Here is a 55687-nt window from a genome sequence, read left to right as displayed (position 1 = left end):
TCGGTGGGCCGCTCTTTTCGTTCTATCTCAGCTCAGGCGCTCGATGACCAGCGCCATGCCCTGGCCGCCGCCGACGCACATGGTCTCGACGCCGAACTGCTTGTCGTAGGTCTGCAGGTTGTTCAGCAGGGTGGTGGTGATGCGGGCACCGGTCATGCCGAACGGGTGGCCGAGCGCGATCGCGCCACCGGAGACATTGAGCTTGTCCTCGTCGATCTTCAGCTCACGGGCCGAGCCGAGCACCTGCACGGCGAAGGCCTCGTTGATCTCGAACAGGTCGATGTCGGAGACCGACTTGCCCGCCAGCGCCAGCGCCCGCTTGACCGCCTCGACCGGGCCGAGGCCCATGATCTCGGGGGACAGGCCGGACACGCCGGTGGAGACGATGCGAGCCAGCGGGGTCAGGCCAAGCTCCTTGGCCTTGGTGTCGCTCATGATGACCAGCGCGGCGGCGCCGTCGTTGAGCGCGCAGCAGTTACCGGCGGTGACGGTGCCGTCGGGACGGAAGACCGGCTTGAGCCCGCTGACCGCCTCGTAGGTGACGCCGGCGCGCGGGCCGTCGTCCTTGCTGATCACGGTGCCGTCGGGCAGGGTCACCGGGGTGATCTCCCGCTCGAAGAAGCCGGCCTTGATGGCCTCTTCGGCGCGGTTCTGCGAGCGCACGCCCCAGCGGTCCTGGTCCTCGCGGGTGATGCCGGTCAGCGAGGCCACGTTCTCGGCGGTCTGGCCCATCGCGATGTAGGCGTCGGGGAGCAGGCCGTCCTGGCGCGGGTCGTGCCACGCGCCTGCGCCACCCTCGGCGGTCTTGGCGGTGCGGGCCTCGGCCTCGGCGAACTCGGGGTTCTTGGTGTCGGGCGAGCTGTCGGCCGAGCCGCGGGCGTAGCGCGAGACGGTCTCCACACCGGCGGAGATGAACACGTCACCCTCGCCCGCCTTGATCGCGTGGAAGGCCATCCGGGTGGTCTGCAGCGAGGACGCACAGTAACGCTGCACGGTGGTGCCGGGGACGACATCGAGGCCGAGCTTGATGGCGACGATGCGGCCCATGCCGAAGCCACCCTCACCGGCGGGGGAGCCGGTGCCCAGGATGATGTCGTCGATCTGCGTCGGGTCGAGCGAGGGCACCTTGGCCAGCGCGGCCTGGACCATCTGCGCGGTCAGGTCGTCCGGACGCATACCCGCCAGGGACCCCTTGACGGCACGGCCGATGGGGGAGCGGGCGGTGGAGACGATAACGGCCTCGGGCATGAGGACTCCTTTTCGGATGCTGGCGTGAACGGCTGTTTACCTTGCCGGTCTTTCGTGAATCTAACTCTCGCTGTGCGCGACGGGAAGAGCAGGGCGCGCGCGCACCGCCTCGATCAGGACGGGAAGCAGCTGAGCTGCGGCCAATTCGTACCCCGCCGCGGAGGGGTGAAATCCGTCGGTGGCGAACAGGATTTCCGGGGCGGCGCGGAACTCGGAGGCGACCAGCGGTGAACCCATCGCCACCGGCGTACCACCTGCCACCGTGGTCGCCACCGTCTGCGCCTTGGCCAGGCGCACGCTCCAGTTGGCCACCACCGTGCGCAGCGGCTGCTGGATCGCGGTGACGGTGCCCAGGTTCGGACAGGTGCCGACGACGACCAGCGCGTCGGCCTCGCGCAGCCGTGACACCGCGGCGGCCAGCCTGCGCGCCGAGGCCCGGATGGAGTGCTTCTTGGTGATGTCGTTGGCGCCGACCAGGATGACCGCGGCGTCCGGCGGCGGCCCGGCCACGAACATCGCGTCCACCTGTCCGGCCAGACCCTTGGAGGTGGCGCCGGAGATCGCCTTGGTGCTCAGCCTGATCCGCAGCCCGGTGGCCTCGGCCAGCCCGCGCGCCAGCCGCACCCCCGGTACGTCGGCGGCGCCGAGGCAGCCGAGCCCGGCGGCGGTGGAGTCACCGAAGACCATCAGATGCAGGTCGCTCGGCACGCCCTTGCGCCACGGTTCGGGCAGTTGCGCACCCGGCGCGTAGACCCCGTCGGCCTCCGGCGGCTTGGAGGTGTCGCGCCCGATGACCGCGCGCGCCGCCCCGGCCTGCGTCATCAGCAACCGATAGGTAGCCCAGGAGACGGTGCCTGCGCCCGACCCGGCGAGCACGGTGGTCGCCCCCGTGACGACAGCGGTACGCCAGCTGATTCGAGGTGCGCTCACATCCGAAAATTCTACGACGGGAATCGGCGCGGGTGCAGCTGCCGAACCGGCATCGGCGCGGCCGCGCCGGTGGTGCCGCTGCTCACAGGATCCGACCAGGTCGCGACGCCGAGCTACGGTTCTGCAACGATGGAGGCATGCGTATTGCGGATCATGTCGTCGACCTCATCGGCAACACCCCCCTGGTTCGGCTGAACTCGGTGGTCGGCCCGAACGCGGGCCTGGTCGCCGCCAAGATCGAATACCTCAACCCGGGCGGCAGCTCCAAGGACCGGATCGCGGTCAAGATGATCGATGCCGCCGAGGAGGACGGGCTGCTGAAGCCGGGCGGCACCATCGTCGAGCCCACCTCGGGTAACACCGGTGTCGGTCTCGCGCTGGTCGCCCAGCAGCGCGGCTACAAGTGCGTGTTCGTCTGCCCGGACAAGGTCAGCGAGGACAAGCGCAACGTGCTGCGTGCCTACGGCGCCGAGGTCGTGGTCTGCCCGACCGCCGTGCCGCCGGAGCACCCGGACAGCTACTACAACGTCTCCGATCGCCTGGTCCGCGAGATCGAGGGCGCCTGGAAGCCCAACCAGTACGCCAACCCGGGCGGCCCGGACAGCCACTACGAGACCACCGGCCCCGAGATCTGGGCCGACACCGAAGGCAAGATCACCCACTTCGTCGCGGGCGTCGGCACCGGCGGCACGATCACCGGCACCGGCCGCTACCTCAAGGAGGTCTCGGGCGGGAAGGTGAAGATCATCGGCGCCGATCCGGAGGGTTCGGTGTACTCCGGCGGCACCGGCCGCCCGTACCTGGTCGAGGGTGTCGGCGAGGACTTCTGGCCCTCGGCCTACGACCCGAGCGTCCCCGACGAGATCATCGCCGTCTCCGACGCCGACTCCTTCGAGATGACCCGCCGACTGGCCCGCGAGGAGGGCCTGCTGGTCGGTGGCTCCTGCGGCATGGCCGTGGTCGCCGCGATCGAGGTGGCCCGGCGCGATCCCGACGCCGTCGTCGTGGTGCTGCTGCCCGACGGTGGCCGCGGCTACCTGTCGAAGATCTTCAACGACAAGTGGATGAGCTCCTACGGCTTCCTCACCACCCCGCTGGAGGCCGGTCCCGAACCGCTCGTCGGTGACGTGCTGCGCGGCAAGTCCGGCGAGCTGCCCGACCTGGTGCACACCCACCCGTCGGAGACCCTGCGCGACGCCATCGAGATCCTGCGCGAGTACGGCGTCTCGCAGATGCCGGTCGTCGGCGCCGAGCCGCCGGTGATGGCGGGCGAGGTCGCGGGCAGCGTCACCGAGCGCGACCTGCTCTCGGCCGTCTTCGAGGGCCGCGCCCAGCTCACCGATTCGGTGGCCCAGCACATGAGCCCGTCGTTCCCGCTGATCGGTTCCGGCGAGCCGCTCTCGACCGCCACCAAGGCGCTGTCGGACACCGACGCCCTGATGGTCGTCGAAGACGGCAAGCCGGTCGGTGTCATCACCCGCCACGACCTGCTCGGCTTCCTCAGCACCGGCACCAAGAGCAACTGAGCCCGATGCCGCCCCGTGCTGTCGGGGCGGCATCGAATCCGGCTATCGGGTGAGTGCCGAATACAGCGCCACCCACTGCTCCGGGTGGACGTAGGCGACCACGGTGTCGCGGGCGATGCCCGCTTCGGCCATGGCCGCGTCCACTCCCTGGTAGCGGGTGTGCAGCGACGCGCGCACCGTGCCGCCGATCCCCGAGAATCCGGCGCGCACCAGTTCGGTGTAGGAATCCCGGTGTGTGACAAGCGGTTCCGGACGCCGGTCGATCCGCAGGATCGCGGAGTCGACGGCGGGGACCGGCCGGAAGCTGGTCCGGTGCACCTGTCCGCGCAGGCTCCAGCCGAACCACGGCCAGCTCGTCGCGGTCAGCAGACTCCACCGGCCGTAGTCGCCGGTGCGTTTGCGGGCGTACTCCCGCTGCGTGAGCAGGGTCGCCGAGGTGAGGGCCGGTGCGGCCAGGCACCAGTCGACGATTTCGGCGGTGACGGAGAACGGAATGTTGCCGACTACGGCGAACGGGGTGCGCGGCGCCTTGGCCTTGGTGAAATCGCCACGCACCACGCGGATTCCGCGCTGGGCGCGGGTCTGCGCCGAGAGCTTGGCCGCCAGTAGCGGATCGATCTCGTAGGCGGTGACCTGCGCGCCATGCCCGGCCAGCGCCTGCGTCAGCACGCCCTCGCCCGCGCCCGGCTCGAGCACGGAGCCCGCCGGATCGGCGACCGTCATCATCAGGTCGACGGCAGACCGGTCCACCAGGAAGTTCTGTGAGAGTGTCCTTCTCGCCAGGTCACGCGTGGTACGGCCGCCGCTTCGACCGGTGACCTTGCGCTGAGTGTGTGAGTAGTTTCGGTGTGCAAAATCCTGCGCCACGGCAGTTGCCCCTTCGGGTCATCGAGTCGTCTGAATCTCGATGGGCCCTGGGCGCGCCGGTGGACGCCGATGCAGTATCCGCGTCCGCTAGCGGGCCAGAGCCCGGGCGTGGCGGATGCGAATGAACAGGTGGCACGACATGCGGTTCACCTTAGGAATCGGGAGATCGGCGGCGCAACTGAATTTCGGCGCCTGCACGGCTCGGCGGCTGTCGGCGCACCCGGCCGGGAGGACCTGGCCGGGGCCGATCCGATCGGTGCTGCGCTGGCCGGGCCGATCCGATCGGCGCCGCGCGGCGTCGGCGTCGGTCGGTAGGGGCACTGGATCGGTGCCGATCGGATCGGGTGAAGGCGTCTAGGCGGGTTCGGTGCTCGGCCGGATGCCGGACCCCTTCCGTACCGCGGCGACCGCCGACGCGGCGGCGGTGAGGGCGCTGTTGATGGAGATCTCGCCGCGCATCCCCGGCGCCGCGACCATGTCCCCGGCCAGATACACCCCGTCCCCGCGATCGATGGCGTGCCGGTCCCGCCAGGTGGTGCCCGGCAGGTCCAGCGCGCCGGTGCGGCCCTTCGCGGTCGAGGTCCGGTGGAAGGTGGTGCGGGAGCGCCAGTCCGGGACGGTGGTATCGGCGAAACGCTCGAGGCGCCGGTGGGCTTCGTCGCGGGATTCGTTGTCGCGCACCGGCATCTGGAGCTGGTACAGGGATTCACCCTTGGGTGCGATCGTGTCGTCCTGCGCCGAGTAACACTCGTGGAAGCCGCCCTCGTCCAGATCGAAGCAGACGAAACGGTCGCGGCGGTCCTTCGTCACGCCGAGGTCGAGCAGCGCGGTGAAACCGCCGGTGCCGTGCAGCGTTTCGTCGCCGAGGAGGCGGCGCGCGGAGTCGAGATCGGTGGCGATGATGACCGGACCGTCGGTCGGTAGCGCGTCCACCCGCGATCCGGTCTCGACGATGACCCCGAGTTCTGTTGCCCGCGTGATCATCCGGTCGATCACCTGTTGCCAGCCGCCACGTATCCACCGGACGCCGGGGATGTTCGCGCCGAGCGCGCGCTGGAAGAGGTCCCAGACGAAGGCGGCCGAGAGCCTGCCGGTGTTGGCGTCGTAGGTGACCACGCTGATCGCGTTGGCGACCTGGGTGGCGGTGCGCTCGTCCCAGCGGTCCGTCGCCCAGCTGTGGAAGTCGACGTCGACAGGTGCCTGCAACCACTTGCGGGACTGGGCGCGCAGCATCCCGAGCGGCGGCACGTGCCGGATCCGGTCGTCGGCGCGGAAGCCGACCTTCATCGCGTCGGTGATGCCCGGCCAGCCGAGCCCCGCCACGAAGCCACGCTTCTTCAGCCAGGTGTAATGCGGGCCGTCGGCGTAGAAGACGTGCGCGCCCTCGTGGGCGACGTGCGGTGGCGGGGTCGCCCGCCCGCGCCCGCCCAGCGTCTGGTGCGCCTCGTGCAGCCGCACCGGCACGCCGGTTTCCGCAACGGCGATCGCGGCAGTGAGGCCTGCCAGTCCGCCCCCGACCACGGTGATGGGTGTGTTCATCCTCGGTCCTCTCCCTCGGTACCCGCCCAGTCGAGCCGGGCGGCGATCATTTCTGCGGTGGCTCGCAGGTAGCGGTCTTCGCCGATGTTCGCCGGATGACCGCCGTCGAAAATGTCGCCCATCATCCAGAAGTGGGCGAGCGCGCCGACGAGTACGGCGGCGGTGGCGTCCCAGTCCTGATCGCGCACCCGGTCACCGGCGAGTTCCCTCAGCCCGCGGGTGACCGCCGCCATCACCACCGCGTACTCCCGCTGCCGGAACACTTCGAGCAGTTCGGCGGGGATCGAATTGTCCCGCAACAGAATCCGGGTCACGTCCCGATCGTGGTCCAGGCGCGCGAGGCCGATCCGGCACAGCGCGACGATCATGTCGACGGTGGATCCCCCGCCGGTGACCGAGTCCAGCGCGGAAGTGAGGGAGAACTCCGGCGACAGGAACTGGTCCCACTCGGCTCGGTCATCGAGCCTGCTCGCCACGGCCCGCACCAGCAGTTCGTCCTTGGACTTGAAGTGCCGATACAGCGCCCCCGACCCGCCCGACAGCCCGGCCGCCTGCTCGATCTGGGCGACCGAGGTCTTGGCGAAGCCCTGTTCCCCGAACAGGCGCAGGGCCTCGGTCATGATCCGGTCGCGCGATGTGGACGCCACGTCACCTCCATGAAAGTAACCACTTACTTACACGATGACCGAGGCCGCCGCGATGCGCAAGACCCTGTTCCAGCGGGCTGTCCTGCGGTCCCATCGCCACCCGCGTATTCCGCTCGAATTGTGTTGAGCGCAACCATGGTCGAGTGGCCCATCGCACTGCTGGACTGGCGAGCATGGGCACCGAACGCCGCAAGTTGAAGACCGTCACGGGCGTGAGCGGGTCGCGCGATGTGTACGCCGCGGCACTCGATCCGACCCGCTCGACCCTGGACGAGGCGGTGCGCATCGCCAGGATCGCCGAGGACAACAAGATCGGCGCGCTGTTCGCGGCCGACCTGCTCGCCTTCGGCGCCCAGGGCGCGATCGGCGCGCAGGAACCCCTCATCCAGCTGGCCGCGCTGAGTGCGGTGACCACCCACGTCGGGCTCATCGCCACCGTCACCACCACGTTCCACCACCCGTACAACTTGGCCCGGCTGTTCGGCACCCTCGACCACGTCAGCAACGGCCGCGCGGCCTGGAACGCGGTGACCTCCTCGCTCGGCGAGGAGAACTACGGCGACCGGGAGCTGCCGAGTCCGGAGCAGCGCTACGACCGCGCCACCGAGGCGCTCACCGTGGTCAACGCGCTGTTCGACAGCTGGCGGCCGGGTGCGCTGCGGTCCGTGGGCAACGGTGACGTGGTGCTCGACGAAACGCTCGTACAGCCGATCGACCATGTGGGACAGCACTTCTCGGTGCGCGGTCCGCTGAACATCCCGCCCCTGCCGCAGGGCAGGCCGGTGCAGTTCCAGGCCGGTCAGTCGGCGGGCGGCGTCGAACTCGGCGCGCGCTTCGCCGAGGTGGTGTTCACCTCGCTGCCCACGCTCGAAGCCGCCGTCTCCTACACGAAGAAGATCCGGACCCGCGCCGCGGAGTGGGGCAGGGCCGACGGGCTGCCGCTGATCTTCAGCTCTTTCCACGCGACCTACGGCGCGACCGAAGCCGAGGCCCGCAGGCTGGTCCGCGAGGCGGCCGAGTCCACCGACTTCGACGCGGGCCGCCGCCAGCTGGCCGACATGCTCGGCGGCGGAATCGACCTGTCCGAGTTGCCGCTGGACAAGCCGATTCCGGAAACACTGCTCCCACAGCTGGATTCGGTACACCGCAGGCGTGGCCGGGTCGAGATCTTCCGCAAGCTGGCCGCCTCGGGCGCCACCCTGCGCGAGCTCGTCGTCGCCGCCAAGGACACCGGCCACTGGGCCGCCGCCGGCACGCCGGAACAACTCGCCGACGCCATCGAGGAGCGCTACCGGGCGAACGTGCTCGACGTGATCTCACTCGGTGGCCTGGCCGACGAACGCACCGCCGATTTCGTCGTCAACGGACTGCTGCCCGAGCTGCGCGGGCGCGGGCTGGTCGACACCGACTACCTGGGCGGTACCTACCGGGAGAATCTGGAACTGCCGCCGCTCGGGTGAATTCCGGTCAGAACGGCACTTCGGTGCTGAGCAATCCGGTACCGCCCGCCCGGCTGGACAGGATGCGGCAGAACTCGATCGCGTCGAGCTCGATCGCGGGCGCGTCCGCGTCACCGCTGGTCCACGTGCCGCCCGCGGGACCGTGCAGCGTCAGCCGGTACGGCTTGCCGTGGCGCTGTGCCCATTCGCGGACCACATCGTCGACGATGCGCCCGTCGTGGTCGGCGGTGAGTTCCAGTGGCCGCCCGGTCGCCTGGCTCAGGTCGATCCGGTGCATCCACGGGTCGCGGGTGAGAATCACTTCGGTCAGGAGCACCGTGCGCTGATTCATCAGCTGGTAGCGGGCCAGGTCCGCCACCGCGAAGTCGAAGAAGCCGAAGGCCAGCGCCAGCAGCCGGGGGCGCGGCGTGGTGGGCAGGGTGGCGGCAACGCGCGCCGCGTGCTCCTCGTATTCCGCCCACGCCTGCTCGAACATCGCGTCGTAGATCGCGTGCTTGGCCGCGAAATGTGTGTAGAGGGAGGGCGCGCGCATGCCGACCCTGGCAATCGCCTTCGCCTGCGGCCTGATTCGGCCCGCACCCGTCGCCGACGCCAGGGCGGGTGTGCCGGTCGGCGGCTGAACCGACCGGCGCGCCTCGAACTACCGGAACGCGTTGGCGTCGGTGAGCGCCTTGCCGAGCACCAGCTGATGCACCTCGGCGGTGCCCTCGTAGGTGAGCACCGACTCCAGGTTGTTCGCGTGCCGCAACACCGGGTAGTCGAGGGTGATTCCGTTGGCGCCGAGGATGGTTCGGCACTCGCGGGCGATGGCGATGGCCTCGCGGGTGCTGTTCAGCTTGCCCGCGCTGATCTGCTCGCCGGTGATCTCGTGCCGGTCCTTCAACCGGCCCAGGTGCAGCGCCAGCAACTGACCCTTGCCCAGTTCCAGCGCCATATCGGCGAGCTTGGCCTGGGTGAGCTGGTAGGCGGCCAGCGGCTTGTCGAACACCTCGCGGGTGCGGGCGTAGTCGATCGCGGCGGCCAGGCAGTCACGCGCCGCGCCGAGCGCGCCGAAGACGATGCCGAAGCGGGCCTCGCTCAGGCAGGCCAGCGGTGAGCTCAGGCCGCCCGACTCGGGCAGCACGGCGTCGGCGGGCAGCCGCACGTCGTCGAAATCCAATGCGGCGGTGAGGGATGCGCGCAACGAGAGCTTGCGATGGATCTCCCTGGTGGTGAATCCGGGAGTACCCGCGGGCACCAGGAAGCCGCGCACCCGCGGCTTGTCCTGGCCGGGTTCCTCGGCATAGGCCCAGACGACCGCGATATCGGCGACCGAGCCGTTGGTGATCCACATCTTGGACCCGTTGAGCACCCAGTCGTCGCCGTCGCGCTTGGCCCTGGTGCGCATCCCGCCGGGGTTGGAGCCGAAATCGGGTTCGGTGAGACCGAAGCAGCCGATCACCTCACCGGCCGCCATCGCGGGCAGGTACTGCTGCTTCTGTTCTTCGGAGCCGAAGAAATGGATCGCCGACATCGCCAGCGAGCCCTGCACCGACACCATGCTGCGCACGCCGGAGTCGACGGCCTCGAGTTCCTGGCACGCCAGCCCGTAGGCGGTGGCCGACGACCCGGCGCAGCCGTAGCCCTCCAGGTGCATGCCGAGCAGGCCGAGCTTGCCGAGTTCGGGGGCGATCTCCCTGGCCGGGAAGGTGCCGTCCTCGAACCAGTCCGCGATATGCGGGCGCAGCCTGCGCTCGCCGAATCGGGCCACGGTGTCGCGGATTTCGCGCTCCTCCTGCGACAGCAACGGGTCGATCGCGAACAACTCTTCCACAGTCACCATGGCCTCAGCCTAACGCTGCGGTCCACGGCGAATCCGGCACTTCGTGCACGGCCAATACCCCAGCGCTTCGACCCGAATCCGGTCTACTAGCCTGAGCTCATGAGTGAGCTGGGATTCTCGACCAGGGCCATCCACGCCGGATATGAACCCGATCCTCAGACCGGTGCGGTCAATGTGCCCATCTACGCGAGCTCGACCTTCGCCCAGGACGGCGTCGGCGGCATGCGTGGCGGCTACGAATACGCGCGTACCGGCAACCCGACCCGCACGGCACTGGAAGCCAACCTCGCCGCCCTCGAATCGGGCAGCTTCGCGCGGGCCTTCGCCTCCGGCATGGCGGCCACCGACTGCGCGCTGCGCGCCACCCTGCGCCCCGGCGACCACATCGTCATTCCCGACGACGCCTACGGCGGCACCTTCCGGCTCATCGACAAGGTCTTCAGCCAGTGGGGGATCGAGCACTCGCCCGCCCACATCGCGAACCTCGACGAGGTGCGCGCGGCCATCCGCCCCAACACCAAGCTGGTGTGGGTCGAGACCCCGACCAACCCGCTGCTGAGCATCGGTGACATCCCCGGGCTGGCCGACATCGCGCACGCGGCCGACGCCAAGCTGGTCGTCGACAACACCTTCGCCACCCCGTACCTGCAGCAGCCGCTGCTGCTCGGCGCCGACATCGTCGTGCACTCGACCACCAAGTACCTGGGCGGTCACTCCGACGTCGTCGGTGGCGCGCTGATCACCAACAGCAAGGAACTCGACACCGCGTTCGCGTTCCTGCAGAACGGCGCAGGCGCTGTGCCCGGCCCGTTCGACGCCTTCCTCACCCTGCGCGGCATCAAGACGCTGGCCGTGCGGATGGAGAAGCACTGCGACAACGCCGAGGTGATCGCAGAGTTCCTCACCAACCACCCGGCCATCTCGCAGGTCATCTACCCGGGCCTGCCCACTCATCCCGGGTACGAGATCGCGCAGAAGCAGATGCGGCGCAGCGGCGGCATGATCTCGGTGCGCCTTGCCGGCGGCCGGGAGGCGGCGCTGAAGTTCTGCTCGCGCACCCGGATCTTCACCCTGGCCGAGTCGCTGGGCGGGATCGAGTCGCTGATCGAGCACCCGGGCGCGATGACCCACGCCAGCACCGAGGGGTCGGCGCTGGAGGTGCCCGCCGACCTGGTCCGGCTGTCGGTCGGTATCGAAGACATCAGCGATCTCCTCGCCGATGTCGAGCAGGCGCTGAGCTGACAGGGACCCCATAGATGACGAAGCGGCCGCATCCGATGTTCGGGTGCGGCCGCTTGCGTTCGGGTTCAGGCTATCTGGGCTCGGCGGGGCCGCGCTCAGCCGTGGTACGGCTCCGCGCTGACCAGGGTCACCTTCATGGTGTTGCCGTTGGGCAGCGTGTACTCGCGGGTCTCGCCCACCTTGGCGTCGATCAGCGCGCCGCCGAGCGGGGAGTTCGGCGAGTAGGTCTCGAGGTTGGTCGCGCCGAGGCCCTCTTCGCGGGTCGCGATGAGGAAGGTCTCGGTGTCGTCGGAGTCGCCGTCGTAGTAGACGGTGACGACCGAGCCCGGGAGCGCCACACCGGACTTGGTGGGGGCGACGCCGACCTTCGCGTTGTTGAGCAGCTCCTGCAGCTGGCGGATGCGCGCCTCCTGCTGGCCCTGCTCCTCGCGCGCGGCGTGGTAGCCGCCGTTCTCCTTGAGATCGCCCTCTTCGCGGCGCTCGTTGATCTCGGCGGCAATGACCGGACGGTTGGCAATGAGCGAGTCCAACTCGCCCTTGAGCCTGTCGTGCGACTCCTGGGTAAGCCAGGTCACATTCTCGGTCATCTCGATCACTCCCTAGTAGTTGTTCCCGGCGCACCGGGATTCCCTGAAACCAGCACGGTGCCCTCCCGCAGGAGGGCATGCACCAGCCCGACGGCTGGAGCGATCCTGGGGGGTGAACCCATAACCCGCTAACAGCACCGCTGGCCGCCAATGCAGCAAACACGGCTCCGAGCCCCGGAACCGTGTATCAGGCCATTTTAGCATGTCTCATAAATATGCAGGTCAGGCTAGGCGGAGGGCGTTATTCCACGCGCAGATAGCCCGGCACTTCCTCGGTGCACCCGTAGATATCGCCCGCCGACGCGCGCGCCGAGGACTTGACCGTGGTGGTCACCTGGACGCTGGTGGAGTCCGATCCGGGGACCAGGACCTCGCGCCTGCCGACCTCGGCGCCGTCGCGGTCCATCGCCCGGACGAAGCAGACGACGGCCTGCTCGGGTGAGTCTCTGGTCACTTTCATCCGCACCGTGAGCGTCGAGTCGTCGTCGACCACGTAGCCCAGCTGCTCGGTCTCGATCGCCTTCGGGCCGTACTTCTGGAACCCGAGATAGGCGACGCCGAGGCCCGCGACCAGCACGCCAACGCCGAGCACCACCAGCAGCCACGCTCGACGCGCCGGGGGTTTTCTGCCGTATCTATCGGCGTGTCGCGCTGCTGCGGCGGCCGAGGTCGCCGCGGAGTCCGGTGCGGGCTCGGTCATCGGTTTCTCGCTCCCGGGGGTGGTCGGAACAAACGGGGGGTCGGATGGAACTATAGGGAACGAAGTTCTGACACCCGCGAGCGAGAGCGATGGTGAACGAGACGTGAGTGGCCTTCGCCTCATGGCGGTGCACGCCCACCCCGACGACGAATCGAGCAAGGGCGCCGCGACCACGGCCAGGTACGCGGCCGAGGGCGTCGACGTCCTGGTCGTGACGTTGACCGGTGGCGAACGCGGCAGCATCCTCAACCCGGCCATGGACACCCCCGGTGTCCTCGACCGGATCGAGGAGGTCCGGCGTGAGGAGATGGCCGCGGCCGCCCACGCGCTCGGCGTGCGCCAGCACTGGCTCGGCTTCGTCGACTCCGGTCTGCCCGAGGGCGACCCGCTGCCGCCGCTGCCCGAGGGCTGCTTCGCGCTGGTGCCGCTGGAGGAGTCCACCGAGGCGCTGGTGCGGCTCGTGCGCGATTTCAAGCCGCACGTGATCACCACCTACGACGAGAACGGTGGCTACCCGCACCCGGATCACATCCGGTGCCATGAGGTGTCGATAGCGGCCTATGAGACGGCGGGCGATCCGGACAAGTTCCCGGACGCGGGCGAACCGTGGACGCCGCTCAAGCTGTACTACGACCACGGCTTCAGCACGAAGCGGCTGGAGGCCTTCGCCGAGGAGTACGAGCGCAACGGCCAGCCGTTCCCGCTCCAGGAGTGGCTGGATCGGATGCATCAGTTCAAGCGCGGTGCCACGTGGAGCCGGGTCACCACCCAGATCGAATGCTCCAAATACTTCCCCCAGCGTGACGACGCTCTGCGCGCGCACGCGACCCAGATCGATCCGAACGGGGCGTTCTTCGCGATCCCGTTGGAGATGCAGCAGCGGCTCTGGCCGACCGAGGAGTTCGAATTGGCCAAGACGAGGGTGAGTACCGCCATCCCGGAGACCGACCTGTTCGCCGGCATCGAGGACACCGACCGGTGATGTTGGTCTACCTCGCTCAGAACACCCCCACCGGACCCGAGTTCGGCAAGGCGTCCCCGCTCGGCCTGCTGGTCATCCTGATCCTGCTGGCAGGCACCGTGCTGCTCGTGCGCTCGATGAACAAGCATCTCAAGGGCCTGCCCGAGACATTCGAGCCCGAGCACCCGGAACCGGACCAGAAGGCCGACGAGGGCACCGAGCCGGGCGCCATCGAGCCGGAACCCGGCGACGGCACCCCGAAGGCCCCGAAAACCGACTAGGGCAACCGGGCGATATCGGTCACCAGCTCGCCGACCAGATCCCTGGCGGCGGCCGCGTGCTCGGCCAGCTGCCGGGGCGCCCCGGTCGCACTCAGCTCGATCATCTTGTTCATCAACCCGAAGATGACCACGAGCCTGCGTAGTGCGGCCCTGCGCTCGGCCGCGGAAAGCTCGGCACTGTGGTTCGACTCTGTCCCCGTCACAGGAGAGTGATCGCCTCACCACCCCACAACGTTTCGCCGAAACCCGTTGACGTGGGACTACGCACCGAGCTGTCCGCGGGCTGGGTTTTACCAGTCGATGAGGTCGAGTTCGTGGAGGCGGCGGAAGACCATCATGGAGCCGGGGGCCACGTGGTCCATGGCGGCGTATTCGCTGACGGTGAAGTAGCGGAATTCGGCGATTTCGCCGGTGGCGTGGGGCTCGCCGGTGAAGTCGGCGAGGAAACAGGTCATGTGCAGGCCGGTGTTCTTACCGTGGCCGAAGGCCTCGGCCTCGAAGATGCCGAGTTCGGCGACGCCGGACAGTCCGACGCCGAGTTCTTCCTCGATCTCGCGGTGTAGTGCCTCTAAGGGTGTTTCGCCCGGATCGATCTTGCCGCCCGCCATGTAGAAGACGTCTTTGCCTTCCGGGCGCGTCTGGATCAGCCTGCGGTCGCGGACATGGGCGAGGGCGGCGGTGCGGATCATGGGCATCACTCTATGGAGCGATCGGCTCCGGTTCACATCGAACGGGCTCCGCGTCGCCCTGGTGTCTGGGTCAGCTCAGGGTGTCGGCGCCTCCCGCGGTGTGATGGTGCGGGTTTCGGAGCCGGTGAGCGCGTCGATGCGGGAGGTGTCTTTGAGGTCGACGCCCGAGCGGCCGAGTGTGCGCGCGCCCGCGACCAGGCCGGCGACCACGCGGGCGGCGTCGGCGTAGGTGAGGCCGTCGGGTGGGTGGATGTTGGAGATGCAGTTGCGTTCGGCGTCGGCGCGGCCGGGACGCGGGGCGTGGGTGAGGTAGATGCCGAGGCTGTCGGCGACCGAGAGGCCGGGGCGCTCGCCGATGATCACCAGGACGGTGCGCACGCCCATGGCCTCGGCGATGTGGTCGCCGAGGGCGACGCGTGCCTGGGTGGCGATCACCGGTGGGGCCAGGGTGTAGCGGTCGGTGAGTTCGCCGGCCAGTGCGGCGAGCAGGCCCGCGCCGTGGTCGGTGAGCGCGCGGGGGGACAATCCGTCGGCGAGCACGAAACCGATATCGGCACCGTGGTTTTCGATGGCGGACAGGTCGGCCGGCTGCCTGCCGAGATCGGGGCGGCGTAGGTACTCCGAGCGGTCGGCGGCCATGCTCGTCACCGTGACCGGGTCGCCGAGGCCCATGCTCGCGATCTGTTCGGCGAAGATGTCGACGTCCAGCGGGACGTGCACCGCGTCCCTGGCGGCGGCATGCGCGGCCCGCAGCGCGAGGACTTCGGTGGTCGGCAGGGCGTCACCGGTGCGCCCGAGTCCGATCCTGGCCTGGGTGTTGCGCCGCAGGTCTCGCCAGAACTCCCGCGCCACAGCCTCGTCGGAATTCGCCGCCGCACGCTCGCCCACTGCACTTCCTCTCGGCTCGGTGTTCGATCCCACGATGCGCGGAATCGGCTTCGTCGCAGCGGGTTTCACCGGTTCGCCGCCAACGCGCGCAGCGGTGACGACAGCGGTTGCACCTGTCGTATCCGTCCGTTGGCGTCCAGCATGCCGAGCCCGGACAACCACGCCTCGAATTCCGGTGCGGGACGAAGGTTCAGGACCTGCCGCACGTAGAGCGCGTCATGGAAACTCGAGCTCTGATAGCCCAGCATCACATCGTCGGCGCCGGGCACCGCGATGACGAACGCGCAGCCCGCCGCGCCCAGCAGCGTGAGCAGGGTGTCCATGTCGTCCTGATCGGCCTCGGCGTGGTTGGTGTAGCAGACGTCAACACCCATCGGAAGGCCGAGCAGCTTGCCGCAGAAATGGTCCTCGAGCCCGGCCCGGATGATCTGCTTGCCGTCGTAGAGGTACTCGGGACCGATGAATCCGACCACCGTATTCACCAGCAGCGGTCGCAGATCCCGCGCGACGGCATAGGCGCGCGCTTCGAGCGTCTGCTGGTCCACCGGCCGATCACCCACGCCCAGATGGGCATTCGCGCTCAACGCGGAACCCTGTCCGGTCTCGAGATACATCACGTTGTCACCGACGGTGCCGCGCCCCAGCGATCGCCCCGCCTCGTTGCCCTCGCGCAGCAGCGAGATATTCACGCCGAAGCCGGAATTGGCGCCCTCGGTACCCGCCACCGACTGGAACACCAGGTCCACCGGCGCGCCCGCCTCGATCAGCCCGATGGTCGTGGTGACGTGGGAGAGCACGCACGACTGGGTCGGGATGTCGAAGCGCAGGCGGACCTCGTCGAGCAGGTGCAGCAGATCGGCGGTGGCGTGGGGCGAATCGGTGGCCGGGTTGATGCCGATCACCGCGTCACCACAGCCGAGCAGGAGTCCGTCGAGGGTGGCGGCCGCGATCCCGCGCGGATCATCGGTCGGGTGATTGGGTTGCAGTCGCGTACTCAACCGGCCTGGCAGCCCGATGGTGGTGCGGAACCCCGCTGTCACCACGGTCGCCTTGGCGACGGCGATCAGATCCTGATTGCGCATGATCTTGCTGACCGCGGCCACCATCTCGGGCGTCAGCCCTGGCGAGACCGCGGCCAGTGTTGTCGCGGAATCCTCGGTCGCCGCGACCGCGAGCAGCCAGTCGCGTAACCCGCCGACGGTGAGATGCGCGATCGGGGCGAACGCGGTCCGGTCGTGGCTGTCGATGATCAGCCGGGTCACTTCGTCGGTCTCGTACGGCACAACCACCTCGGTGAGGAAGGTGGTCAGCGGCACGTCGGCCAGTGCCCACTGCGCGGCCGCGCGTTCGGCATCGGTCGCGGCGGCGCAGCCGGCCAGCTGGTCGCCGCTGCGTTCGGGCGTCGCCTTGGCCAGCAGATCGATCAGACCGTCGAAGGTGTAGGTCGTCGCGCCGACAGAGCTGCGGTACACGGTCATCGGGTGCCGCCTCCTTTCACGGATTCGGTGAGCGGGTTACTCGAGCTCTTGTTCGGCCTTGGCCAGCGCCGCGAACTCCTCGTCGGGGGACTGGGCGACCAGGTGTTTCCGACTGTAGAAGCCGAAGTAGGCCATGAAGGCGCAGAACACACCGAGGGTGAACAGCGCCGCCTTCTGGTCGACCAGGAAGGTCGCCGCCACCGAGGCCGCCGCGATGACCAGCGCGAACGAGGTGGTGACGATGCCGCCGGGCGTGCGGTACGGCCGCGGCATGCCGGGTTCGCGGACACGGAGCACGATGTGGCTCACCATCATCAGCACGTAGCTCACCGCGGCGCCGAACACGGCCATGTTCAGCAGCATCGCGCCTTCACCGGTGAGCGAGAGGGCGAAGCCGATGAGGCCGGGCACGATCAGCGCCAGGATCGGGGCCTTGCGGGAGTTGGTCACCGACAGGCTGGTCGGCAGGTAGCCGGCGCGGGAGAGCGCGAAGGTCTGGCGCGAGTAGGCGTAGACGATGGAGAAGAAGCTGGCGATCAGACCGGCCAGGCCGATGTAGTTGACCACCTTGGCCGCCGGGCTGTCCCCGAGCGCCTCCACGAGCGGGTTGCCCGAGGCTGAGGCGTCCTGGGCGCCGAGCGCGCCGGTCACCAGGACCAGCACCACCGCGCCGGTGACCACCAGCAGCAGCATCGCCACGATGATGCCCTTCGGCACGTTCTTCTCCGGCTCGCTGGCCTCCTCGGCCGCCAGCGGCACGCCTTCGACGGCGAGGAAGAACCAGATGGCGAACGGGATCGCGGCCCAGATGCCCATGTACCCGAAGGGCAGGAACGACGAGGCGCCGGTCGCGGCCGGATCCACCGCGATATCGGTCAGATTCGCGACATCGAAGCGGCCGACCGCGGCGATCGCGAAGACGACAAGGCCGACCAGCGCGATCGCGGTGATCACGAACATCGCCTTGAGCGCCTCACCCGCCCCGCCGAGATGGATGCCGATGAACAGCGCGTACACCGCCAGGTACACCCACCACCCGTCGGTGATCCCGAACAGGTTCAGCGACTCCACATACGCGCCGATGAAGGTGGCGATGGCGGCGGGCGCGATCGCGTATTCGATAAGGACCGCCGTCCCGGTGGCGAATCCGCCCCACGGCCCGAGCGCGCGCCGGGCGAAGGTGTAGCCGCCGCCTGCCGCCGGCAGCGCCGAGGACAGCTCGGCCATGCCGAGGACCATGGCCAGATACATGGCCGCGATGACGATCGCCGCGATCAGCAGACCACCGAAACCGCCCTCGGCGAGGCCGAAGTTCCAGCCGGAGTAGTCACCGGAGATCACATAGCTCACGCCGAGACCGGCCAGCAGCACCCAGCCGGCCGAGCCGGAGCGCAGGGTGCGTTTGGCGAGATAGTCGTCGGCGGGCGTGTCCGCACCCGTGGCGGGAATCGCGTCGGTACTCACAGGGGTAGCTCCTCATCAACAAACAAGCGCGTAGCGACGGCAACGGTGATCGTCGAGGGTTGAAGAATGGTTGACGACTGTTACGGCCGTGGATCCCGCAGGTCAGCGGCGCGTATCGAGCGCCGCCGACCTGCGGTAACTGTGTGATAGTGGGTGTTTCACATCACTGTGGAACGGTGTCACCGGTGGGTGGCGGCGGCTGGGATTCCAGCTCGGTCACCTCGTCGTCGGTGAGCAGGCGTGAGCGGATCAGGAACCGCACGCCCTCGGGGGCTTCCAGCGAGAAGCCGCTGCCCCGGCCTGGCACCACGTCGACGGTGAGATGGGTGTGTTTCCAGTACGCGAACTGGTCGGCACTCATCCAGAACGGGGTGTCGCCCGGCAGATGACCCAGCAGCACGTCCGAGGCGCCCACACGGAACTCACCGCGCGGATAGCACATCGGGGAGCTGCCGTCGCAGCAGCCGCCGGATTGGTGGAACATGACCGGGCCGTGCTGCCCGGTCAGTTCCCGCAGCAGCGTCGCCGCCTGTTCGGTGAGGTCGACGCGCCGCACCATCAGAAGAAGCCGAGCTTCTGCGGCGAGTAGCTGACCAGCAGGTTCTTGGTCTGCTGGTAGTGCTCGAGCATCATCTTGTGGTTCTCGCGGCCGATGCCGGACTTCTTGTAGCCGCCGAAGGCCGCGTGCGCCGGGTAGGCGTGATAGCAGTTGGTCCACACCCGGCCCGCCTTGATGCCGCGGCCGAGGCGGTAGGCGGTGTTCATGTCGCGGGTCCACACGCCGGCGCCGAGGCCGTAGAGGGTGTCGTTGGCGATCTTCAGCGCCTCGTCGGTCGAGTCGAAGGTGGTCACCGCGACGACAGGGCCGAAGATCTCCTCCTGGAACACGCGCATGTCGTTGCTGCCCTTGAAGATCGTCGGCTCGATGTAGAAGCCGTCGGCCAGCCCGTCGACGCTGCGGACGGCGCCGCCGGTGAGGACCTCGGCGCCTTCCTTCTTGCCGATGTCGATGTAGGACAGGATCTTCTCGAACTGATCGTTGCTGGCCTGCGCGCCGATCATGGTGGCCTCGTCGAGCGGGTTGCCGCTGATGATCGCCTTGGTGCGCTCCACGCAGCGGGCCATGAACTCGTCATAGATCGAGGACGCGATCAGCGCGCGCGAGGGACAGGTGCAGACCTCACCCTGGTTGAGCGCGAACATCACGAAACCCTCGACGGCCTTGTCGAGGAAGTCGTCGTCGGCGGCCATCACATCGGGCAGGAAGATGTTGGGGCTCTTGCCACCCAGCTCCAGGGTGACGGGGATGATGTTCTCGCTGGCGTACTGCATGATCAGCCGGCCGGTGGTGGTCTCACCGGTGAAGGCGACCTTCGCCACGCGCGGGCTGGAGGCCAGCGGCTTGCCTGCTTCGACGCCGAAACCGTTGACCACGTTGAGCACACCCGGCGGCAGCAGGTCCGCGACGAGCTCGACGACCTTCATGATCGAGGCCGGGGTCTGCTCGGCGGGCTTGAGCACCACGGCATTACCGGCCGCGAGCGCGGGCGCCAGCTTCCAGGTCGCCATCAGGATCGGGAAGTTCCACGGGATGATCTGCGCGACAACGCCGAGCGGCTCGTGGAAGTGATACGCGATGGTGTCCTTGTCGACCTCGCTGATCCCGCCTTCCTGCGCGCGCAGCACACCGGCGAAGTAGCGGAAGTGGTCGACCGCCAGCGGCAGGTCGGCGGCCAGGGTCTCGCGGACGGGCTTGCCGTTGTCCCAGGTCTCGGCGACGGCGAGGGCCTCGAGGTTGGCCTCGATCCGGTCGGCGATCTTGTTGAGGATGTTGGCGCGCTCGGCCGCGGAGGTCTCACCCCAGGCGTCGGCGGCGCGGTGGGCGGCGTCGAGGGCCAGCTCGATATCGGCCGCGGTCGAGCGGGCGATCTCGCAGAACGGCTGTCCGTCCACCGGCGAGGTGTTCTCGAAGTACCGGCCCTCGACGGGCGGAACCCACTTGCCGTCGATGAAATTGTCGTACCGCGGCGCGTAGCTGACGATGCTGCCCTCGGTGCCCGGCTTGGCGTAGATCATGTGCGGAGGCTCCTCGCTGATTCCGGTGAAGCGTGACGCCCATCACTATCCGCTGTCAGGGTTGATGAAACGTTGAAGCCGGACCGATCAGGCGCGAAGAGCGCTGTGCAGCCGGGCCGCGGCGACCGCCCGGCGCGCGTCGCGCGGGGGGAGCAGGGCCAGGGCGTGTTCGTGGACGGCGATGTCGTCGGGGGCGGATTCGCCGTAGGTCAGGGCGTGGTTGGCCTCGGGGCTCGACAGCACGGCATTGCGCATGGCGACCTCGAGGTAGTCACGCCATTCGCTGATGCCCGGTGTATCCGAATCCGGAAGCAGCGGACCGTGATACAGCCGGACGGCGGTGTCGAGGTCGCCCGCTTCCAGTGCGCGCGCGACGTCGACGGCGTCGCAGGACAGGGCGGTGGTGAAGCGGTAGACGCGGCTGGTGATGTCGCCGCCGGTCGCGCGGCGCAGGTACGACATCTCCGATTTCAGGGTGCTCGCGCCGACCGCGCGGTCGCCGTAGACGGCGTAGTGCAGGCGCTCGTGGCTGTAGCCGTCGTCGTCGAGGGCGAGCAGGGTGAGGATCTCGAGCTGGCGCGGGCGCAGGCGGATCGGGGCGCCGTCGCGCATCAACCGGCCGGTGCCGAGGCAGGTCAGCCGCATGCCCGCCGGTGCGGGCATGGCCGCGTGCAGCTTGGACTCGATGGCGCTGGTCATGGTGCGCACGGTCGCCATCGCCAGCGGGTGCGAGCGCTTCCAGGTGGTCGACAGGTCGAGCACGCCGAGCAGGGTGCCGTCGGCGGCGCGGATCGGCGCGCAGTAACAGACCCAGCCGTGCAGGGCGGCGACCAGGTGCTCGGCCGAGAAGACGGTGTGCGGCTGATCGGTGCGCAGGGCGAGGGACAGGGCGTTGGTGCCCATGTGCGCCTCGTCCCAGCGGCCACCCGGAGCGAAGTTCACCTGCTCGGCCCGCCTGCGCATGACCGGTCCGCCGTAGGTCCACAGGATCGTGCCCGAGGCATCGGTGACCGCGGCGACGTAGCCCGCGTCCTCGGCGACACTGTGCAACTGTTCCTCGAGCTCGGTCACCGGCCCACGCAGCGGCGATTCCGCCCACCGCGGCCCGATATCGGTCTCGCTCTCCGGCGCGAAGTCCCGCCCAGGGTCCACCGTCCGCAACGACCGCAACCACGACTGCGCCACCTCGGTCCGCACCGCCGAACTACGCCCGAGTGCCGACTCACCCGCGGGCACCCACTGCGCCCACTCCCGCTCCAACGCGGCACGCTGTGCCGAGAGCGTCAGCTGCGGTGCCATGAGCGGATTCGCGTCTTCCTGTTCGATTGCACGACGAGGGTTGCGCTTCTCATCATGCCGTACACCCAGCCGCTGAGCAGCTGTTTCGGCGGTGGCCTGCGCACTGCACGAGGTTGTAGCACCTTGTAGCGCGCCTGGCTACAGTTCCGCTATGAGGCAGATCAGTCAGCGCGAGCTAGGGAACAACTCGGCGGCGATCATGGACGCAGTCGAGGCGGGCGAAACCATCCGAGTGACACGCAATGGCGTCGAGATCGCGGAGGTTCGCCCGGTCGCCCGTCGACAGCGCCGCAGCGCCGAGGAACTGGTCGCAGGCCATCGGGCACTGCCGCGGGTCGACTACGCGTCGATGCGGCAGGAAGCGGACGACTTCTTCGGCTCCGAGGACCGGATCGGCGACGCTTGGGGTGGCCGGTGAGTATTCGCCACCCCGCCGGAGTACTCGATACTCGAGGTTGTCGCGCTCTAGGCTGTCAGGCCCGGTCGGTGGCTTCGGGGAGGCGGGGGACCGAGGCGACGAGCTGGCGGGTGTAGTCGTGTTGCGGTGACCGCAGGACCGTATCCACCTCGCCCGATTCGACTATCTGGCCGTTCTTCATCACCAGGACGCGGTCCGCGATGTGGTGGACCACGCCGAGGTCGTGCGAGATGAGCAGCAGGGCGGTGCCGAATTCGGCTTGGAGGTCGGCGAGTAGGTCGAGGATCTGGGCTTGGACGGAGACGTCGAGTGCGGAGACCGGTTCGTCGGCTACGAGCAGGGCGGGGTTGGGGGCGAGGGCGCGGGCGATGGCTACGCGTTGGCGTTGGCCGCCGGAGAGGGTGCGGGGGTGGCGGTCGAGGAGGTCTGTGGTCAGGCCGACGGCGTCGAGGATTTCCCGCACGCGCTGCGAACGGGCGGCGCCCCGCACGTCGACGGTGTCGAGGCTTTCGCCGATGACTCGTTCGACGGTGTAGCGCGGGTCGAAGGAGCTGAGCGGGTCTTGCGCGATCAGCTGTGCGGCGCCGCGCAACGGACGTAGCTCGCGCTCGGAGTACTCGCTCCACGGGTGACCGTCGACGACCACGCGACCGGACGAAGGCGTGATCAGCCGCAGAGCCAGGCGCGCTGTCGTGGTCTTGCCCGAGCCCGATTCGCCGACTATGCCCAGGGTTTCGCCCGCGAACAGGTCGAAGTCGACGTCGTCGACGACCGTACGCGCGGCCTGACCGGAACCGTAGGTCTTGCGCAGATTCCGGACGGAGAGCACCACCCGGGTCGCGTCCACCGTGCGCGCGGGCAGCGGTGGCCGATCGCGCGCGGGCTCCTGTCCGGTCTGATCGGCGAGCGGCCGCTCGCCCGCCGGTAGCGATAGTCTCGAACCGCGTGAAGCCGCTGACGGGACGGCCGCGAGCAACTTCTTCGTGTACGGATGGGTCGGGCGGGTGAGGACGTCGAGCGTGGGGCCCTCCTCGACCACCTCGCCGTCGCGCATCACCAGTACCCGGTCGGCGACCTCGGCTACCACCGCGAGGTCGTGGCTGATCAGCAGGAGTGCGGTGCCCTCGGCCTTGCGGGCGCGCAGGAGCTCCAGGATCTGCTGTTGCACAGTGACGTCGAGCGCGGTGGTCGGCTCGTCGGCGATGAGCAGGCGGGGGTCACCGGCGATGGCGGTCGCGATGAGTATACGTTGCCGCAGGCCGCCGGAGAGCTCGTGCGGATACTGCCGCAGGCGCCGATCCGGTTCGGGGACACCGACATCGGTGAGCAGGCGGGTGCTGCGCTCGGTGAGCGCCCTGCCGCGGACCTCGGTCAGCGCGCGCTGCACCTCGGCCAGCTGCCCGCCGACCGAGAACAGCGGATCGAGCGAGACCAGCGCGTCCTGCAGCACGAAGCCGATCTCGCTGCCCCGGATCCGGCGCCACTGCCGCTCCCGGTGACCGCGCGCGTCCTGCCCGAACAGGGTGAGCTCGTCGGCGGAGACCCGGGCAGCGGGCCCGGCGAGACCGACCAGCGCGCGGGCCGTCACCGACTTACCCGACCCGGACTCGCCGACCAGCGCGACCGCCTCGCCGGGCTCGATCCGCAGATCGACCCCGCGGACCACTTCGCGCACACCGCCTTTCGACGGAAAGCCGATCCGCAGATTCTCGACCGCGACCAGACTCATACCGAAGGCCTTCCGTCGTAGTGCCGTTGCCAATGACGACCCAGCGAGCTGACCGCGATGACGGTCGCCGTGACCGCCACACCGGGCAGCACCGCGATCCACCAGGCATTGCGCAGATAGTTACGTCCCTCGGCGAGCATGGCGCCCCATTCCGGTTCCGGCGGTTGTGGTCCCATGCCAAGGAAGCTCAGGCCCGCCGCGCCGAGGATGGCGGTGCCGAGGCCGATGGTGGCCAGGATGGGGACCTGGGCCACAGCGTGGGGCAGGACGTGCCGCCACACGAGCGTCGCCCGGGTGAGCCCGAAGGTGCGCGCCTGTTCGACATAGCCCGACTCCTGCACAACCAGGGTCTGCGCCCGTACGACCCTGGCGAACCGGGGGATCGAGGCGATGCCGAGCGCGAAGATCAGGTTCGTTGTTCCCGGCCCGGTGAACGAGATCAGGACAAGGGCGAGCAGCAGATCGGGAAACGAGGAGACCACGTCGAGGAACCTGGTGATCAGTTCGTCGAGTCGTCCGCGGGCCAGCCCGGACAGCAGACCGAGGACAGAGCCCGCAACGACCGCGATCGCGACCGCGGTGACGCCGATGATCAGCGAATAGCGCGCGCCGTGCACGACGCGGGTGAACACATCCCGCCCCAGATGGTCGGTGCCGAACCAGTGTTGGACGCTCGGCGGCAGCTGGGCCGCGAGGGGGTCGGCGGTGAGCGGATCGGTCCCGGTGAGCACGCCGGGCGCGACCACCGCGATCACGACGAGCCCGACCGTGAGCGCTGCGACCACGACACCGGGCGCGATGTTGAAACTGCTTGCCTGCCAAGGGAGTCGATGGCGAATCGACAGCCCCGCCGCGGTCATGACCTGCCTCCACGGGCGGCGCCGATGTGGTCTCTCGGTGGGGCGACTGTGCTTGGAACGCGACCGGCTGCGGTGAGCGCCGCTCGCCGGCCCGCACCGACACTTGCTATTCGCCGCGATCCGCCGTGGATGATCATCGGCCCTCACTTCGCTGGGAGTCGCGGCGCAGTCGGGGGTCGAGGACCAGATACAACAAGTCGACCGCCGTGCTGATCACCACGTAGACGAATGCGGACAGGATCGCTACCGCTAGGACCACCGGAAGATCCTGGGCCAGTACGGCTTCCACAGTGACCCGGCCGAGCCCCGGTCGACCGAAGACCTCTTCGATGATCACCGCGCCGCCGAGCAGCCCGCCGACCAGCCATCCGGTCAAGGTCACGGCGGGCAGCGCGGCATGACGCAAGCCGTGCCGCGAGCGCAGGGCGGTCTCGCTCACCGACCAGGAGCGCACCGTCACCGCGAACGGCTCGTCGAGTGCCCGCTCGAGCCCGTCGCGCAGCACCTGCGAGGTCACCGCGCCGAGCGACAGGCCGAGCGCGAGCGCGGGCAGTACCAGGGCGGCGAGCCCCTTGTTCGCCGCGACGGGAAAGATCTTCAACTGGAAACTGAACACCGAGAGCAGAACGATGCCGAGCCAGAACGCGGGTGTCGAAACAAGGGCCAGCTCGACGGCATTGGCAACGGCTCGCGCTCGTCGCCGCCGCGCGGTGGTCGTCGCGACGACGATCGCGAACACCAGCGCCACCAGCAACGCGGCCCCGGTGAGTGCCAATGTCGGCCCCGCCTGCGAGCCGATGACCTCCGCCACCGGCCGCTGCAACACATACGACCGCCCGAAATCGCCCTGCGCCACATTCCACAGGTAGCGGACGTACTGCACGATGGCGGGACTGTCCAGGCCCCACTCCGCGCGAATGGCCGCCTCGACCTCCGGTGTGCGTGGCTGCTCGCCGAGCAGCACGTCGACCGTGTCGCCCGGTGCCAGCCGCACACCGAGGAACGACAGTGTGGCCGCGCCCCACAGCACCCCGACACCGGTGATCACCCGCAGCACAATCCGTGTGGCTGTGCCGGTCCGACCACCACGGTCGCCGCTCTCGACCGCTGCCACCACGTCCGGCGCGACAGCTTCCGCCGTCATGACCGCCGCACCGAGCCGGACACGCGCGCCGGGCCACACGCACACGCGAGTCTGGTAGCCCGGCCCGCCCGCCACCGGCCGAATCCGCTATCCACGATCGACCCAGATGTCGTACGCGTTCTCCGGAAGCTGCTTGTACGGGCGATAGCCCGCCCCGTACACATGCGCTCCGGCCGCGATCTGGTTCTCGGGAATGTAGAGCGGCAGCCCGTACGCCTTGTCGACGAGCGCGAACCGCTGCAACTGCGCGTACTGTCTGGCTCGTTCGGCGTTGTCGGTGGTCGAGGCGGCGGCCCGCAACCAGGCGGACAGTTCGGGATCGGTGGCGCGGCTGTAGTTCAGCGTGCCCAGCGGGGTCGGCGGGTACCAGTGGTTTTCGATGTCGATGCCGCCGGTGATGGTGTCGGAGTTGGCGATCGAGCCGAAGGCGTTCTTCTTGCGGAGCTCGCTGTAGGTGCCGAGGTCGACATACGACAGCTTCAGGTCGATGCCGGCGTTCTGCTTGGCCTGCGCCTGCACCGCCTGCAACAGCACCTCGCGCTGATCGCGCACCGTCGACTGCGCCTGCACCAGTTCGATCGTCAGCCGCTGCCCGTCCTTGGTCCGGAACCCGTCGGAATCCTTCGCCGTCCACCCGGCTTCGTCGAGCAGCCGGTTCGCGGCGGCCTTGTCGGCGCCGTAGGTGCCCTCGATGCTCTTGTCGTAGAACAGCGTGTCGACGCTGGAGGCGATACCCCAGCCGCGGGTGCGCTGGCCGCGATAGATCGACTGCAGCACCGCGTTCACATCGACGGAATTGTTGAGTGCCTTGCGGACCTTCTCGTCGGTGGCCGGACCGAAGGTCGTGTTCCAGTACAGCGTGTAGGGGCTGCCGTTGTTCAGCGCCGTCGAGTACGTGAAGTCGGGGTTGTCGCGGAACAGCGAGGCGTCGTTGCCGGGGACGCCCTCGATGAGGTCGACCTGACCGGAGGTGAGCGCGCCGGTGCGCACCGACGACTCGGGCAGGAACCGGTAGGTCAGCTCATCGAGGTAGGCCGGACCCTGATGCTTGGCGTTGCGCGGTGCCCAGTTGTAGTCCGGGTTCTTCCGCAGGTGCAGCTCCTGACCCTTCACATAGCGGTCGATGATGAACGGACCGGTGCCCGCGATCTCGGGCCCACCCGCCTTGAGCTGCGGCTTGTCCCACGCGGCGGAGGAGATGATGGGGAATCCGGCGGCGAAGTCGAGGAACGGCGCGTACGGGTCCTTCAGGGTGAACACCACGGTGCGTTCGTCGCGCGCGGTCACCGCGGCCAGGTGCGACAGCGGCCCCGCTGACCATCCGCCGGAATAGGACACGTCCTGCATGGTGGTGAAGTTGCGGGCAACGGCGGTCGCGGTCAGCGGGTTGCCGTCGGTGAACTTCACGCCCTCACGCAGGGGGAAGGTGTAGGCGAGCCCGTCGGACGAGATCTCATGGCCGGTGGCGAGCCACGAGACGAAGCCGCCGTCGGTGGTGCGCGCCAGCAGTGACTCGAAGACGTTGCGCAACATCAGGTGGGTGTTGCTCTGCCCGTTGAGGTGGGGGTTGAGCGTGGTCGGCTCGGTCTCCACACCCCAGGTCAGCGAGCCGCCGCTGCGAGGTTGCGCCGATTCGCGTGCGGCGGTGTCGGTTCCGGCGCACGCGGTCACCAGCACGGTTGTCGCCGCGATCAGAGCTGTCAGTAGTCGGCGTGTCCGCATCACAGCGCGGCGCCCCTCTCCTCGATGAGAAACAATGGTTGATCCGTGGTGACCACCGCGCCTTCCGCGGCGTTCACCGTGACGATTCCGGCGTGCGATGCCGTGAGTTCGTGCTCGAGCTTCATGGCCTCCACCACGCCGAGCAGCTGTCCCTCCTCGACCGGTGCGCCCGATTCGACATGCAGTCGCACGAGCGTTCCCGGCATGGGCGAACGGATTTCGGGATCGGCCGAGGCGCTGCCGAGCGTGCGGTACTCGGCGTAGCGCACCTCCCTGGTGACCCCGGCGACCTGGCACTCCCAGCCCCCGCCCCGCCTGCGGACCACGCTGGGGATCGCGTCGACGGTGACGGTGCCGCCGTCGACGCGAACGCGGTGCGCCGCGACCGCGGGCGCGCGGAGCAGAACCGTGTCGCCGTCGTAGCCACGCACCCGCACGGTGAACGGGCGCCCGTCGACCGTCAGATCGATACCGCCGAGACCGCCGTCGACGGGGTCGAGCCAGCCACGATCGCCGGTGGGCGCACCGGGTGACCAGGGCGTCGCCCGGTCGGGCGCGCTCAGCACGCCGCCCACCGCGAGGGCGGCGACCTCGTCGGGATCGCCGAACTCGGTGACCGGGTCGATGCGGTCCAGGTAGGCCGTGTCGTGCTCGGCCGCCGCGACGATCGGGGCGGCGAGTACCTGGGCGGCGAAGCCGAGGTTGGTCGAGATGCCGGTCCAGTGCAGGTCAAGACTCGCCTGCCGGGCGGCGGCCAGCGCCTCGGCCCTGGTGGTGCCGGTCGCGACGAGCTTGGCGATCATCGGGTCGAACCCGCCGGTGACATGCAGGCGGCGGGTGAAGGCCCGCTCCACCCGCACGTCCGGCCAGTGGGTGACCTCGAGCTCGCCGGGGCACGGCAGGAACGACCGGAACGGGTCCTCGGCGTACATCCTGACCTGTACCGAAGCGCCCGAGTACGCGATGTCGTCCTGCTCGGCGGGCAGCGGTTCGCCCGCGGCGACCCGCAACTGCCACTCCACCAGGTCGACGCCGGTGATCTCCTCGGTGACCGTATGTTCCACTTGCAGACGGGTATTCATCTCGATGAAGAAGAATTCGTCGCCGACGAGCAGGAATTCGAACGTGCCCGCCCCGACGTACTGCAGGGCTTTCGTGCCCTGCACCGCCGCGGCGAACATGGCCGCCCGCACCGCCTCGGGAATTCGTGGCGCCGGCGCTTCCTCGATCACCTTCTGATGCCGTCGTTGCAGCGAGCAGTCGCGATCGAAAAGATGGACAGCGCCGCCGAATTCGTCACCGAACACCTGCACCTCGATGTGGCGTGCGCGCTCGACGTAGCGTTCCAGGTGCAGCCTGCCGTCGGCGAAAGCCGCTGTCGCCGTGCGGGACGCGGAGGCGAGCGCCTCGCGCAGCCCGGCGGCCGAGCGCACCACCGACATCCCCTTGCCGCCACCGCCACCGGCGGGTTTGACGATCAACGGGTAGCCGATATCGGTGGCCGCGGCGACCAGCGCGTCGATGTCCTCGCCCGCCTGCGGCGTGCCGGGCAGCACGGGCACCCCGGCCTCGGCCATCACCTGCCGCGCCGACGCCTTGTCGGCCATGGTCTCGATGACCCGCGAACTCGGGCCGACGAACACCAGCCCGGCCGCGCGGACCGCCCGCGCGAACCCGGCGTTCTCGGACAGGAAGCCGTAGCCGGGATGCACCGCGTCACAGCCGGTTTCGGCGGCGGCGCGAATCAGCGCCGACGCGTCGAGGTAGCCGCCCGCCGGCAGCGGCACCGTCGCCACCGCACCGGCGTGACCGGTCAGCTCACGGTCCTCCTCGACCGACACTGTCACGTACTCGATGCCGAGGCGGTCGCAGGTGCGCGCGATCCGGGCGGCGACCTCGCCCCGGTTCGCGATGAGCAGTCTCGTGATCACAGCCGCAACACCCCGAAGTTCGCGGGCGCGGGTTCGGCCCGGTCCCAGCGTTCGTGCGCCAGCGACAGGCATTGCGCCAGCCACGGCCGCGTGTCCTCGGGCTCGACCACGGCATCGATCCACATGCGGGCGGCGATGTAGGTCGGCAGCGATTGGCGTTCGAAACTGTCGATGATCGGTTGTTTGATGGCGGCCTCGTCCGCGGCGCTGAGCTCCTTGCCCTCGCGGCGCAGCCGGTCGCGCTTGAGGATCGCCATCACCGCGGCCGCCTGCTCGCCGCCGACGCCGGTGGACCGGGCATTGGGCCACATCGCCATGAACTGACCGCCCATCGACCGCCCCGACATCGCGAAGTTGGCGGCGCCGAAACTGCCGCCGATCACCAGCGAGATCTTCGGCACGGTGGCGCAGGAGACGGCGTTGACCATCTTCGCCCCGTGCTTGGCGATCCCGGCCCGCTCGTACTCCTCACCGACCATGAACCCACTCACGTTGTGCACGAACAACAGTGGGATGCGGCGCTGGTTGCAGATCTGGATGAAGTTGGTGGCCTTGAGCGCGCTGTCGGGGAAGATCACGCCCTGATTGGCGATGATGCCGACCTCGTAGCCGGCGATCCGCGCGGTCGCGCAGACGATCGTGATGCCGTAGTCCTTGCGGTATTCCACCCACGAGGTGGCGTCGACGACGCAGCGCAGGATCGCGCGGACGTCCATCTCCTTCTTGGTGGTCGCCGGAATCAGGTCGGGCAGCCGGGCCGGATCGTCGGCGGGCTCCAGCGCCTCGAAGGCGGGCGGATGCACCCGGTCACCCGGGGTGCGCGCGACGATGTCGCGGACCATCGCCAGCGCCTCGAGCTCGTCGACCGCGAGATGGTCGGCCACCGCCGTCTCGCGCACGTGCAGGTCGGCGCCGCCCAGGGTCTGCGCGTCGACGACCACACCGGTGGCGGCCTCCACCAGCTGCGGGCCGCCGAGGAAGACGGTGCTGAGGTCTTTGACCATCACCGTCTCGTCGCTCATCGCGGGGATGTAGGCGCCACCGGCGGTGCAGATGCCGAGCACCGCCGAGATCTGCGGCAGGCCGAGCGCCGACATCTCCGCGATATTGCGGAACATCTTCCCGAGGTGTTCCTCGTCGGGAAAGATCTCCTCCTGCAACGGCAGGTAGATGCCGCCCGAGTCGGCCAGGTAGACGCAGGGCAGCTTGTACTCCCTGGCCAGTTTCTGGCCGCGCAGATGCTTCTTGATGGTCAGCGGATAGAAGGTCCCGCCTTTGACGTGCGGGTCGTTGGCGAACACCATGACCGGACGGCCGTGGATGGTGCCGATCCCCACGATCAGCGCGGCGGCGGGCAGATCGGTGTCGTACACCTCGTGCGCGGCCAGCCTGCCGATCTCCAGGAAGGGTGTGCCGGGGTCGAGGAGGCGGTTGACCCGTTCGCGCACAGGCAGTTTGGCGTCGCCCTGGCGTCGGCGCGGCGCGACGATCTCGGCGGTGTGCTCACGCAGCAGCGCGCGCTGGGCTTCGAATCCGAGCGTGTTCTCGACGGTGACGGTCATGCGGGCAACTCCGCCCGCTCGGTATGCGCGGCCAGACTCGCGCTCAGCGTGTCGGCGAAGCGGCGGATGGTGTCGGGCTCGAGGTCGGCCCGCAGCATCAGCCGCAGGCCCGCGCTGCCGCGCCGGATGATCGGGAAGAACACGGGGGAGGTGTAGAAACCGGCCTCGAGCATGTCCCTGGCGACGGCGACGGTGAGGTCCTCGCGGCCGATGCCGACGAACCGGATGGGCAGCCCGTCACCGGCGAGCTCGGTGTCGACGAGCGAGTCGAACAGGCGGACCCGCTCGCGCAGCGCGAGCTGGCGTTCGTCGACCGTGCCGTCGTCGTGCAGGTCGCAGGCGGCGACGATGGCGCCGAGCCCGGCGGTATTGACGCGCTGCGACCACATCAGCGGCCCGCTCGTGCGCAGCAGGGTCGGCTTACGGGAATCGTCGCCCGCCGCGCCGAAGAAGATCACCCCGCCGCTGGCGCCGAATCCCTTGTTGAGCGAGGCGATCACGAGCGTGCGCTCGCGCCAGCCTTCGTAGGCGCCGAGGACATAGCCGCGCCCGCCGCGCCCGATTGTCGAGATACCGTGCGCCTCGTCGAAATACAGGAACAACCCGTACCTGTCCTGCAAGCGGTGCAGCTCGGCCAGCGGCGCGCCGCCACCGGTGCTGTAGACGCCGTCGGCGACGTAGGCCACGGTGGAATGCGTGCGGCACAACGCTTCCAGCGCGGCGATGTCATTGTGCTCGATCGTCACCAGTTCGGTCTCGTCGGCCACCAGTGGTTTCATCGCGTTCAGGCAGAAGTGCGCGTTCTTGTCGAACACCACCAGCGGCGGCCTGCCGTCGGTGAGCTCGCCGGAGGCCAGCAGCGGCAGCGTGGCCCAGGCCGCCGCCGCACACGACGACACGGTCACCGCTTGCGCGCCGAAGGTGTGCGAGAGGCGCTGTTCGGCCTCTTCCAGCAGGGACAACCGGATTCGCATCCGGGAGATGGCGGAATTGATCGTCGCGGTCTCGTCGAGTCCGCGATGCGCGCCCGCGATGATGCGCGGATCGCTGTCGAGGCCGAGGTAGGAGTACGAGGAGAAATTGACGATCGTGCGGCCGTCGCGGTCGTGCACCTTCCCGTCCCGCATGTCCGTCGCGATGATGTCGACCAGTCCGTCGGCGGTGCTGTCGTCCCAGAATGTGTTGCTCAATTGCAGCTGTCGGCGGATGTTGGCGAATTGGTGAGTGCCCATTCGGTTATTCCTTCGTTCGCGAGGGAGCGGGTGCCACGACGAGTACGACGTTCGCCGCGGCGAGCAGGGTGAGGACGAGGGACCAGGCGAGCAGCCCGGTGAGTGCGGGACCGGCCAGTGCGGCGATGCCCGCCAGGCCCTGCTGGATCAGCGCGCACCACGAGACGGCGATCGCGGCACCGGTGGCGAGGTGGCTGACGGCGTGCGCCGCGCTGTTGGGAAACAGGGTCGACTGACCGAAGGTGGTCGTCACGTAGCCGGCGAGGAAGATCGGCAGCGCGATCGCCCGTGGCAGCTCGACCACCCAGACGGCGGTGATCAGCACACACCCGGCCAGCATGATCCACGTGCCCTGGCCCATCATGGCCCGCGCGCCCACCCGGCGCACCGAGCGCCGCACGTAGGTAGCCCCGCCGAGGTAGGCAGCGCCGTAGAGCACGCCGAACAGGCCGAAGACCCAGGGTGGCAGCGCGAATCGGTCAACGAAGATGAAGGCGGATTTCTGCTGGATCATCACGATGACGGCGAATCCGATACCGCCCGCGACGGCACTGGCGAGGAAGACCCGGTCCGCGAAGAGGCGGCGAGCCGTGCCACGCGAGCTCGCCCGCACCGCCGGTTTCGGCAGCGCGATGCGCAGCGCGAAGACGATCGGGATCGCGGCGAGCACCGCCAGCACGACGAATCCGTACCGCCACCCGACCGTGGAGGTGACGACGCCACCGATCACCTGTCCACCGCCGAGCGCCACGACGAACGCCATCGACAGCAGCGCGAGTTGCCGCGCGAGATCGGCGCCGGCGAAGAGGTCTTTGATCATCATCCGTCCGACGACGGCGATCCCGCCCGCGCCGATCGCCTGCACCACGCGCAGGCCGAGCAGTTCCGGCGCGCTGGTGATCAGCGCCAGCGCGGCACTGGCGAGCACGAAACACAGTCCCGCCGCGACGAAGGCGGGCACCCGGCCGAACCGCTCCGCTGCCCGGCCCCACGCGACGACGGGCAGCGCCGCGAACACCACGAAAACCGCCACCGACAGCTGCAGGGTGCTGTCATCGGCACCGATGTCGGCGCCCAGCGCAGGCATGCCGGGAAGGTAGATGGTGGTGGCCATCTGGGCGACCGCGACGGCGCCGCACGCGGTGGTGACCACTGCTCGCCGGGTCGCCGTCGGGGACGGCGCAGCGCCGGTTTCATGCCGCACGATCACTGCGTTCCCCCGCTCATTCGAACAGCTCCGCGACAGCGCGCGCGGCACGTGATTCCGGGTTACAGATATACGGACTCCGGCGGCGCCCCGACATGGTTGAAATCAGCCTGATTTCTCGCGGCTTACGGTTTGCCGCAAGACCTTTCGTGACTTATGCCCGATTTCCGGGAGTCCGTGCGCGGGCGGTCGTGCGCGGGCGGGCTCGGGTGTTTTGGTCACTTTCCGGCGACACCCGGTAACAAATGGGCACCCTGTTACCCCGTTGTGTTACCCCGCGGCTACCCTCTGTACCGAATCTCGATGCTGTATCCGGTTTTCTCGATGTCAAGGGTTTCCCGAAATCGTAGGAGGATCGAATCGTGAGGAGTCGAGCCCGCAGCTTGACCACAGCGTTGGCCTGCACCCTGGTGGTCGCGGGCGGCGCGTTCTGCGCTCCACAAGCTTGGACCGAACCGGCCGCCGCGGTCGCCGGTGCGGATTTCTATCTGCCACCCGCTCCGCTACCAGGCGGAGCGCCGGGCACCATCATTCGCACGGAACCGTCGCGCCTCGCGCTGTCGGCGCCGGGACAGACCGGCACCATCCCCGCGGAATCCACGCGGATGATGTACATCAGCAGCGATACCCACGGCGGTGAGACCGCGGTGACGGGCACGTATCTGGAGCCGTCGCAGCCGTGGACCGGCCCGGGCCCCCGCCCGCTGGTCGCCTACGCGGGCGGAACGAAGGGACAGGGCGATCAGTGCGCGCCCTCGAAGCTGCTCGCCGAACTCGTCCAGTTCGAGCCGCCGATCAACGTGATGTTCGAATACGACGTCGTCGCGCTGTACTCGTTGCTCTCGCGCGGCATGGCGGTCGTGATGACCGACTACCAAGGCCTCGGCACGCCCGATGTGCACGGCTTCCTCAACCGGAAAGAGCAGGCCCACGCGGTGCTCGATGCCGCCCGCGCGGCCCTTCAGCTGCCGGGCGCGGGCATGAACCCCGGCTCGCCCGTCTTCCTCTACGGCTACTCGCAGGGCGGTATGGCCTCCGCGGGCGCCGCCGAGCTGCAGCCCAGCTACGCACCGGATCTGAACGTGCGTGGCGCCTACGTCGGTGGCCCGGTCGTCGATGATCAGTACTTCATCGGCTACAACGACGGTCGCGCCCTCGTGGCACCGGCCTTCGCTTGGATGCTCAACGGCATGGCCGCGCACTACCCCGAGGTCCGCGCGGTCCTCGACGCCGAACTCAACGACACGGGCAAGGCGATCCTGAACGACTCCGCGAGCAGGTGCGCGGTCCCCACCGGGATGGCCCAGAATCACGGGCAGACTTCCCAGTGGACCTCCAGCGGCCTGCCGCTCACGCAGGTGATCGACGGGTCTCCCGCGTTGAAGGCGGTGTTCGACGAGCAGCGCGTCGGCTCGCTCACCCCGGGGGCCCCGGTGCTCATCTCCTCGGCCCGCAACGACGAGGGCGCACCGTACGTGCCCATCCGTGACATGGCCGCCAGTTGGTGCGGTGGCGGTGCGCAGGTCCAGCTGGACTCCAACGCCGCGATTCCGCCGCTGACCGGCCTGGCGGGCACCCACGTGCTGTCGTTCTTCCCGGCGCTCGAGGCATCGCAGAACTGGATGACCGATCGTCTGGCGGACAGGCCGGCTCCGACCAACTGCGCAGCTCTGCCCTAGTCGCGGTACACCGGCGTGTTCCGGCCCGGGTTCGCCCGCGGTCCGGTCCGCGCCGGTGACCGGCGACCACCACGATCGTGCCTTCGGCGCGGTCGTTTTCCACGATTACAATTCCGATGGGTGCTGTTTGTTCCGATGGCAGTCTTCGAACACACAAGAGTCAGCGACCCCAAACGCTATCTCTGGCTTCTGGGTCTGATCGCCCCGGCGTGCGCGCTGTTCCCCTCGCAATTAGTGGCCTTGTCGGGGCTGCCGGTGTTCTGGTGGATCGGCCCGATCATCGTGTTCGTGGCGATTCCGCTGCTGGACCTGACGATCGGGCGCGATGGGAGCAATCCACTCGACGAGGACTACGAGACGTTGTCCGACGATCGCTATTACCGCTGGTGCACTTATCTCTTCCTGCCGATCCAATTCATCAGCCTGGTTATCGCGGGATATTTCTGGGCCGGTAGCGAACTGAGCGTCGTCGACAAGCTGGGGCTCGCGGTGACGATGGGTGTCGTCTCCGGCATCGGCATCAATGCCGCCCATGAACTCGGGCACCGGTCCGAGCATCTGGAGCGCAGGCTGGCGAAAATCGCCCTGGCGCAGTCCGGGTACGGGCATTTCTTCGTCGAGCACAATCGCGGCCACCACGTCCGCGTCGCGACCCCGGAAGACCCGGCCAGCGCGCGATTCGGCGAGCCGCTCTGGGAGTTCCTGCCGCGCAGCGCGCTCGGCGGCCTGCGCTCGGCGGTGGGCTTGGAACGCGAAAGACTGGCGCGTAAGGGAAAACGCTGGTGGTGTCGCGACAATCAGATTCTGCAGGCGTGGTCGATGAGCCTGGTGTTGTTCGCGACGATGACCGCGGTCTTCGGGCCCGCGGTCATCCCGTTCCTGGTGCTGCAGGCCGTCATCGGCGCCGGGCTGCTCGAGACGGTGAACTATATCGAGCACTACGGTCTGTTGCGCGCCCGCCGCGCCGACGGCAGCTACGCCCGGTGCTCGCCGCGGGACAGCTGGAACAGCGATCACCTGGTCACCAATGTCTTCCTGTTCCATCTCCAGCGCCACAGCGACCACCACGCCAATCCCAGCCGCCGCTACCAGACCCTGCGCAGCTGCGAGCAGGCACCGCAGCTGCCCGCCGGGTACGCCACCATGGTCGTGCTTGCCGCGGTACCCCCGCTGTGGCGTGCGGTCATGAACAAGCGAGTCCTGGCCCATTACGGCGGCGATCTGTCACTGGTCAACAGCAAGCACAGGTGACGCGGGTCCGAGGTCGAACCGGATTCCGGCACGCAGCATCGTGGTGGCGGACAGGCCGATCATGTCGCGGAAGGACTCGCTGAAATGGGACGGAGTCGCGAAGCCCGCGTCGAGCGCGGAGCGGGTGAGATCGTGGCCTGCCACCGCGCTGCTGACCGCGGAGATCATCCGGTTCCAGCGCTGATAGCCGCGGAAGGTGGTGCCGCAATGCCGCGCGAACAGGTGCAGGAAGTGGCCGGTCGACAGCCCCATGTTCGCCGCGATGTGGTCGGCGCGTAGGGCGTTGGCGGGTTCGTCGCGGATCGCGGCGGCGAGTTTCGCGATGCGTGGATCGGTGACGGGGCTCGCGCCTGCGACGGCCAGGGCGTAGATGCGGTCCGGGTCGACGACGGGCGCGCGGCACAGCTCGACGAGCTCACGCTCGCGCCGATGACGCAATCCGAAAGCGCCTGCGGCATTCGTCATCTCGTCCGAGATCAGGGTGGCCGACGCCCCCGAGGGGTCGACGAACAGCGCGAGGATCCACCCCTGGGTGGCGACGATGCGGTGCGCCGTGCGGGCGGGCGCGAAGGAACTGCTCGTGCGGACGGGTCCGTGTGGGGTGTGCAGGACCAGCGGCCCATCCAGCCCGACGGTGAGCATCGCGACCGACGGGGCATGCGGGTCGACGCCGAGGTCGGGGCCGACGTAGCCGATATGACCAGGGCGGACCCACGCCGTCGGTGTCCGATCCACGCTCACTATTAGAGGGTATCGGCCTGCCACCGAGCCTGCCGTCGCACGCGTCTCGGCAGTGCGGACTGTGTGGGTCGGGTCGGTTCTAACCGGTCATCATCGCCGCGCGGCTATCTGGCATTGACAAGTGATTCAGGTGAATTGCTGGAATCTGGCTGTTTCAGATTGCTGTCGCCCGGACCTACTGTTCCCGATATCTGACCCCGTGATGATGAGGAATCGGGAATGAAGAAACTCGCCACAGTGCTCTTGCTGCTCGGAACCTTCCTGGTTCCGCTGCTGCACGGCAGCCCACCCGCCGAAGCGGAATCGAGCAGCATGAAAGGCCCGCTGAGCACGCGCGGGCGCTACATCGTCGACGCCGACGGCAATCGGGTGAAGCTGAAGTCCGGCAACTGGCACGGCTCCAGCGGCACCTGGAACGGCAGCGGTGACAAGGAGACCGACGCGAACCACCACGCTGAGGAGAACGGCCACCGCGCCCCACTAGGGCTCGACCGGGTGTCCATGGCGAAGCTGCTCGCGGACTTCAAGGCGTTGGGGCTCAACAGCATTCGCCTGCCTTTCTCGAACGAGATGCTCACCGATCCGGAACCGGTGCGGGGACTGACCGCCAATCCGGAGCTCAATGGCCTCACGCCGCTCGAGGTGTTCGACCGCGCGGTCACCGCACTCACGTCCGCCGGATTCGGCGTCATCCTCAACAACCACACCACGACCACCCGCTGGTGCTGCGCGCTCGACGGCAACGAGTTCTGGAACTCCGGCCAATCGTGGGAGAAGTTCATCTCCGACTGGGTGTTCATCACCTCCCGCTACCGCGACAACCCCGGCGTCGTCGGCGCGGATCTGCGCAATGAGGTGCGGCGCACCACCTGGACCAATCCGAACTGGGGTCAGGGCGACAGCAACGACTGGGCCGACGCCGCGCAGGAGGCAGGCGACGCCATTCTCACCCAGGGCAATCCCCATCTGCTCATCGTGGTCGAGGGCATCAACTGGATGGGTATCCCCACCGACATCACCTGGCACGAGCGGCCGATGCTGGAACCGATGAAGCGGCTGTCCACCACTCTGGTGCGCTCCAACAAGGTTGTGTACGGGGTGCACTTCTACGGCTATATCGGGCCGAACCACACCGGAGCCACCGGCACGGGCGAGACCCACGACCCACGCTTCCGCGATATGTCGCGCGCGGATCTGTTCAGGTCCATGGACGAGCGCGCGGGATACGTGGCCACCACCCCCGACAAACACTTCACCGCACCGGTGTGGGTCAGCGAATTCGGTGTCGGCAAGGGTGACAGCGATCTGGACAGGGCCTGGTTCGCGAATCTGGTCGACTACCTGGTCGATCGTGACCTCGATTACGCCTACTGGCCCATCGTCGGCTTCCACGAGAACGACAAGGGCAATCAGTGGGGCCTGCTGCGCTACGACACCTCGGGCGCGCTGCGCAATGTCCTCGACGCCGACGACTGGCGGGCGCCGCATGTGCGCCGTCTGCTCGAGGCGAACGGTTTCACCGGCCAGGTCCCCGTTCCGGCCCGAAACTGGTCCATGCTGCAGGGTATTCACGAGGACGACAACCGGTCGTTGCGGGCCGCCGCCGATTGGGACAGCGGTGCGCACAAGATGGTGTGCCCCGACGGTCAGCGCCTGATCGGCGTCAGCGATCGCGGCCAGGGCGGATTGTGCACCGACGCCACTGCGCGCGAGCTGTGGCAGCCGGGCGCCGACGCGGTCAAGGTCGACCGCGAGAATGTTCGCACCGACTGGGCCAACGGGTTCACCAAATACCAGTGCGCCGAGGGCTCGTTCATGATCGGCTACAGCCTCAACGGTGACGCCATGTCCGGCATTCTCTGCGCCCCCGGCAGCAAACCCCTGGCCGGCGCCGGACGCACGCTGTGGTTCGACCGCGGCGACAATCGCCCAGCTTCCGGCGAAGGCGGCGACTGGGCCGAGGGCTACTACAAGGGCCAGTGCAATGCCGACGAGTACGTCGCCGGAATCGCCTTCTCCGGGGCCAACCGTCGCGGCAACCGGCCACAGGCGCTCTACTGCCGCACGCTCTCCTGAGTCCGAGCCGGCGGAAAACACGATCGGTCCGCACCGAATCCGGTGCGGACCGATCGTTTTCCGCACCCTCGCCATCCGCGCGTCCGGCTCAGGTGAGATTCCGCGCAATCGCGGCGGACTTTCCGGTTTTCCTTGTCGATCACAGATGGATCGGCACCGTGCAGTCCTCGAAGTCCGGGTGCTCCAGCTGGTACACCAGATCCGGATTGGCATCGCGCACCGTCCGGGCGATCTCGACGAACGATCGCACCAGCGTGGTGCGGTGATCGGAACGCCAGCCCACGGCGACCTCGTTGGGTTCGGCGTCGACGACCGGGATCAGCCTCACCCGGGGGAAGGAGATCCAGCGGGCGCAGGCGGCCGTGATCACCAAGCCGACGCCGGTCGAGACCTTGTGCAATTCCTCGAGCACGGTGCTGGACCGGGAGACGATGTCGGCCGGTTGCCCGCCGCGATGAACATCCAATTCCCAGAAGGTGTTCCACACCGGATCCGTGCAGGCTGCGCCGAGCAGGCGTTCATGCGCCACGTCGGCGGCCAGCACGTCCGCGCGGTTAGCCAACGGGTGGTCGATCGGCACCATCACCGCCAGCGGTTCGGCGAAGAGCCGCTCGAACTCGAGGCCCTCGTGGACAAAGGGATGCCGCACGATCGCCACGTCCACCGAGCCGGCCCGCAAGCCCGCGGAGGGGTCGTCGTAGCCGAACTGCCGCAGTTCCAGGCTGACCTCGGGATGGCATTCGCGGAAGGCGGTCAGGAGCGGTTCGGTCAGGGTGAGCGCCGCGCCCTCCATGCACCCCAGCACCAACCGGTCCCGTTCACTGCGATGGACCACACGCGCCCGTTCGGCGGCGGCGTCGAGCCGGGTCAGCCCGTAGCGCACCTCCTTGAAGAACGCGGCGCCCGCGGCGGTGAGTTCGACGTTGCGCGTGTTCCGCGAGAACAGCACCACACCGAGGGTTTGCTCCAGCTGTTTTATCTGTGCGCTCAACCCCTGCTGCGCCACGTGCAACCGGTGCGCGGCGCGAGTGAAGCTCAGCTCCTCGGCCACTGCTACGAAGTAGCGCAGTTGTCGTGTGTGCATATCCATGGTGGCCCAGTGTAGGGCGGTGGGGTCCTAACTGAAATGTTCGAGTTTCTTTTTGTGCCGGCGAAGGCTTGCGGGCCTCCTGCCCGTGTGGGTTGCTTTGCGCGCGCGCCGGTTGTGGCAGGGTGGAACCGTGAACCGATTGGCCGGTGCAACCTCGCCCTATCTGCGTCAACATGCCGACAACCCCGTCCATTGGCAGGAGTGGGGTGCCGAGGCGCTGGCCGAGGCGGCGCAGCGGGATGTGCCGATCCTGCTCTCGATCGGGTACGCCTCGTGCCACTGGTGCCATGTGATGGCGCACGAGTCGTTCGAGGACGCGGCGACGGCCGAGCTGATGAACGCGGGGTTCGTCTGCGTGAAGGTCGACCGGGAGGAGCGGCCCGATCTGGACGCGGTGTACATGAACGCCACCGTCGCCATGACCGGGCAGGGCGGGTGGCCGATGACGTGCTTCCTCACCCCCGACGGGGCGCCGTTCTACTGCGGCACCTACTACCCGAAGCAGCCGCGCGGCGGGATGCCGTCGTTCACCCAGCTGCTCAGCGCGATCACCGACACCTGGCGCAACCGGCGGGCGGACGTTGACCAGGCGGCCGAGCAGGTCACCGAGGCGCTGCGGGCGCAGGCGACCGGGTTGCCCGATGCCGAATTCGCCGTCGTCGGTGATCTTCTCGACACCGCGGTGCGGGCGATCGCCGCGGACGAGGACCGCGAGCACGGTGGTTTCGGCGGTGCGCCGAAGTTCCCGCCGTCGGCGACGCTGGAAGGTCTGCTGCGGCACTGGGAACGCACCGGTGATCAGTCGGTGTTCGACCTGGTGGAGCGCACGGCCGAGGCGATGGCCCGCGGCGGCATCTACGACCAGCTGCGCGGTGGCTTCTCCCGGTACTCCGTCGACGCGGGCTGGCTGATCCCGCACTTCGAGAAGATGCTCTACGACAACGCCCTGCTGCTGCGCGCGTACGCTCATCTCGCCCGCCGCTCACCCGCGACACCCCTGGAATCGTTGCCGCACCGCGTGACTCGCGAGACCGTCGAATTCCTGCTCGCCGACCTCGGCACGGCGGACGGCGCGTTCGCCTCGGCGCTCGACGCCGATACCCAACTCGAGCCGGGTGGTCCCGGTGTCGAGGGGGCCACCTATGTGTGGACGCCGTCGGAGCTGATCGGCGACCTCGGACCGCTCGACGGTGTCTGGGCGGCAGAGGCCTTCGGCGTCACCACGGGCGGCAACTTCGAACAGGGCACCTCGGTACTCACCCGCCGCAGCGACCCCGTCGACGCCGAGCAGTCGACCCGCTTCGACCGGCTGCGCGCGCGGATGCTCGAGCTCCGCGCGCAGCGGCCGCAGCCCGCCCGCGACGACAAGGTCGTCACCGCGTGGAACGGCATGGCGATCACCGCGCTCGCCGAAGCCGGTGCGGCACTGGAGGAACCGTCCTGGGTGGCGGCCGCGGTGCGCTGCGCCCGGTTCCTGCTCGATGTCCACCTGGTCGACGGCAGGCTGCGCCGCGCCTCGCTCGACGGTGTCGTCGGCACGCCGCCCGGAGTCCTCGAGGACTACGCCTGGCTCACCACCGGCCTGCTCGCCCTCTATCAGGCGACCGGCGAAGCCGACTGGCTCGCGGCCGCGCAGGTGTTGCTGGACAGCGCGATCGAGCATTTCGCCGACCCCGAACGCCCCGGCAGCTGGTTCGACACCGCCGACGACGCGGAAACCCTGGTGGCCCGCCCCCGCGACCCGGTCGACGGCGCCACCCCGTCCGGCACCTCGGCCCTCGCCGAAGCGCTGCTGACCGCCGCCGCCGTCGCCGACCCCGAACGCGCCGTCCGCTACCGCGAACTCGCCGACCACACCCTCGGCCGCGGCGCGGTCCTGCTGGCCCGCGCCCCCCGCTCGGCGGGTCACTGGCTGGCGGTCGCCGAGGCCTCGGTCAGCGGACCCATCCAGGTGGCGATCACCGCCACCGAGAAGTCCTCCGCCGCCACCGAACTCCTCGCCGCCGCCCGCACCTGGTCACCCGGCGGCTCGATCGTCCTGGCGGGTCCGCCCGACACCGCACCACTGCTGGCCGATCGTCCGCTGGTCAACGGTGGCCCCGCCGCCTACGTCTGCCGCGGCTCGGTCTGCGACCTACCGGTCACCGACCCCACGGCATTGACCGAAGCGCTGCGCGCCTAGGGCCTGTCCACGATCCCGTCGAACACGGCGCTGGACGTTCGCTGTTCCGCCGATCGGTCGCGATCGGGACCATCGGGGCGGCTGGTGAATTGGTCAGCGTGGACTTCGAGGCAGCTCAGCGTCCAGGCGAGACGTCGGTCCAGGTTCGAGTGCGCCCGGGGATCCCGCGTAGCCGGAGGTCCTTGTATCGCTTCCAGTGCGCGCGCTCGTGGGGAGTGGCGGCTTGCAGGACCGGATCGCTGACCAGGACTCGCTGGGGCGCTTCCTTGGCCATGGCGGTGAGCCGGGCCGCCTCGTTCACCGCGTCGCCGATGACGGTGAATTCGAGGCGGGTGTCGGCGCCGACGTCGCCGGCGAAGACCTGGCCGCGGGCCACGCCGATGCCGACGTCGAGTTCGCCGGTGGCGACCACTTCGTCGCGGATGCGGCGGGCGGCGCGCAGTGCGGGGGTGGCGTTGTCGTGCAGGGCCGACGGTGCGCCGAAGATGCACAGCGCGGCGTCGCCGGCGAACTTGTTGACCAGGCCGCCGTTGTCCTCGGTGGCGGCGACCACGGTCGCGAGCAGTCGATTGAGCTTGTGCACGAACTGTTCCGGCGCCATCTCGGCCGACAGCTGCACCGACCCGGTCACGTCGACGAACAGCGCCGACACGATCCGCACGTCACCGGTCAGGTCGGTGCTGCCCGACAGCGCGCGTTCGGCGACCGTCGAGCCGACATGCCTGCCGAACACGTCCTCGGTGTGCAACTGGTCCTGCAGGGTCGCGGCCAGCTCGTTGACGGAGTGTTCGAGCCGCCCGATCTCGCTGGCGCTGCCGACGGGCACCCGCACGTCGAGTTCGCCGCGGGTGATCCGGTCCAGCGCCAGGTACATCGTGCGCATCGGGGTGGCGACCGAGCGCGCGAGCAGCGCGGTGGCGAGCGCGCCGACGGCCAGGGCGACGAGGGTGAAGATCCAGGCGGCCCGCACCCGGTCCTCGGCCGGGGTGGCCGGGTCGCTGAGCACGACGATGATGATCAGCCCCGGCAGCGCGCTCGACACCGCCCAGGTGACGAGCACGCGCACGAGCACGGTGGAACTCGGATGCACGGTGGGCCCGAGCACCGCCGCGATGATCGGAACGGCGGGACGGATCAGCCGGTCGAGGATCAGATAGGTCGCGCCCGCCGATTCCAGCGCACCGAGCGCGAATCCGGCGATCACCACCGCGTCGTTGTCGTAGTCGGTGAACCGGTCGACCAGCCAGACCGTCAACGCGATGCCGGGTATCCACAGCACGATCGCGCGCACCGTGATCGCCGCGGGCAGCGCGATCAGGCGGCGCGCTTCCTCCGGTGTCGGTTTGCGTCCGTCATCGAGCCAGCGCAGGTATCGGCGCCGGTCATAGATGGCCAGTCCGATGCCGATGCCAACGGCGAACGCCGGGTAGATGGCGAGCAGCCAGGCCGCTTCCCTCCAGTTCGGCCCGACCCGGCTGAACACGCCGTCCGCCCAGGCGATGAGGAAGATGGCGCCGAGACCGACCAGGTTGGCGGTGATGACGACCAGTCCCAGCCCCCAGTAGCTGCGCAGCGCCCAGCGGACCAGTCGATTCATCGCGCGCGCCAGAACCCGGAGCGCCGAAACACCCGGGTATCACGAGCTGCGCTGACGGGTGACACGAATATCGAGCATAGAAGGCAGGGCCGCGCCGATCGCGCGCACGCGCCGTTCAGCCGAGCAGCACCAGCCAGATAGCGATGTAGTGGAACCCCGCCGCGACCACCGTCGCCGCGTGGAAGAACTCGTGATGCCCGAAGTGCTCGGGCCAGGGATTCGGCCATTTCGTCGCGTAGAGGATCGCCCCCGCGCTGTAGATCACGCCGCCGATGGCGAGCAGCACCAGTGGCAGCACTCCCACGTTGTGCAGCAGTTCCGGCGCGACCGGCACGATCGCCCAGCCGAGCAGCAGATACAGCGGGACCCCCACCCACCGCGGCGCGGTCGGCCACAGCATCTTCAACGCCACCCCGGCCAGCGCCCCCACCCACACGACAATGAGCAGCACCCGGCCCGTCGAGCCAGGCAGTCCGAGCAACGCGAACGGCGTGTAACTCCCCGCGATGAACAGAAAGATCATCGAATGATCCGCCCGTTTCATCCGCACCCTGGCCCGCACGCTCTGCCAGGTCACCCGGTGATACACCGCACTGATCCCGAACAGCGCGCACACCGCCACCCCGTAGACAAGCGTCGACCACCCGGCCGTGGCCGACTCCCGGAACCCGAACACGACGAGCACCGCCACCGCAACAACGGCAACCCCCACCGCCCACGTATGAATCCACCCCCGAAACCGCGGCTTCCCCACAAGCCCCGGCTCCCCGACCCCCACGGCAACAGCCTCCACGAAACCTCCCATGCCGAAAACCTACGGTACCGTAAGTTACCGTCAACGCTACGTCAGCACCACCCCCCACCACCACAAACGTGCCCACAACCACACCACCGATCACCCAACAGCCAACCCACTGATCTCGCAAGCACATGGGTAACTCCCCAACCACCTCCAACCCACCCCGCCGGTAACCGCAAGCCCGATGCACGACCTTCTCCCCACCTACTACCGGCCAAAGTCCCGGAGAGGCGGGGGAGCGTAGGGTGCGGGGGTGGAGTTTCTCGGGCGGGTGCGTGGTCTGCCGTACCGCATCTACGAAGCCAGACTGTCCAAGCAGCTGGCCGACAAGCAGCATCCTCGCCATGTCGCCGTGATGTGCGACGGCAATCGCCGCTGGGCGCGCGAGAACGGTTTCACCGATGTCAGCCACGGTCATCGGGTCGGCGCGCTGAAGATCGCCGAGCTGGTCGGCTGGTGCGCCGACGAAGGCATCGAGATGGTCACCGTCTATCTGTTGTCGACGGAGAATTTGCGCCGCGATCCGGAAGAGCTGGAGACGCTGTTCGAGGTCATCACCGATGTGGTGGAGGAACTGTCGGCGCCGGAGCAGAACTGGAGCGTGCGGATCGTCGGCTCGCTGGCGGGTTTCCCCGAGCTGATCGCGAAGCGGCTGCGGGTCGCCGCGGAGCGTACGAGCGGGCGCGACGGCGTGCATGTGAATGTCGCGGTGGGTTATGGCGGGCGTCAGGAGATCACCGACGCGGTGCGTTCGCTGGTGCGGCAGGAGATCGCCGCGGGCGAGTCGGGTGAGGATCTGGTGCAGTCGATCACCGTCGACGCGATCGGCCAGCACCTCTACACGTCGGGTCAGCCCGATCCGGATCTGGTCATCAGAACCTCTGGCGAGCAGCGTCTTTCGGGTTTCCTGTTGTGGCAGAGCGCCTATTCGGAGATCTGGTTCACCGAGGCGTACTGGCCGGAGTTCCGGCGGGTCGACTTCTTGCGCGCACTACGGGATTACGCCGCGCGGCACCGCCGTTTCGGCGTTTGATGTCACCGGGGTCGCCCGCTCCATCGCCGGGGAGATCCGGAAGCCGGAGATCGCGGCGGTCCGCACTATCGATGTGGCGACCAGGCTCGACGCGGCGTGGAAAGTTGTAGGAGAGTCGCCCCGATCCCGGCGAGGCGCGGGTTAGGCTGCTGCCCGGACAAAGCCCGACGACACGTGCAGGGGTGTGCTGTGGGAGTTGCGAGGAAGCCAGGACCCAGCCGGATCGCGGTGATCGGTGTGGTGTCGAGTGTTGTCGCGCTGCTCGCGGGGTGCGGTGCCGACAAGACGGCGCTCCCGCGGATCACGCCGACGGAACAGCAGGATGCCGCGGGTTCGGTGTTCGCGTACCGCACCGCGGGCGAACTGGCGGTCGTGCGTGGCGCGGGGACGGTGCGCGCGCCCGGTAGTTTCGGGTACTCCTCGGCCGCGGTCGGTTTCACCAGGGACGGGCAGTTCGCGTTCTCGGTGGAGACGAGCTCGAAGACGCTGGTGGCGTTGAGCGTGCGCGACGGTTCCGTAGCGCGGATCGAGTGCGACTGCACCGACGCGGTGGCCGTGCGTGGCGCGGTGGTGGCCTGGTGGCGGGAACCCGGCCAGATCATGACCTTGGATCTGTCGGGCACCGCACCCGCCGCGCCCGAAAAGGATGTGGTGCTGCCGGATTCGCCGAGCCCGCTGTCCGGTGGCAGCTGGGACGGCGCCAGGCTGGTCGCGGCGACCGACGACTATGTGCTGCTGGCCAGGGTCGAGTCGCGCGGACTGTGGTGGGAGAAGAACCACCTCTACGCGATCGGCGCCGACGCCATCCTCCCGCTGGGCCGGGTGCCCGGCATCGACGCCCACCTCTCGGCCGCCGCCGGACCCGACGGTCACACCTTCGTCCTCGCCGGCGCGACCGCCCGCAGCGCAACGTGCGGCACCGGCCACGTCGCGACCATCGACGCCGACACCAATGCCGTCCAGGAACTGCCCGCGCTGCCCGGCGAGTGTTCGGCGGCCTACAGCCCGCGCTGGGGCGGTGACGGGACGATCACCGTGGCCACCCGGAAATGGGCCGACATGGCAGGCGCGCCCAGCGCGGTCGACCGGCTGCAATCGGCGGCGCAGGGCTGGGCGCCGGTCGGCGAGAACCCGGTGGTCGACATGCTGCCGCGCGCGCGGGAGTCCGTCGTCCAGGTGGTCGCCGGTGATCCGACCGACATGCGCGACACCCCACACGGGGTGCTGGTCGTGGAGAAGGGCGGCGCGCGGACCGAACTCGCCCGACAGGTCGTCTCCCTTGGCGCGCCAGCGGCGACAAACGGGTAGATCGGCGATCGAACCGACTCGGCGCGCGCTCCGTATACCTCGGCGCCGGGACGGTTCCCGGTCGATCGGTGCCGCGCACGGGCGGCGCCGATGGGGGAGCGCCGGAGGTAGTGATGCGAGGCAATGGGATGCGGATGGTCGTCGCGGCGGCGATCGCGTTACTCGGGGCGGGCTGCGGTACCGCATTGCCGCAGGGTCCGCAGATCGTGACGGCGGCGCCGTTGTCGAACCAGATGTTCGCGGTCCGCACGACGATCGGGATGGGTCTGGCCGACGCGTCCGGTATGCGCGGCGACCGGGTCGGCGACTACCGGGAAATCGGTTTCAGCCAGGACAATTCGCTTGTCTACGCGATCGACGGCGACGGGGTGGTGTCGTCGATGGAGACCGCGGAACTGCTGGTGTCCTCGGGCCGTATCGACTGCCGCTGCACCCGGGTGTTCCCGCTGCACGACGCGGTGATCGGCTGGTGGCATGACGGCACGATCATGCAGGCCGATCTGCGCGCTCCCGATCCTGGTGTACTGAGGTCGATTTCGCTGCCGACGCCGCGTGATCCGCTGGGTGAAGGCACCACGCTGACCGGCACCGAGCTGATCGCGCTCGACCGGAATCGGGCCGTGCTCACGCGAATCGAGTCGGTCCCCGGCGCGAGCTGGGGCATCAACCACCTCTACGTCGTCGACCTGAATTCCGGTGCCGTGCACCAGTTCGGCCGGATCCCCGAGGTGAATACCGTGTTCCGGCAGGCGGTGATCGCACCCGACGGGCGCTCGGTCGCCGTCGCGGGTTACAGCCGTGACAACGTCGCCTGTGGCACCGCGTCGGTTCACCGCCTCGATCTCGTCGCCGGGACGGTCGATTCCGCCGGACCGCCGTTCCCGTCGTGCAGCTCGATCGCCGATATCCGTAGCGACGGTGCGGATATCGTGCTGACCCGGCTGGTCTGGGACCGCGCCGAACCGCAGTCGCTCGTCTCGTCGTCGGTGTGGCGCTACCGCGACGGCTGGACGCAGGTCGGCGCCGACCCGGTGGCGCGCGTCATCACCGCGCCGATCGCGCTCGAGCTGCGCCACACCGGCGAGGCCGCGCCGTTCGGCACCCTCACCGGCGACCTGTCCGTCGACGGTAAGCCGGTGTTGCACAACGTGATCGAAGTGCACACACCCCGCTGATCACAGCTTGCGCAACCGCAACCGGTTGATCGTGTGGTCGGAGTCCTTGCGCAGCACCAGCGTCGCGCGCGGGCGGGTCGGCAGGATGTTCTCCACCAGATTGGGCCGGTTCGTCGAGTTCCAGATGTCGCGCGCGGCCGCGGTGGCCTGCTCATCGCTGAACCCGGCGTAGTGGTGGAAGTGGGCGTTCGGGTCGGCGAAGCCGGTCTTGCGCAATGCGAGAAAGCGCTGCACGTACCAGTTCTCGATGTCCTCGATCCTGGCGTCGACATAGATGGAGAAGTCGAACAGGTCCGAGACCATCAGCCGCGGACCGGTTTGCAGCACGTTCAGCCCCTCGACGATGAGGATATCGGGCTGACGCACGCAGTGCGCCTCATCGGGCACGATGTCGTAGGAGACGTGCGAATACACCGGCGCGCACGCCTCTTCGGCGCCCGACTTCACCTCGGTGACGAAGCGCAGCAGCTTGCGGCGGTCGTAGCTCTCCGGGAAACCCTTGCGGTGCATGATGCCGCGGCGGGTGAGTTCGGCGGTGGGATAGAGGAATCCGTCGGTGGTCACCAGGTCGACCCGCGGATGGTGGTCCCAGCGGGCGAGCAGCGCCTGCAGCACGCGCGCTGTCGTCGACTTACCGACCGCGACACTGCCCGCGACGCCGATCACGAACGGCACCTGCTTGTCCGGATGCTTCTCGCCGAGGAAGGTCGCGGTGGCGGCGAACAGCCGCTGGCGCGCGGCCACCTGGAGGTGGATCAGACGGGCGAGCGGCAGATAGACCTCGGCGACTTCCTCGAGATCGATCTGCTCGCCGAGACCACGCAGGCCGGTCAGTTCCTCCTCGGTCAGGACCAGCGGAGTCGACTTGCGCAGGGTGCGCCACTGCTTCCGGTCGAACTCCACATACGGGCTCGGCTCGCTCATCCGTGCCACCTACCCGACGCTCCGTCCTGGCGTACACGCACAGCTGGGCTGCCCGTCGGGTGAGATCCGGGATAACTCTGACCGCATGCCGCGATTGTGCTCCGTCTCGGTCACCCACGCGCAACGGGGGGTTTGGCTACTGGCCGGTAACGAGCGACAACCCCGAGGTAGGGCCCGCTTTTCCGATTCACCCCGTAAGGTCGGGCGCTATGGGGTCACATCCACTTGTCACTGAATACCTGCGGCTCGGACTGGCTTTCGACCGGCTCGAAGAAGGCTTCGTCGACGCCTACACCGGCGACCCGCAGTTGCGTCGCGACGTCGAGAACGCGCCGGTCCCCGATCCGGCCGAGCTGGTGAAGCGGGCCGTCGACCTGCGCGCGGGCCTGGTCGATGCGGGTCTGTCGGCGCGGCGCACCGAATTCCTCGACGCCCACCTGGTGGCGATGGAGTGCTCCGCCCGCAAGTTCGCCGGCGAGGAGATCGGGTTCGTCGACGAGGTCCGCGCCTATTTCGACGTCGACATCGCCCCCGGTGACCCCGACGACTACCGCGAAGCCCACCGCCTGATGGACGAGGTGCTCGGCGGCGACGGTCCGCTGGCCGAGCGCGCCGCCGCGTACCGGCGCGGCGACGAAATCCCGCCCGAGCGGCTCGCTGTGTGCGTCGAGGCGTTCTCCAGCGCGCTGCGCGAGCGGGTCCGCGATCGCTATCCGCTGCCCGACCACGAGACCGTCACCTACGAGGTGGTCGGCGACAAGCCGTGGTCCGGATTCAACTACTACCTAGGCAATTTCCGCTCCACGGTCGCGATCAATTCCGACCTCAAGCAGCACATGGCGCAGCTGCCCGCGCTGATCGCGCACGAGGCCTACCCCGGGCACCACACCGAGCACTGCCGCAAGGAGGCGGGGCTGGTCGCCGCGGGCGAGGACGAGCAGACGCTGTTCCTGGTCAACACCCCGCAGTGCCTGATGGCCGAAGGACTGGCCGACCTCGCCCTGCAGTCCATCATCGGGCCGGGCTGGGGTGCGTGGGCGCAGGAGATCTACGCCGATCTCGGCCTGCGTTTCGACGGTGAGCGGGCCGAACGCTTCTCGACCGCGTCGGCGAAACTGCTGAGCGTGCGGCAGGACGCGGCACTGCTGCTGCACGATCAGCATCGCGGCGACGACGAGGTGGCGGCGTTCCTGCAGCGCTGGAGCCTGGCCACGCCGGAGCGGGCGCGCCAGTCGCTGCGGTTCCTGTCCTCGCCGCTGTGGCGGGCCTACATCAGCACCTACGTGGAGGGCTATCGGCTGCTCGGCGGCTGGCTCGACAACGCCGTCGACGCGCAGGATCGGGTCGAGCGGTTCGGCCGCCTGCTCGACGAGCCGCTCACGCCGGGCGCGATCCGGCGGATGCCGGTGTGACTGCTGGATGACGGCGCGGCCGCCGGGGTGGAACAGCTGTGAGCTGCGTCTCCTGGGTGGCGGCCGTGCCCGTGTTGCGCTATCCCCGTGCTCGGGCGTCCGCACACGGCCCATAGACTGAAGGTCGTGACGCAGACGACCGCTTCGGTGAATACCCAGTCTCTCGGTGAGCTCGATCCCGAGTTGGCCGCCGCGATGGCGGGCGAGCTCGCCCGCGAACGCGACACCCTCGAGATGATCGCCTCGGAGAACTTCGTGCCGCGCGCGGTCCTGCAGGCGCAGGGTTCCGTGCTCACCAACAAGTACGCCGAGGGCTACCCCGGCCGCCGCTACTACGGTGGCTGCGAAGCCGTCGACGTGGTGGAGACCCTGGCCCGCGACCGCGCCAAGGAACTCTTCGGCGCCGAGTTCGCCAACGTGCAACCCCACTCCGGCGCCCAGGCCAACGCCGCGGTGCTGATGGCACTGATGAACCCGGGCGAGACCCTGCTCGGCCTCGACCTCGCCCACGGCGGTCACCTCACCCACGGCATGCGCCTGAACTTCTCGGGCAAGCTCTACGACGTCCACTCCTACGGTGTGTCCAAGGAAGACCACCGCATCGACATGGACGAGGTGCGTGACATCGCCAAGGCGGCCAAGCCGAAGGTGATCGTGGCAGGCTGGTCGGCCTACCCGCGTCACCAGGACTTCGCGCGCTTCCGTGAGATCGCCGACGAGGTCGGCGCCTACCTGTGGGTCGACATGGCCCACTTCGCCGGCCTGGTCGCCGCGGGTCTGCACCCCTCCCCGGTGCCCTACGCCGATGTCGTGTCCTCGACCGTGCACAAGACCCTCGGTGGTCCGCGCTCGGGTCTGATCCTGGCCAAGCAGGAATTCGCCAAGAAGCTGAACTCCGCGGTGTTCCCGGGTCAGCAGGGTGGCCCGCTCATGCATGTGATCGCCGCCAAGGCCGCCGCGTTCAAGATCGCCGCGACCGAGGAGTTCGCCGACCGTCAGCAGCGCACCCTGTCCGGCGCCCGCATCCTGGCCGAGCGTCTGACCGGCGCCGACGTCAAGGACAAGGGTGTCTCGGTCCTGACCGGCGGCACCGACGTGCACCTGGTGCTGGTCGACCTGCGTAACTCCGAACTCGACGGCCAGCAGGCCGAAGACCTCCTCCACGAGGTCGGCATCACCGTCAACCGCAACGCCGTCCCGTTCGACCCGCGTCCCCCGATGGTCACCTCCGGCCTGCGTATCGGCACCGCCGCCCTGGCCACCCGCGGCTTCGGCGACACCGAGTTCACCGAGGTCGCCGAGATCATCGCCGCCACCCTCGCCGGCACCTCCGACACCGAGTCGCTGCGCGCCCGCGTCTCCAAGCTGGCCCAGAGCGTCCCGCTCTACCAGGGCCTCGAGGACTGGCGCCTGCTCGGCTGAGCCGATAGATAGCGAAACGCCCTCGGTAACCGGACTTCCGGCCACCGAGGGCGTTTTGTTGTTGTCAGGACTCGGTCGCGCGATTGTTGATGTCGCCGCGCCGTACGGCGGGGAGCAGGTAGCGCTCGGGGCGTTCCGGAACGGTGCTGTTGCCGAGCACGAGCACCGGCATGATCACGCCGACCAGCCACACCGCCAGGAGCCTGCGCAGGCGGGGATAGCCGCCGGTGTCGCGGTCGATGACGACAAGCCCGAACACGGCCTTGCCCAAGGTGGTGTGGGTGACCGCTTGGATCAGCACCCGATCGACGAACGAGGCGAGCAGGAAGAAGCCGACCACCATCGCCCAGTCGATCCGCAGGTTCCCCCAGTCCTGCTGCTCCACCGCTTGCCTGCTCGCGGGATTCGCCAGCACACCGACCCCCACACCAATCGCGACGTGCACGGTGACGTCGAGAATGTAGGCGAGCGTGCGACGGAGCATGCGGGGGGACGGGAACGACTCGTCGTCCTTCCCACCACGCAACGGGGTGGGCGGCGGCTTCGATTCGTACCGAGGTCGTTCGGCTCGCGGCGGCGGCAAACCGGGATCGCCGTCGCCGGCGACCAACGTCCGCCCGAATCGCGGTGCCGGGTACCACGGTGCCTGATAGGCGAACAGGGTCCGCGCGCCACCAGGCAGCGCGACCAGTCCCGCCCTGCGCGGATTGCCCGCGAACCACACCTCCGTGCCGTCGCGGTACCTCGACGCCGAGATCCACCGGCGCACCTTCAACGTGCCGATCAGCTGGTCGCGGTGATCGATCAGCTGCACCCACTCCCGCACCCCGCTGCGGAAACGCTGCACGGTCACGACCTGCCACCGGCGACCTCCGGCCCGCAGCCGCCGAATCGCCGTCCAGCTCATGACGATTCCCGTCACGGTGATCGGCAGGACAGCGAAGAAACACAGGAGCGCCATCCGGTCGGCGTTCTCCGCTGTCCGCCCCGTCTCCGTCTGCGATTCGTCGACGAAGTAGAAGAACGCCACCGCGCACCCCACTCCGAGCCCGAGCACGACCAGGGCGCGCAGTGTGGTCCAGATGAGCGTCCAGCAGGTTCGTGGCGTGCTCCATGCACGCGCCGCTCGGTCGTCCGTTCCGTTCACAGCGCGAGCGTGAATTGTGGGTGGACAACGGTATCGAAGGTGATCGAGCCGGCCAGCAGCACCATCATCGCCCCGAAATCGGACCCATACGCCACATCGGCGGTCGACAGCACGGCGACGGCGATACGGGCGCCGTCGTCGGCGACGACGATCGCCTCGATCTGATGGACGGCCCGGCCCGGCGGCTCCGCCTGCGATGAATCGTCGACGACGGCATAGGTTGTCGTCGATTCGATGAACAAGACGGTGCGCCCACCGAGTTCGACCGGCTCGATGTGTGCGCCGCGGCCGTCGGTCGCCTTCTCCTCGGCCAGCTCGGCGATGGTCACCCGGGGGTTCTGGGTGCGTCCGCGATCCAGCAGCGAAATGGTCAGCCACGAGGTCACCGGTGTGCCGTCCGCGGACGCGTGCTGACCGATCGCGCAGTAACAGGCGTTGTTCTTGCGCAGGACGGTCAACAGGTCGGCGATGGCCGTCGCGACCTCGGGAAAATAACCGGCGACCTCGGCCGGCAGGAACTCGACGATGCTCCCGGCCGACTCGACCGCTTCGTGAATCGTGGCCAGTGGCAGTTCGTCATAGCCGCGCGGCAGGACGACCGACAGCGAGGTGGTCGACCCGCCAGGGGTGGTGTCCGCTGTCAATCTCCAACTCCCTGTGACAGATCGATCGACTTGTACGAGGCGCCGGTCATCCGCTGCAGCACCGCCAGCGCGGTGGCCGGGCTCTCCTGCATGAAGTGCTTGCCCTCGGCCCCGGTGAGCTGGAGCAGCGAATGCACACCGGTGGTCGCGCCGGATGAGGTGAGCTTGTCGGAGACACCGAATACGTTCTTGTCGGTGAAGACTCGGGCGACGAGACCCGGATCGTTCGCCGCTTCACCCCAGGTCTGGGCCATCATCCCGAATCGGCCGAGATCATCGGCGCCGCCGCCCATGAGGCCCACCTTGCCAGCCTTGAACACCCCCGAGGCACCGGGCACCACGCTCAGCAGGTCACCGCCGACGGTCGCGGCGGCGCCGAGCTTCTCGGTCCAGCTGCCGTTGACCAGGTCGTCGCGCAGTTCGTCGTTGGTGGCGGTCAGGGCCAGCGCGCCCGCGCCAGCGGCCAACGAGATGCCCAACGCGATCGCGCTGATCGGCGGCGGGGTGACCAGCGCCAGGATGCCTGCGATCGCGGACGTGGTGGACAGCACCTCGTGAATCGCGTCGCGGTTCTCATCGATCCAATCGGTGAGACTGTCCCACCAGCTCTTGTCCGGTTCACTGGGCGCGAAGTTCGCGGCGGCCTCCAGCTCGGTCGCCGTGGTGGTGGCTTTGGCGTTGTGCGCGATCTCGAGGTCTTTCGCGCGGGCGATGATCGCGTCGATCGCGCCCTGGCAGTTGTCGACCGCGGTCGACGCCGAGGCCACCTGGGCGTTGGCGGCGTTCAGCCGGGACTGGGCGTCGGCCAGCTCGGACGCGTCGGAGAAAGTCTTGTTGGCCAGGCCGAGGTCGGGATTGGCCTTGGCCTGCTGGAGCGCGGTGATCGCTTGGGCGTGGTTGGCCCTGGCGGTGGCGGCTTCGGTCTCCAGACCTTTCGCGGTGTCCTGGAAGGCCACGAGATCGGTATGCCACGCGGCGATCGCGGTATCGGCCTGCTGCAGTGAGGATTGGGCGAGACCGAGGTCCTGGGCGAGCGTGGCGTCGAAGGTGGCGCGGAAGGCATTGCCCGCCTCGCCTTTCCACACCTCGGCGTTGCTGTTGCGAATGCTGCTCAGCAGAGTGTTGGTCTCGGTGACGGCATCGGCCGCGGTCTTGACTTTCGTGCTGAGGGTGGCGACTTCGGCGGCGTCCCCTGGTGTGGGGTTGAAACCGAGGTTCGGGTAGGGGTTGTCGGTCATTGCGGGGTCCCCGGAGTGACCGCCTGCGGATCGGTTTGTGCGCCCGCCTGGGCGAGTGCTTGCGCGACCGCGGCATCGAGTTGCTGGTAGGCGGTGTGACACTGGGCGATCCCGTCGGCGGTGACGGTCGTGGACTCGCAGATCCGTTCGATGCCGTACTTCCACTTGCTCTGGAAGTTGTCGGCGGCGTCGTTCAGCTTGGCGGTGCCGATGTCGGAATTCCCGTCCTTGGACAGCGCGTTCATGGCGTCGGTGAGCACCTGCTCCGTTCCGCGCAGCAACTGGACGGTTTTGCCAAGGACATCGATGTCGACTTGGAGAATTCCGGTCATCTACCCTCCCCTTTTCTCGTTCTGTTTTGTTGGACGCACGAACTGTCGTTTCGGTTCCCTCGGATGCCGGGCACGACACGGACCGACGAACGCGTCTTCCGGTCAACGTAGCCGCCCCGCGGCGCCGC

The 55687-nt window shown here is 68.7% G+C and carries 49 protein-coding genes; 15 read left to right on the top strand and 34 right to left on the bottom strand.

The window, feature by feature from the left end; translation table 11 throughout:
- Positions 1-27: 27 nt before the first annotated feature.
- Positions 28-1248, bottom strand: a complete 1221-nt coding sequence (locus ACWF9G_RS29825) for an acetyl-CoA C-acetyltransferase (RefSeq protein WP_379028333.1) — start codon at positions 1246-1248, stop codon at positions 28-30.
- A 60-nt stretch (positions 1249-1308) separates the two neighbouring features.
- Entirely contained in the window at positions 1309-2178 is an 870-nt protein-coding gene (locus tag ACWF9G_RS29820; RefSeq protein WP_452519380.1) for an SGNH/GDSL hydrolase family protein, read from the bottom strand.
- A 137-nt stretch (positions 2179-2315) separates the two neighbouring features.
- Between ACWF9G_RS29820 and ACWF9G_RS29815 the strand changes: the two genes are divergently transcribed.
- Positions 2316-3704, top strand: a complete 1389-nt coding sequence (locus ACWF9G_RS29815; RefSeq protein ID WP_452519379.1) for a cystathionine beta-synthase — start codon at positions 2316-2318, stop codon at positions 3702-3704.
- A gap of 42 nt (positions 3705-3746) precedes the next feature.
- Here ACWF9G_RS29815 and erm read toward each other — a convergent pair whose 3' ends face one another.
- The 3 genes from erm to ACWF9G_RS29800 all read right to left on the bottom strand — a co-directional run bounded on the left by erm (position 3747) and on the right by ACWF9G_RS29800 (position 6757).
- On the bottom strand, positions 3747-4487 hold the full coding sequence (gene erm / locus ACWF9G_RS29810; protein ID WP_452519387.1) for a 23S ribosomal RNA methyltransferase Erm: 741 nt from the start codon (positions 4485-4487) through the stop codon (positions 3747-3749).
- 438 nt (positions 4488-4925) lie between these two features.
- On the bottom strand, positions 4926-6110 hold the full coding sequence (locus ACWF9G_RS29805; RefSeq protein ID WP_452519378.1) for an NAD(P)-binding protein: 1185 nt from the start codon (positions 6108-6110) through the stop codon (positions 4926-4928).
- Complete coding sequence (locus ACWF9G_RS29800) at positions 6107-6757, bottom strand: TetR/AcrR family transcriptional regulator (protein ID WP_452519377.1); 651 nt, start codon at positions 6755-6757, stop codon at positions 6107-6109. The genes ACWF9G_RS29805 and ACWF9G_RS29800 overlap by 4 nt, the downstream gene beginning before the upstream one ends.
- Before the next feature lie 173 nt (positions 6758-6930).
- Here ACWF9G_RS29800 and ACWF9G_RS29795 point away from each other — a divergent pair, with 173 nt between their 5' ends.
- The gene (locus ACWF9G_RS29795; protein WP_452519376.1) at positions 6931-8217 is read left to right on the top strand and encodes an NtaA/DmoA family FMN-dependent monooxygenase; all 1287 of its coding nucleotides are present in this window, start codon (positions 6931-6933) and stop codon (positions 8215-8217) included.
- Between the two features lie 7 nt (positions 8218-8224).
- On the opposite strand, the gene ACWF9G_RS29790 is transcribed toward ACWF9G_RS29795, so the two are convergent.
- Both ACWF9G_RS29790 and ACWF9G_RS29785 read right to left on the bottom strand, forming a co-directional pair.
- The gene (locus ACWF9G_RS29790; RefSeq protein ID WP_452519374.1) at positions 8225-8749 is read right to left on the bottom strand and encodes a hypothetical protein; all 525 of its coding nucleotides are present in this window, start codon (positions 8747-8749) and stop codon (positions 8225-8227) included.
- A gap of 108 nt (positions 8750-8857) precedes the next feature.
- A complete protein-coding gene (locus ACWF9G_RS29785; protein WP_378856504.1) occupies positions 8858-10039 on the bottom strand; it encodes an acyl-CoA dehydrogenase family protein in 1182 nt (393 codons plus the stop codon).
- A gap of 99 nt (positions 10040-10138) precedes the next feature.
- On the opposite strand from ACWF9G_RS29785, the gene ACWF9G_RS29780 reads away from it, so the two are divergent.
- Complete coding sequence (locus tag ACWF9G_RS29780) at positions 10139-11281, top strand: cystathionine gamma-synthase (protein ID WP_378856506.1); 1143 nt, start codon at positions 10139-10141, stop codon at positions 11279-11281.
- A 95-nt stretch (positions 11282-11376) separates the two neighbouring features.
- Here the strand turns inward: ACWF9G_RS29780 and greA are convergent, their stop codons facing one another.
- Positions 11377-11868 (bottom strand): transcription elongation factor GreA, encoded by a 492-nt coding sequence (gene greA / locus ACWF9G_RS29775; RefSeq protein WP_110036717.1) that lies wholly within the window; start codon positions 11866-11868, stop codon positions 11377-11379.
- Between the two features lie 241 nt (positions 11869-12109).
- Complete coding sequence (locus ACWF9G_RS29770; RefSeq protein ID WP_379304922.1) at positions 12110-12568, bottom strand: DUF4307 domain-containing protein; 459 nt, start codon at positions 12566-12568, stop codon at positions 12110-12112.
- 121 nt (positions 12569-12689) lie between these two features.
- Between ACWF9G_RS29770 and mca the strand changes: the two genes are divergently transcribed.
- Both mca and ACWF9G_RS29760 read left to right on the top strand, forming a co-directional pair.
- Positions 12690-13550, top strand: coding sequence for a mycothiol conjugate amidase Mca (gene mca / locus ACWF9G_RS29765; RefSeq protein WP_452519386.1), 861 nt, complete (start codon positions 12690-12692; stop codon positions 13548-13550).
- Positions 13550-13810, top strand: a complete 261-nt coding sequence (locus tag ACWF9G_RS29760; RefSeq protein ID WP_452519384.1) for a hypothetical protein — start codon at positions 13550-13552, stop codon at positions 13808-13810. Before mca ends, ACWF9G_RS29760 begins: the two co-directional genes overlap by 1 nt.
- Here ACWF9G_RS29760 and ACWF9G_RS29755 read toward each other — a convergent pair.
- From ACWF9G_RS29755 to ACWF9G_RS29720, 8 genes are all read right to left on the bottom strand, one after another.
- The gene (locus ACWF9G_RS29755; RefSeq protein ID WP_379304924.1) at positions 13807-14013 is read right to left on the bottom strand and encodes a hypothetical protein; all 207 of its coding nucleotides are present in this window, start codon (positions 14011-14013) and stop codon (positions 13807-13809) included. The genes ACWF9G_RS29760 and ACWF9G_RS29755 overlap by 4 nt on opposite strands.
- An 87-nt stretch (positions 14014-14100) precedes the next feature.
- Positions 14101-14505 carry an NUDIX hydrolase gene (locus ACWF9G_RS29750; protein WP_379304926.1) on the bottom strand — a complete coding sequence of 135 codons (405 nt, stop codon included), beginning with the start codon at positions 14503-14505 and terminating at the stop codon, positions 14101-14103.
- A 69-nt stretch (positions 14506-14574) separates the two neighbouring features.
- Positions 14575-15387: an ethanolamine ammonia-lyase subunit EutC gene (gene eutC / locus ACWF9G_RS29745; protein ID WP_452519371.1), complete on the bottom strand. Its 813-nt coding sequence runs from the start codon at positions 15385-15387 to the stop codon at positions 14575-14577.
- A gap of 65 nt (positions 15388-15452) precedes the next feature.
- The gene (locus ACWF9G_RS29740; RefSeq protein ID WP_452519370.1) at positions 15453-16865 is read right to left on the bottom strand and encodes an ethanolamine ammonia-lyase subunit EutB; all 1413 of its coding nucleotides are present in this window, start codon (positions 16863-16865) and stop codon (positions 15453-15455) included.
- Positions 16866-16901: 36 nt separating this feature from the next.
- Positions 16902-18329 (bottom strand): ethanolamine permease, encoded by a 1428-nt coding sequence (eat, locus tag ACWF9G_RS29735; RefSeq protein ID WP_452519369.1) that lies wholly within the window; start codon positions 18327-18329, stop codon positions 16902-16904.
- 163 nt (positions 18330-18492) lie between these two features.
- The gene (locus ACWF9G_RS29730) at positions 18493-18888 is read right to left on the bottom strand and encodes a DUF779 domain-containing protein (RefSeq protein WP_379304934.1); all 396 of its coding nucleotides are present in this window, start codon (positions 18886-18888) and stop codon (positions 18493-18495) included.
- A complete protein-coding gene (adh, locus tag ACWF9G_RS29725; protein ID WP_452499211.1) occupies positions 18888-20405 on the bottom strand; it encodes an aldehyde dehydrogenase in 1518 nt (505 codons plus the stop codon). The genes ACWF9G_RS29730 and adh overlap by 1 nt, the downstream gene beginning before the upstream one ends.
- Before the next feature lie 87 nt (positions 20406-20492).
- The gene (locus tag ACWF9G_RS29720; protein ID WP_452519368.1) at positions 20493-21704 is read right to left on the bottom strand and encodes a transcriptional regulator; all 1212 of its coding nucleotides are present in this window, start codon (positions 21702-21704) and stop codon (positions 20493-20495) included.
- Between the two features lie 151 nt (positions 21705-21855).
- Here ACWF9G_RS29720 and ACWF9G_RS29715 point away from each other — a divergent pair, with 151 nt between their 5' ends.
- Positions 21856-22122 carry a type II toxin-antitoxin system Phd/YefM family antitoxin gene (locus ACWF9G_RS29715; protein ID WP_452519366.1) on the top strand — a complete coding sequence of 89 codons (267 nt, stop codon included), beginning with the start codon at positions 21856-21858 and terminating at the stop codon, positions 22120-22122.
- A 55-nt stretch (positions 22123-22177) separates the two neighbouring features.
- Here ACWF9G_RS29715 and ACWF9G_RS29710 read toward each other — a convergent pair whose 3' ends face one another.
- The 8 genes from ACWF9G_RS29710 to ACWF9G_RS29675 form a co-directional block, all read right to left on the bottom strand.
- Positions 22178-23851 carry a dipeptide ABC transporter ATP-binding protein gene (locus ACWF9G_RS29710; RefSeq protein ID WP_452519365.1) on the bottom strand — a complete coding sequence of 558 codons (1674 nt, stop codon included), beginning with the start codon at positions 23849-23851 and terminating at the stop codon, positions 22178-22180.
- The gene (locus ACWF9G_RS29705) at positions 23848-24711 is read right to left on the bottom strand and encodes an ABC transporter permease (protein WP_452519364.1); all 864 of its coding nucleotides are present in this window, start codon (positions 24709-24711) and stop codon (positions 23848-23850) included. Before ACWF9G_RS29705 ends, ACWF9G_RS29710 begins: the two co-directional genes overlap by 4 nt.
- 133 nt (positions 24712-24844) lie before the next feature.
- Positions 24845-25855, bottom strand: coding sequence for an ABC transporter permease (locus ACWF9G_RS29700; protein ID WP_452519362.1), 1011 nt, complete (start codon positions 25853-25855; stop codon positions 24845-24847).
- A gap of 87 nt (positions 25856-25942) precedes the next feature.
- The gene (locus ACWF9G_RS29695; protein WP_452519382.1) at positions 25943-27577 is read right to left on the bottom strand and encodes an ABC transporter substrate-binding protein; all 1635 of its coding nucleotides are present in this window, start codon (positions 27575-27577) and stop codon (positions 25943-25945) included.
- The gene (locus ACWF9G_RS29690) at positions 27577-29508 is read right to left on the bottom strand and encodes an ATP-binding protein (RefSeq protein WP_452519361.1); all 1932 of its coding nucleotides are present in this window, start codon (positions 29506-29508) and stop codon (positions 27577-27579) included. The genes ACWF9G_RS29695 and ACWF9G_RS29690 overlap by 1 nt, the downstream gene beginning before the upstream one ends.
- Positions 29505-31070 carry an acyl-CoA carboxylase subunit beta gene (locus ACWF9G_RS29685; RefSeq protein ID WP_452519360.1) on the bottom strand — a complete coding sequence of 522 codons (1566 nt, stop codon included), beginning with the start codon at positions 31068-31070 and terminating at the stop codon, positions 29505-29507. Before ACWF9G_RS29685 ends, ACWF9G_RS29690 begins: the two co-directional genes overlap by 4 nt.
- Positions 31067-32302, bottom strand: coding sequence for an aminotransferase class I/II-fold pyridoxal phosphate-dependent enzyme (locus ACWF9G_RS29680; RefSeq protein WP_452519358.1), 1236 nt, complete (start codon positions 32300-32302; stop codon positions 31067-31069). The genes ACWF9G_RS29685 and ACWF9G_RS29680 overlap by 4 nt, the downstream gene beginning before the upstream one ends.
- Before the next feature lie 4 nt (positions 32303-32306).
- Entirely contained in the window at positions 32307-33512 is a 1206-nt protein-coding gene (locus tag ACWF9G_RS29675; RefSeq protein WP_452519356.1) for an MFS transporter, read from the bottom strand.
- A gap of 380 nt (positions 33513-33892) precedes the next feature.
- Between ACWF9G_RS29675 and ACWF9G_RS29670 the strand changes: the two genes are divergently transcribed.
- Complete coding sequence (locus ACWF9G_RS29670) at positions 33893-35188, top strand: lipase family protein (RefSeq protein WP_379311459.1); 1296 nt, start codon at positions 33893-33895, stop codon at positions 35186-35188.
- Between the two features lie 135 nt (positions 35189-35323).
- Positions 35324-36439, top strand: a complete 1116-nt coding sequence (locus tag ACWF9G_RS29665) for an alkane 1-monooxygenase (RefSeq protein ID WP_452519381.1) — start codon at positions 35324-35326, stop codon at positions 36437-36439.
- On the opposite strand, the gene ACWF9G_RS29660 is transcribed toward ACWF9G_RS29665, so the two are convergent.
- On the bottom strand, positions 36413-37180 hold the full coding sequence (locus ACWF9G_RS29660; RefSeq protein ID WP_452519354.1) for a helix-turn-helix domain-containing protein: 768 nt from the start codon (positions 37178-37180) through the stop codon (positions 36413-36415). The two genes, ACWF9G_RS29665 and ACWF9G_RS29660, sit on opposite strands and share 27 nt — an antisense overlap.
- Before the next feature lie 219 nt (positions 37181-37399).
- Here ACWF9G_RS29660 and ACWF9G_RS29655 point away from each other — a divergent pair, with 219 nt between their 5' ends.
- A complete protein-coding gene (locus ACWF9G_RS29655) occupies positions 37400-39256 on the top strand; it encodes a glycoside hydrolase family 5 protein (RefSeq protein ID WP_452519353.1) in 1857 nt (618 codons plus the stop codon).
- Between the two features lie 139 nt (positions 39257-39395).
- Here the strand turns inward: ACWF9G_RS29655 and ACWF9G_RS29650 are convergent, their stop codons facing one another.
- Positions 39396-40346: a LysR family transcriptional regulator gene (locus tag ACWF9G_RS29650; protein ID WP_379310814.1), complete on the bottom strand. Its 951-nt coding sequence runs from the start codon at positions 40344-40346 to the stop codon at positions 39396-39398.
- A gap of 130 nt (positions 40347-40476) precedes the next feature.
- Between ACWF9G_RS29650 and ACWF9G_RS29645 the strand changes: the two genes are divergently transcribed.
- Positions 40477-42528: a thioredoxin domain-containing protein gene (locus ACWF9G_RS29645; protein ID WP_452519351.1), complete on the top strand. Its 2052-nt coding sequence runs from the start codon at positions 40477-40479 to the stop codon at positions 42526-42528.
- Between the two features lie 115 nt (positions 42529-42643).
- Here ACWF9G_RS29645 and ACWF9G_RS29640 read toward each other — a convergent pair whose 3' ends face one another.
- Together ACWF9G_RS29640 and trhA are read right to left on the bottom strand one after the other, a co-directional pair.
- Complete coding sequence (locus tag ACWF9G_RS29640) at positions 42644-44125, bottom strand: adenylate/guanylate cyclase domain-containing protein (protein ID WP_452519349.1); 1482 nt, start codon at positions 44123-44125, stop codon at positions 42644-42646.
- Positions 44126-44240: 115 nt separating this feature from the next.
- Complete coding sequence (trhA, locus tag ACWF9G_RS29635; protein WP_452519347.1) at positions 44241-44930, bottom strand: PAQR family membrane homeostasis protein TrhA; 690 nt, start codon at positions 44928-44930, stop codon at positions 44241-44243.
- Between the two features lie 247 nt (positions 44931-45177).
- On the opposite strand from trhA, the gene ACWF9G_RS29630 reads away from it, so the two are divergent.
- The 3 genes from ACWF9G_RS29630 (at position 45178) to ACWF9G_RS29620 (ending at position 48440) form a co-directional block, all read left to right on the top strand.
- A complete protein-coding gene (locus ACWF9G_RS29630; protein ID WP_189026173.1) occupies positions 45178-45957 on the top strand; it encodes an isoprenyl transferase in 780 nt (259 codons plus the stop codon).
- Positions 45958-46146: 189 nt separating this feature from the next.
- A complete protein-coding gene (locus ACWF9G_RS29625; protein ID WP_452519345.1) occupies positions 46147-47265 on the top strand; it encodes a hypothetical protein in 1119 nt (372 codons plus the stop codon).
- Positions 47266-47378: 113 nt separating this feature from the next.
- Positions 47379-48440, top strand: a complete 1062-nt coding sequence (locus ACWF9G_RS29620) for a hypothetical protein (RefSeq protein WP_452519343.1) — start codon at positions 47379-47381, stop codon at positions 48438-48440.
- Here the strand turns inward: ACWF9G_RS29620 and coaA are convergent, their stop codons facing one another.
- Entirely contained in the window at positions 48441-49373 is a 933-nt protein-coding gene (gene coaA, locus ACWF9G_RS29615; RefSeq protein WP_379310806.1) for a type I pantothenate kinase, read from the bottom strand. It abuts the gene before it with no gap.
- A gap of 200 nt (positions 49374-49573) precedes the next feature.
- On the opposite strand from coaA, the gene ACWF9G_RS29610 reads away from it, so the two are divergent.
- A complete protein-coding gene (locus ACWF9G_RS29610) occupies positions 49574-50776 on the top strand; it encodes a DUF885 domain-containing protein (RefSeq protein ID WP_452519341.1) in 1203 nt (400 codons plus the stop codon).
- A gap of 126 nt (positions 50777-50902) precedes the next feature.
- Positions 50903-52198 (top strand): serine hydroxymethyltransferase, encoded by a 1296-nt coding sequence (gene glyA / locus ACWF9G_RS29605; protein WP_452519340.1) that lies wholly within the window; start codon positions 50903-50905, stop codon positions 52196-52198.
- 64 nt (positions 52199-52262) lie between these two features.
- Here the strand turns inward: glyA and ACWF9G_RS29600 are convergent, their stop codons facing one another.
- The 4 genes from ACWF9G_RS29600 to ACWF9G_RS29585 are packed head-to-tail and all read right to left on the bottom strand — an operon-like array spanning position 52263 to position 55559.
- The gene (locus ACWF9G_RS29600; protein WP_452519338.1) at positions 52263-53345 is read right to left on the bottom strand and encodes an RDD family protein; all 1083 of its coding nucleotides are present in this window, start codon (positions 53343-53345) and stop codon (positions 52263-52265) included.
- Positions 53342-53989 (bottom strand): hypothetical protein, encoded by a 648-nt coding sequence (locus tag ACWF9G_RS29595; RefSeq protein ID WP_452519336.1) that lies wholly within the window; start codon positions 53987-53989, stop codon positions 53342-53344. The genes ACWF9G_RS29600 and ACWF9G_RS29595 overlap by 4 nt, the downstream gene beginning before the upstream one ends.
- A complete protein-coding gene (locus tag ACWF9G_RS29590; protein WP_452519335.1) occupies positions 53986-55227 on the bottom strand; it encodes a hypothetical protein in 1242 nt (413 codons plus the stop codon). The genes ACWF9G_RS29595 and ACWF9G_RS29590 overlap by 4 nt, the downstream gene beginning before the upstream one ends.
- On the bottom strand, positions 55224-55559 hold the full coding sequence (locus ACWF9G_RS29585; RefSeq protein WP_452519333.1) for a hypothetical protein: 336 nt from the start codon (positions 55557-55559) through the stop codon (positions 55224-55226). The genes ACWF9G_RS29590 and ACWF9G_RS29585 overlap by 4 nt, the downstream gene beginning before the upstream one ends.
- Positions 55560-55687 lie beyond the last annotated feature (128 nt).

Source organism: Nocardia sp. NPDC055029, assembly GCF_053608525.1.
Note: the sequence above shows the minus strand (reverse complement) of the source record. Positions and strands in the feature narration are given on the sequence as shown.

Excerpts from the sequence above, each read along its gene's own strand:
- ACWF9G_RS29825 (WP_379028333.1), bottom strand. The coding sequence starts at position 1,248 with ATGCCCGAGGCCGTTATCGTCTCCACCGCCCGCTCCCCCATCGGCCGT.
- ACWF9G_RS29815 (WP_452519379.1), top strand. The coding sequence starts at position 2,316 with ATGCGTATTGCGGATCATGTCGTCGACCTCATCGGCAACACCCCCCTG.
- ACWF9G_RS29805 (WP_452519378.1), bottom strand. The coding sequence starts at position 6,110 with ATGAACACACCCATCACCGTGGTCGGGGGCGGACTGGCAGGCCTCACT.
- ACWF9G_RS29795 (WP_452519376.1), top strand. The coding sequence starts at position 6,931 with ATGGGCACCGAACGCCGCAAGTTGAAGACCGTCACGGGCGTGAGCGGG.
- ACWF9G_RS29790 (WP_452519374.1), bottom strand. The coding sequence starts at position 8,749 with ATGCGCGCGCCCTCCCTCTACACACATTTCGCGGCCAAGCACGCGATC.
- ACWF9G_RS29785 (WP_378856504.1), bottom strand. The coding sequence starts at position 10,039 with ATGGTGACTGTGGAAGAGTTGTTCGCGATCGACCCGTTGCTGTCGCAG.
- ACWF9G_RS29780 (WP_378856506.1), top strand. The coding sequence starts at position 10,139 with ATGAGTGAGCTGGGATTCTCGACCAGGGCCATCCACGCCGGATATGAA.
- greA (WP_110036717.1), bottom strand. The coding sequence starts at position 11,868 with ATGACCGAGAATGTGACCTGGCTTACCCAGGAGTCGCACGACAGGCTC.
- ACWF9G_RS29770 (WP_379304922.1), bottom strand. The coding sequence starts at position 12,568 with ATGACCGAGCCCGCACCGGACTCCGCGGCGACCTCGGCCGCCGCAGCA.
- mca (WP_452519386.1), top strand. The coding sequence starts at position 12,690 with ATGGCGGTGCACGCCCACCCCGACGACGAATCGAGCAAGGGCGCCGCG.
- ACWF9G_RS29760 (WP_452519384.1), top strand. The coding sequence starts at position 13,550 with ATGTTGGTCTACCTCGCTCAGAACACCCCCACCGGACCCGAGTTCGGC.
- ACWF9G_RS29750 (WP_379304926.1), bottom strand. The coding sequence starts at position 14,505 with ATGCCCATGATCCGCACCGCCGCCCTCGCCCATGTCCGCGACCGCAGG.
- ACWF9G_RS29740 (WP_452519370.1), bottom strand. The coding sequence starts at position 16,865 with ATGACCGTGTACCGCAGCTCTGTCGGCGCGACGACCTACACCTTCGAC.
- ACWF9G_RS29730 (WP_379304934.1), bottom strand. The coding sequence starts at position 18,888 with ATGGTGCGGCGCGTCGACCTCACCGAACAGGCGGCGACGCTGCTGCGG.
- adh (WP_452499211.1), bottom strand. The coding sequence starts at position 20,405 with ATGATCTACGCCAAGCCGGGCACCGAGGGCAGCATCGTCAGCTACGCG.
- ACWF9G_RS29720 (WP_452519368.1), bottom strand. The coding sequence starts at position 21,704 with ATGGCACCGCAGCTGACGCTCTCGGCACAGCGTGCCGCGTTGGAGCGG.
- ACWF9G_RS29715 (WP_452519366.1), top strand. The coding sequence starts at position 21,856 with ATGAGGCAGATCAGTCAGCGCGAGCTAGGGAACAACTCGGCGGCGATC.
- ACWF9G_RS29710 (WP_452519365.1), bottom strand. The coding sequence starts at position 23,851 with ATGAGTCTGGTCGCGGTCGAGAATCTGCGGATCGGCTTTCCGTCGAAA.
- ACWF9G_RS29705 (WP_452519364.1), bottom strand. The coding sequence starts at position 24,711 with ATGACCGCGGCGGGGCTGTCGATTCGCCATCGACTCCCTTGGCAGGCA.
- ACWF9G_RS29700 (WP_452519362.1), bottom strand. The coding sequence starts at position 25,855 with ATGACGGCGGAAGCTGTCGCGCCGGACGTGGTGGCAGCGGTCGAGAGC.
- ACWF9G_RS29695 (WP_452519382.1), bottom strand. The coding sequence starts at position 27,577 with ATGCGGACACGCCGACTACTGACAGCTCTGATCGCGGCGACAACCGTG.
- ACWF9G_RS29685 (WP_452519360.1), bottom strand. The coding sequence starts at position 31,070 with ATGACCGTCACCGTCGAGAACACGCTCGGATTCGAAGCCCAGCGCGCG.
- ACWF9G_RS29680 (WP_452519358.1), bottom strand. The coding sequence starts at position 32,302 with ATGGGCACTCACCAATTCGCCAACATCCGCCGACAGCTGCAATTGAGC.
- ACWF9G_RS29665 (WP_452519381.1), top strand. The coding sequence starts at position 35,324 with ATGGCAGTCTTCGAACACACAAGAGTCAGCGACCCCAAACGCTATCTC.
- ACWF9G_RS29655 (WP_452519353.1), top strand. The coding sequence starts at position 37,400 with ATGAAGAAACTCGCCACAGTGCTCTTGCTGCTCGGAACCTTCCTGGTT.
- ACWF9G_RS29650 (WP_379310814.1), bottom strand. The coding sequence starts at position 40,346 with ATGGATATGCACACACGACAACTGCGCTACTTCGTAGCAGTGGCCGAG.
- ACWF9G_RS29640 (WP_452519349.1), bottom strand. The coding sequence starts at position 44,125 with ATGAATCGACTGGTCCGCTGGGCGCTGCGCAGCTACTGGGGGCTGGGA.
- trhA (WP_452519347.1), bottom strand. The coding sequence starts at position 44,930 with ATGGGAGGTTTCGTGGAGGCTGTTGCCGTGGGGGTCGGGGAGCCGGGG.
- ACWF9G_RS29620 (WP_452519343.1), top strand. The coding sequence starts at position 47,379 with ATGCGAGGCAATGGGATGCGGATGGTCGTCGCGGCGGCGATCGCGTTA.
- ACWF9G_RS29610 (WP_452519341.1), top strand. The coding sequence starts at position 49,574 with ATGGGGTCACATCCACTTGTCACTGAATACCTGCGGCTCGGACTGGCT.
- ACWF9G_RS29590 (WP_452519335.1), bottom strand. The coding sequence starts at position 55,227 with ATGACCGACAACCCCTACCCGAACCTCGGTTTCAACCCCACACCAGGG.
- ACWF9G_RS29585 (WP_452519333.1), bottom strand. The coding sequence starts at position 55,559 with ATGACCGGAATTCTCCAAGTCGACATCGATGTCCTTGGCAAAACCGTC.